Genomic DNA, 56,854 nt, shown 5'->3' on the forward strand with positions numbered 1-56,854 from the left:
GACAACTTTTACGAAGTCGGGGGTCTAACATATCTCAACTACTTTCCTAATGTCTTGCTAACAATGCTTTCGTAGCAGATTCGCCTGCTAATTTCACCTGCCTTGTCAACTGGAAGTTTAACAACGCTAGAACACTCAAATCAGCTAACAGTGCCATAAAAACTGTTGTCACCCCAGCAGATTCTACAGCTGCCCAAGGAAAAGTTGTAAACATCCATACAGTAGAATGTTTCCACGAGGAGATACCGATAAATTCTAGAATCATCGGTGGTAGGAACACGGCTGCACTTAAAGTCCCAATTGCCCAGAAAGAACGCTTAGGAGTTTTCAGCAAAAGTATCAATTGGGCGATGGTAGCGTAAATCATCATTAAGTTGATAGACAAAGCTATAGTTAAAAGCACTTTAAACCTGTCAATCTCGTTAACGATCCAAGTTCGGCCATCGTTTGCGTCAACAACAGATGTAAGTGAAAGCCAAACTAACCAGGGAATAGTAACAATTGTTAAATTAATTGCGATCGCCACGAGTGCAGGGCTTTTTTCGGCCCAGATTAGATCCTGCCAAACACTCTTGTGGCTAGAAACTCCCTGATGTCGATATCTTGCCCAATCTTGTACATCTTGCCGGTGAGGGGAAAGAACCGCAATTAAACTTAAAATCAACACCAAGTTGTACAGTGCTAGCAAAACGAAATTTTCCCCAATCTGTTCATCCCATGTGTAATTATTTTTACCATTTTGTAGGGTAAATCCCCATATCATCAATTGGTAAAAAGCTACTAAAAAATAACTTTGCTTCTTGCTGATTATTGATATTTTAGGATTACGGAAGCAACGTTTAAGAGCTTGCAAAATAGCGTAACTGCACAATCCCAAATTTAACAAATGGAAGCCAACAACACTAACAAAAGTTGTCCCTAATGGTAAATAGAAAAACTGCCAGTTTTTCAGGGGAGAACCATTTGATAGATTGAACAAGTTAGGAAATAAATAATTTGTTGTATCCCAAGCACTAAAAAGTCTAAACCAAACAGTTGAATTATTTAAAGTATTGCTAGAAGACGATGCTAGCACCATCGTTGTGAATAAAAAAATGAAAACTGCACCACTACCTAACCAAGGCTGAAAACCACTAAACCAACGACTAACTAAGCCAAACAGTAGTGCAGCACTGTAGAAGAAAATACAACTTGCAGCGAGAATAGCATAGTAACTCAAAATGTAACTAAAGGCAATTTTGGCAGAACGGCCAGCCCACAAATGTAAAGGAACTGCTACTAAGATGATGAGATAAATTAAACTCGGAACTCCTAGTAACTTGCCAGTCAATATACTTGTTTCTGATTGGGGACTGAGACGGATGAAATTCAGCGTACCGCGAGTTTCTTCTTTAGCTAAATCGTTAATTAGCAAATAAGTTCCTGCAACTAATAGTGTAAATACAAAAATTACACTAAATGTTAGAAATATATATTCCCAGTGGTTTTGCCACCACAACTCCCAATCAATTTCGTTTTGAGGACAATAATTATTTGAAAGGAAATCATTTAAATCAGCAATTTGAGATTGATTTGATTGCCGATAAACCCCATTTTGTTGCTGTTCGTATAGTTTACGCAAACGACAGTATGTACCAGTTAGTGAGTATTTATCATCAGGAAACTCCCGTAACTGATATAAAAAAACTACCAGTTGCAGCAGTAAGGATGTTGCAACTGCGATCGCTACATTAAAAAATTTCAGCCGTCCTTTGAGTTCTCGTAATAGTTGCGGATTCCAATCGCCAATATTGTCTATTAAATTGGGCATCATAGGAAAAAATTCTCCAAAAATGGGGAGTGATATTTATTGACGGATCAAGATGCTTGTTTGTGACCTAATTTTAGGAAAATACTTTCTAAGTCTTCTTGCGTACAGTGAAAATCAGTCAGAGTAATGCCTGCTTTGATCAGCGATCGCAACAACTCAGCACTATCTTCTTCTTTCCCCGAAAAATTTACCCGCACGCTATTTTTTCCTGGAATCACCTCCCACTCTTCCACTAAATGATGATGTTTCAATTCCCTTAAAAGCGCCTCTAGGTTTCCCAAAGTTGATATCACAATTTGCTGATGGGCAAGACGTTGATAAAGTTGTTGTAACGAGGTACTTTCTACCAAAAAGCCAAGTTCCATAATTCCCACAGAAGTACACAGTTCCGCTAAATCACTGAGAACGTGGGAGGAAATTATTACAGTCATCCCAGCTTCTTGCAAAGCCTTAATGATTTCGCGAAAGTGCATCCTAGCAATGGGGTCAAGTCCTGAAACAGGCTCGTCCAGTAGTAGTAAAATCGGTTCGTGGATAATAGTTCGCGCTAAACTTAAGCGCTGTTTCATCCCGCGTGACAGAGTAACTATTTGGCTATGGCGTTTATTACCAAGTTGGATTAGTTCTAAAACTTCATGCAACCGTTGAGTGCGGCGTGGTTCTCGCAAACGATACAGACGCGCAAAATAATCTAGGTAGTCCCAGACTGTCAGATCCTCATACAGCGGGTAGTCATCGGGTAAGTAGCCTAGACGACGCTTAAGTTTGGAATTACTCTTGTCACGGAGTAGGCGATCGCCATTAATATAAATCTCACCCGTAGTTGGTTCCTCAGCAGTTGCCAACATGCGGATGAGAGTTGTTTTACCCGCACCATTCGGCCCAATCAGTCCATATACTTCCCCCGCCTGGATTTCTAAATCAACATCATTGACAGCAATGTGCCGGTCAAATTGCTTAGTTAGTCCACGGGTGCAAATTGCTAATTCTTTTACCATCGCTGCTGGGGTGCGGCTTGTGATTAACACTTAACCTAACCTCTTACTACAACTTCTGTCAGGCTTGTTTCAGAAATTGAAACTGGCTTTAAGGGACTTCCAAAGAATAAATTATCCCAAGAAAATCAAGAAACAATATTTACTTGATAATGATAATCATTAAAAAAGGGTTCAATAAGCTGGAAATTAGTCTCATTAATAGCTGCTTTTTGACATAGGTTGAGGGTAGACGCTTTGCGGCTTGCCGTAGACATCGCTTTGAAGCTGGGAAAATAAATCAAACGCGAAATGCTGATTTTTTCGTTGGTTCTTAACGTTGGTTGTGATCAAGAGTAATTTAGATGCGTTTGCCCTGGATTGTTGGGTTTATCCGAAAAGTATTGGGTTAGCAGGAGCGATCGCTATGGTTTTTGGTCAAATTAAATCTATGAAAATCATAACTTCCACTTGCCCTAAAGGCTTGAGGGCTATGACCCACTATGCCCTGTTAAAGCAATTTATACAGCTATATATCAAAAATCTTAAAAATCAGATTCATTTACAGCAAAGTTTATAAGTATGAAGAATTTGGCTTAAAGAACTGCCTCTTCGTTGAAAAGCTGGAGACATGATACCAAGCGTTAGAAATTTGACATAAGTTGAATCAGGGGAATACGAATAATAAACTCAGCACCAACTCCTGGTTGGGAAATGCATTCTAAAGAACCGCGATGTTTTTGTGTGATAATTTGGTAACTAATAGCCAGTCCCATCCCTGTACCTTGTCCAACAGGCTTGGTCGTAAAAAAGGGATTAAATATTTGCTTTAAAGTATCTTCTGGTATTCCTAGCCCATTGTCGGCAATGCTAATAGTGACTTGATCTGGTTCTAGCAATTGGGTGCGAATATAAATTCGGGGATTATCCATTTTATTGTATTTTTTTGTTGTCCACCGACCTTTAACTGCTGAATCTTCTAAAGCATCGAGTGCATTCACTAAAATATTCAGAAATACTTGGTTTAACTGCCCAGGATAACATTCAACTAAGGGGAGGCTACCGTATTCTTTGATCACCTCAATTTGTCGGCGCTGGTTAGCAGGGTTGAGGCGGGTTTGAATGATCATTATCGTACTATCAATTCCCTCATTAATATCAACTGCTTTCATTTCAGCCTCGTCTAAGCGTGAGAAAGTCCGCAGGGAAAGAACAATATCTCGAATCCGCTCTGCTCCCATGATCATCGATTTGAATAATTTGGGAAAGTCTGACCTTAAAAAATCTAGTTCAATGAAATTTGTAAACTCCTCAATTGCCTTGATTGATTGGGGATAATGTGTTTGGTAGATATCTAATAGTGAAAATAAATTTTGGGTGTATTCATCAGCTGATTTCAGATTGCCGTAAATAAAGCTAACTGGGTTGTTAATTTCATGGGCAATTCCAGCCACTAATTGCCCCAAACTGACCATTTTCTCATTTTGAATTAACTGAGCTTGAGCCTGCTGTAAGTCTTTGAGAGCTGCGGCGAGTTCTTCTTTCTGACTTTGAGTTTGTTTGAGTAATTCCGCTTGCTGTAATGCTACACCTAGCTGAGAAGCAATTTGGCTAAGTATATATACTTCATCTGTTTGCCATTTTCGAGGTGCATCGTTTTGGTAAACTGCTAGCAGTCCCCAAAGTTGTTGACTTTGATAAATACCAGTAATCACGTAAGCTCTTGCCTGGCATTGATCTAAAATTTTTAGGTAGCACTTACTAAAGCCAGCAGTGTAAACATCGTGACAAACACGATAAGTTTCATTTTGAGAAAAGCGTCCTCCCTGTGTGTTTTGTAAATAAGTATCCACAATTGGAGGAATAGATAAATTTTTCAAGCTACATTCGCTGACATTTTCTACTATTTCTGGTTGATCCACTTGCTGCTGAATTAGAGGTAACCACCCTTGTGCCAAGGATTCAGAGACAAATGTTCCACTCCAATCTGGATTGAAACGATATAAAATTACGCGGTCAGAGTTGAACAATTGTCTAATTTCTTGAGTAGTTGTCTCAAAAATATATTCTAAGTCAAGAGATTGACGGATTTTTTCAACTGTGATAGCAACAATCCTCTGAGAATTTGCTGCTTTGAGTGCTTCTATTTGTAGTAGTTCTACAGGCTGAGAACTGGCTTTTTCTAAGTTTTTATTGGGCTGTAACATAATTTTAGATAATAGTTTAAGATAATTAACAATCAGTCTAGTATTAAAGTTTTAAAAAGGAAACTGGCGGCAAATCTAAGCCTTGATTGTGTGAAGCCATAATTAAACTAGACGCAACAAAAATCAACTCTTACCTATAGTTCCCTTGTTCTGCTTCAAAATTAAAATTCTACTGGGAAATTGCAGTGTAATTGACTCAGTAACACTACAAGTATAGTACATACTAGTATATATACTATTAGTACTCAAGGTATCGGGTTAACGGATACCCTTATTTAATCGCATTGCTCCCGAGTAGGGAGATTATGTAAAGCTGCTTTGAGTCATGGGCATTATTTACCACTATCTTCAACAAAGTTTTAAATAATACTAATAATTAGTTGGTTACTACTGGGAATACTAAAGCTAGAAATCTTCATTGCGTCCCGAAGCCGTACCGATGACGTATGCGCCTTTTGCTTTGGCAAGTTGAACAGCCAGCGAACCGACTCCGCCTGAGGCACCGGTGATCAAAATTCGTTGACCGCTGCTGATCTGGGCTAAATCAAAAAGCGCCTGCCATGCGGTCAACGCGCCAAGTGGAATCGCCGCCGTGTTCTCGAAATCGAGACTTCGGGGTTTAGCCGCAATATCCCCTATTTTGGCAATCGCGTATTCGGCGAAACCTCCAGAGCGGATGATGCCGTAGACCGCATCATCTTCTTTGAAACCGCTGACATCATCGCCGATTCTTTCGATTGTTCCAGCAATCTCGCCGCCGAGCACGATGGGTAGTTTCAGACCGAGCCTTTCGCCCGAACCGTTGCGGATTTTCCAGTCAACCGGATTAACCCCTGCGACGTGAACTTTCACCAAAACTTCGTCCGCCTTCGGCTCTGGGCGTTCGACATCAGCATAATTTAGAACGTCATCATTGCCGTAGGCTTTAATTACTATTGCTTTCATTTTCCTCGCTCCTGTTTAATTCAATAGGTATGGCAGAATTGGCTCATCATTCATAACAATCTGCGGCAAGTCGCCAAGCCGCGCGCCGCAGTCCAACCCTCCAGCCGTCAGCGGTGGGCTGGTAATTTCTCTCCTCTTGCCACACCTCTGGTCTACCGAGCCGCCCAACTATTATTTAGACTGACTGTTTGCGTCTAATTGTCCAGATCCGGGTATTAGACCGAAATTCGTCGTCCTAAGATCCCGATACAGCGATTTAGGCTGTACTTAAAGTTGATGATAATAACTCATTCTAATATCTATAGCAATTCTATTTGAGTTATGAAAATTATCGAACCGCCTTCTCTACAAGACGCGTACTGTATACCCTTCTTGCGCGACAATGGCTCAAGTAGCTCGTGTATGGAGAGAAAATAGTCTAATAAGATTGTTCAGCTTGATTATCTGCGTGCTGGTCAACGACTATAAGACTATCTATTCCTAAAGAGGTTACAGGTGTCAAGCAAAAAAATAGGTTTTTGGTCTGTGTGGGCATTGGGTGTAGGAGGCATTGTCGGTGGACTTTTTCCAGCGCTGGGAGTTGTAATCCAAATAGCTGATGCAGGCGCACCACTAGCATTTGCGATCGCAGGGACAATAGCTTTGATAACTACTTATGCTTATGCAAAACTTTCCGTTGCTCATCCATGTCGAGGCGGGACAGTAACCTTCTTAAACCAGGCTTTTGGTCTAGGGCTGTTTAGTGGGACACTGAATCTTCTACTATGGTTTAGCTATATAGTCATGCTTTCTTTTTACTTGCAGGCTTTTGGTAGTTATGGAATTAGCCTGTTCACAGAGTCTACTCAACCTATTTGGAAGCACTTACTCATTAGCTTGGCAATTTTAGGGACAACTGGACTAAATCTACTGACTGCCAATTATATTGGTAAATCTCAAATCTGGATTGTCAGCTTCAAACTGGGGATTTTGATCCTGTTCATTATTATGGGGAGCAGTCATATCGACTTTTCCCGTCTAGCACCAGTCTCAGTGTCGTCGCTACAGTCAATTTTCGCAGGAGCAATGGTAATTTTCTTGTCTTATGAAGGCTTTGAGCTAATCGCCAATACAGCAGAGGATCTTGTCAATCCCAAGTACACTTTGCCACGAGTTTATTACTCTGTAATCGGGTTCGTTATTTTGCTTTACGTTTTAATAGCACTCGTCACATTGGGAGCAGAACCAATAGAACAGATATTGGCAGCAAGAGACTATACTTTGGCTGAGGTTGCCAAACCAATTATGGGGCAATTCGGATCTGTTTTGATGACTATTGCTGCTCTTTTATCAACTCTCTCAGCTAGTAACGCAACACTCTACGGTTCAGCTCGTTTTAGCTCTGTTATTGCTAAATCTAGGGGGTTTGACTCTGGCAGCGAAATAAATGGCCGTGACCAATCTTCAATTGGCTTATTTATTACTAGTGGTATGACTCTAATAATCGCCAATTTCTTTGATATAAGTCGGATCTCAACGATGGGTAGTGCCGGGTTTCTCCTGATATTTGCTGCGGTTAATTTAGCTAATGCTCGGATGCATCGTTATACCAAAAGTAAGCGGTGGATTTCACTTCTAGGTGTTGGGATATGTTTGCTAGCACTAGGAATGTTAATTTGGTTTGCTTTGCAAACAGATCCACAAACCGTCTGGGTTTTAGTGTTCATGGTAGGAGTAGCCATAGGTATCGAAGTAATCTACTACTTGTCCAAGAACCGACAGTTACACCTTTGAAGAAGCTTTGCTCAAATCTAGGACGCATTTCAAAAGTGAATCTGGGAACAGATATGTTGATTAGTCTGACTTTGTTTTTCCTGGTTTTCCTTTCCTCGTTTTGGCCATTGGGGGCGAATACCTCGGAAAGCATAGGGCAGCACGTTTTTCTTTGGATCAAAAGAGCCGCACCCAAATAAATTAAAAACTCCATCGGTACATTTTGCTAGGTATGATATTTAATCTGCAAGCATTTACCGAGTAAAAACCAGCTATGACCCAGAACTACCGGATTACTCTACTCCCCGGCGATGGCATTGGCCCTGAAATTATGGCAGTGGCGGTAGATGTGCTGAAAGTCGTAGGGAAGCAATTTGATCTGAAGTTTGAATTCCAAGAAGCCCTCATTGGTGGTGCAGCAATTGACGCTACAGGCGAACCCCTACCATCTGCCACTCTAGAGACTTGCCGTAACAGTGATGCTGTGTTACTAGCCGCCATTGGTGGTTATAAGTGGGATTCCCTGCCATCTAATTTACGCCCAGAAGCAGGTTTGTTAGGATTACGTGCAGGTTTGGGATTATTTGCCAATTTGCGCCCAGCGAAAATTTTGCCCCAGCTAATCGACGCCTCGACTTTGAAACGTGAAGTTGTGGAAGGCGTGGATATTATGGTGGTGCGCGAACTCACTGGTGGAATTTACTTCGGTAAACCTAAAGGGATTTTTGCCACAGAAACTGGTGAGAAACGCGGTGTAAATACAATGGTTTACACAGAATCCGAAATTGAACGTATCGGGCGGGTGGCCTTTGAAGCAGCGCAAAAACGTGGCGGAAAACTTTGTTCAGTAGATAAGGCAAACGTATTAGAAGTATCTCAGTTGTGGCGCGATCGCATCACCCAACTTAGTACGGAATATCCGGATATCGAACTCTCTCATCTATATGTAGATAATGCTGCTATGCAGTTGCTACGCGCTCCCAAGCAGTTCGATACCATCGTCACAGGCAATTTGTTTGGTGATATTCTCTCTGATGCTGCTGCCATGCTCACGGGTAGTATTGGGATGTTACCCTCGGCTAGTTTGGGCGCTTCAGGGCCTGGTGTGTTTGAACCAGTTCATGGTTCCGCCCCAGATATTGCCGGACTTGATAAGGCAAATCCTCTAGCACAGGTTTTGAGTGCGGCGATGATGTTACGCTACGGTTTAGACCAGCCAAAAGCAGCAGATCACATCGAACAAGCCGTATTGCAAGTTTTAGAGCAAGGCGATCGCACCGGGGATATAATTTCTCCAGGAAAAAATCTCTTGGGTTGCCGTGCTATGGGCAACGCACTGATTCTAGCTCTTGAAACAAAATAATTTTATTGTAATTAAGCATAGCGTTTGGGACCCCTACCTCCACAGGTAGCTAAGTTTTCAAGTGGGGTCTAAATCCCCTTTCTGTTACAGAATTGCGAATTACGAGTTTTTAAAATGCAACCTGGGCAATTTGGCAACCTTTGCTATAAGTTTCGGGTAGACTAGAGGGAAATCTAGCAATCAAAGAACAGTCGATAGTGTACGCATTACGACAAGGTCAAGTAAATTTTACCGCCCCGAAGAACCAATCGCCTTTGATTGATCCCGCTGTAATCAGAGCTGCTGGGCAGATATACTATACTCACTGTGAAGTACATCCCGAAATAGCTGGGCAACCTTCCGGTGTAGCAATTAATCGTGTGAATCATCGAGGTAAGGTTATTTTTACTAACCAACCAGTTCTCTTACCTCAAGAATGTTTTGTGCCCTTGAGTCAAATTGAATCGCATATGTATTAGTCATTGGTCATTGGTCATTAGTCATTAGTCATTAGTCATTGGTTAAGAGTCAATATTGATTAACTCTCGACAAATGACAAAAGATAAACGACAAATGACACAGGACAAATGATAAAGGACTATATGGACATTTTGTTCGCCGTTTTGGCGGGTGTAATGGTCTTCGCTTTGGGTGCATCTATTGGCAGTTTTATCAACGTTATTGTTTATCGGCTACCTGCTGGATTATCAATTCTTTGGCCGCCTTCTCGTTGTCCTCATTGCTTAAACCAGCTAAAAGCTTACGATAATGTACCAGTATTTGGTTGGATTTCGTTAAGAGGGCGGTGTCGATATTGCAAAAGCAAAATTTCTGTCCGTTATCCTGTAGTAGAAGGGGTAACGGGCATAATTTTTTTACTGGTTTTTTTAGTATTTCAAGTTTCGACTTTAACAATAGGCTATTGGGCTTTTTGTAGTTGGTTATTGGCGCTATCGCTTATCGACCTAGATACAATGACTCTACCCAATCCACTTACTCAGTCGGGTTTGGTGGTAGGGATTTTGTTTCAAATGGTGGTTGGTTTTTTACCAGAGGCTAGTTCGGTAACATTGGTAAATCACCTGATGATGGCGATAGTTGGTGCAGTATTGGGTTTATGGATGTTTGATGCGATCGCCATATTGGGTTCAATTGCCTTTGGTAAAGCTGCAATGGGTGCAGGTGACGCCAAGTTAGCAGCCATGATGGGAGCCTGGTTAGGCTGGAAATATTTGCTCTTGGCTAGTTTTATTGCCTGTGCGCTGGGCGCATTAGTTGGCAGCGGTGTTATTATGCGTAGACGCAAAGCCCTGACTCAAGAGACATCGCGACAAAGGTTAGGACAAAAGATGCCTTTTGGCCCTTTTCTGGCTTTAGGATCTGTGATTACCCTGTTTAGCGGCGAAGCCATTTTGTCTAGCTACCTGCGGTTATTTTTTCCAGCCTCTTGAATTGGAGTGAGGATTGGGGAAAAGGCAGGGGAGCAGAGGGCAAGGGGGCAGGGGGAGAATAAAAAATTATCTCTTTCTCCTCTGCTCCCAGCAAGAACTGCCCCTCTGCCTCTTCCCAATGCCCAATGCCCTTACATAAGAAATATTTATAATTAGTGACTGTAACCAGCATTACCCCATCTGCCCTTCATATTTTGATAATATTCAGCTTGTGACTTGTATTACCCTCTTAACGACGATTAACCGTTGGCAAGCACAACTAGTGCAATAGATGCTGGTTGTTCATAACCTAGCAATACGAATAATTGATTTGGGTGGGAGGGGAGAGCATCTTATTTGGAGGTTGGTATTCTCATGGCTTTGTCAGTACGTCCATATAATTAAGTCTGCTGAAATAAAGCACTAAGAGACTTGTATTGGCATAAGTATTTTCGTTAAGCTGGCAACCAAAGATGAAAATTAAGGTCTGAATTGCTTAAAAGCGAAGTTTGACGATGTAGTCATGAGTCATTAGTAAAGATAAATGACAAAAGACTAAGGACAACCCGATACGGTTTGACATGTTTTCGACCTCATACCCACTTAAAATAAAATAAAAAATGGCTAACAACGAAGAATCACGCGGTTTAAAGTCTCTATTTGATTGGTTTGCAAATCGACGGAAATCAGGATCTACCAGCCTGGAACGCCAAGAGCGTGAAATTGCTGATGGTCTGTGGCATAAATGTTCTAAATGTGGCGTATTGGCATACACAAAAGACCTGAAAGCCAATCAGATGGTTTGTGTCGAATGTGGTCATCACAATCGGGTAGACAGTGATGAGCGCATCCGTCAATTGATAGATAACAATACCTGGAAACCGCTGGACGAGCATTTGCGTCCAACCGATCCGCTGGAATTTCGCGATCGCAAACTCTACAGCGATCGCTTGCGGGAATTACAGGAGAAAATTGGCTTAATAGACGCGGTTAAAACTGGTTTAGGTCAAATCAACGGTTTGCCTATTGCCCTTGGGGTTATGGACTTCCGTTTCATGGGTGGTAGTATGGGTTCGGTCGTGGGAGAAAGACTCACCCGGATGATTGAGCAAGCCACTCAACGGCGGTATCCTGTAGTTATCGTCTGCACCTCTGGTGGCGCGAGAATGCAAGAAGGAATGCTCTCCCTGATGCAGATGGCGAAAATCTCCGCAGCCCTACAGCGCCATAAAGACGCCCGACTATTATATATTCCCGTTTTGACAAATCCCACAACGGGCGGTGTTACCGCAAGTTTTGCGATGTTGGGCGATCTCATTTTGGCAGAACCCAAGGCAACTATTGGTTTTGCCGGTCGGCGAGTAATTGAGCAAACCCTACGCGAAAAATTACCCGATGATTTTCAGACTGCTGAAGATTTGCTCCTGCACGGTTTTGTTGATGATATCGTACCCCGTACCCAATTAAAGAAGACCCTAGCCCAGCTGATTGCCCTACATCAGCCTGTACTAACAACACCTCATATGGTGTTGTGGGAAACAATGTCCTTAACTTCTACCGCAGCAGAATAAACAAAAGTTATGAGTTAGGAGCAAAGCCGGAGACTCCGAAACTCCGGTGAAGAGTATGAAGTGAAAAATTCATAACTCCTCACTCCTAACTTCTAACTCCTCACTTTTGATTCCTTCATCTTCCCGGCTCTTTGACAAAAAACAGTGGAACAAGCGCTGCTAGTCGGAATAGACTAGAGAGGGCAAATAACCCCAGTAAGCCTCCAAACTGAGCAAATTGGATAATGAAGCTGCCTATCGTTGTGCCCAAAGCACCACTCGCCCCAGCAACGGCAGCTGCGATCGCAAAATAGATAGACTGATTTTTATTTGGTGCGATCGCCAATTGTATATTGTTGCTGCACAAGTCAATCGCCGCCCAAGTCCCTCCACTCAAGATGTGTAACAGGGGTAACCACAACCAGATGTCAAGGCGATTAACACCAATCCCCAGCCACAGCATTGGTGTGGCTGCAACCAAAATTCCAATACAGATGAGGATGGGACGATTGCCTATCTTGTCTGCTAATTTGCCCCACAGGATGAGCATCAGCAAAGTCGCCCCCGCCTGAAGGCTGTTGTAGATAGTCACGTAGCTCACATCCAAATCCAGCCTGTCCAGCATGTAGAGATTAAAAAAAGGACTGCTGAGGCTCACAGCAAGCGTCCAGAAGCTGAAATACAGCAGAAATCTCAAAAAGTTAGAGTTTTTCCAAAGACTGTCAGCTAATTGGTTTTGTGATGGATGAATTGATTGAACGATTTCAGATGATTCATCTTTAGCAACCTCTGGCTGAATCTCACTTGCTTGAGGTAACTTGCCATAATAAGTATTTTCCGAGCGCGGATTCATATCCACTTGGAAATACTGACACCCTAATCCCATAATTCCAAACACGATGCCTACCAGCAAAATCACCCCATAGCCTTGTAGAGTTCCACCATACCAATGTGATACAGCTAGACCGGCCATTGGTATGCAAACCAAATTCGTGAGGCTAGCAGCACTATTGCGTATGCCAAAATATCTGCCTCGCAATTGCCGGGGAACTATCATTGCTACCCAACTTAACCACGATGCCGTTCCTAGTCCTCCCAAAAGATTGCTAAATAGGACAATCAAGAGTGTCAATATCACTAACTGGTGAGTATTAACCACTCCCCAGCTTACGCCTGCAATACTGATTACTAGAACCAGCCATAGTAGCCGACCAATTCCGTGTGTCCGAAGAGAATATTGAAAGCGGCTGTTGCTGCGTTCAGACAAGTAAGCACCCAACGGCTGAACCAGATTGACCAACATGGGGATAGAGGACAGCATCCCAAAGACCACTGGACTAGCACCTAATTCCACCAAGAAATTGCTGAGTAAAATCCCGCCAGTTCCAAGGGAGTAAACCGCTGCTAAGACAGAATCTGTAGTGGAGGCTCTTAGACTTGTGCGAATAGTATCTTTAGGAATTCGAGAGGTTGGAGAGAGTACTGTTAGTGGTAAGGCAATCTGGGAAATTTCCAGAGTTAGTGGCGCAGTTGTTTCAACCTGAACAAAATCCATAATATATGTTTAATGAGTAAAACATCCTGATATAAATCCGGTTGCCCTGGAACTCAGTATGCTTTCATTAATATTCCTGATAAGTTTTCGTTATTTCAGCTTGCAATTTTTAACAAAAATTTCAGAGAAGTAAAATATCACTCATTAATAACACAAGATATAAGTGAGGTGAGAGAGACTGTTATTTGTCTGTGATCAAGAAAAGATTGTTTAATTTTTTGGGACTGGTAATGGCGATCGCGATCGCCATCATTGCTTGTCACAGTCTACAATTACCAAGCAAACCCTTAGCGTCTACCGCAGTCACCATTAAACTTAGTGGTTGGGGAGGCTCCCCTGTTGAGCAAAAACTTTTGAGACAGGTGTTGCAAGACTTTGAGGCACAGCATCCAACTATTAAGGTGAAATATGAGGTAATCTCCGACCAATACATGGATGTAATCAAAACTCGTTTAGTTGGGGAAGCTGCGCCTGATGTCTTTTATCTGGATGCGCTGGAAGCTCCTTTCTTGATGAGTCAGAATGTTTTGGAACCGTTAGATGCTTACATCACTCCCGAATTTGACCTAACGGACTTTGAGGATACACTACTCGATAGCTTCAAATACCAGAACCAGATTTACGGTTTTCCTAAAGACTATTCTACCCTTGCCCTCTTTTATAACAAAAAAGCATTCGCCGCTGCAAGCTTGAGTAATCCGCCAGCTACTTGGGAGGAATTACGTAACTACTCGAAACAATTGACAGGCAAAATTAACAAATACGGCTTTGGAGAAATTCCCGAATTGGCGCGTCAGGCTTATAAAATTAAAGCCTTTGGTGGACAACTTGTTGATCAAAATGGTTATGCTAACTTTGCCAGTGCGGCAGGTTTGCAGGGTTTAGAGTTGGTAGTAGACCAGTATCAAAAAGACCACTCCTCTGCCCAAAAATCTGATGTGGGGACAAACTCAGGTAGTGAAATGTTTGGTCAGAGTAAAGTAGCAATGGTGATTGAAGGTAACTGGGCAATTCCCTATCTAACTGAAACCTTTCCCCAACTAGAGTTTGCTACCGCACCAGTGCCTACTATTAATGACAAAAAAGGCACGATGGTATTTACCGTTGCCTATGTGATGAACAAGCAAGCACAGCACAAAGCCGAAGCTTGGGAGTTGATTTCCTATCTCACGGGTAAAGAAGGGATGCAGAAGTGGACAGGAAAAGGGTTTGCTTTACCAACACGTAAATCAGTTGCAAAGAATTTGGGCTACGACCAAGACCCATTGCGATCGCCATTAGTGGCAGGAGTGGATTATGCTACACCTTGGCAGGTAGGTAAGTATCCAGGGGCAATCGTTAATAACTTTGATAACCAGTTTGTCAGCGCCTTGTTGGGGCAACAACCATTAAAACAGGCGATGGTACAGGCGCAGAATGAAGCTAATCAGCAAATTAGGGCGATGGAGTAAGCAATCTTTCTTACCTTCACCAAATCACTTCTGAGTAGAAATTTGCTATCTCTTTATCCGCTGTAATTATTGCAGCTTGATTACTTCTGGCTAGTGCGACAACAACTCGATCTACTGGATCTCGATGACCCCATTCTAAATTGACACTTTCCATCCAAATATTTTCATCAATCGGTACAATCTGAACGACACTAGACTTTTTCAGCGTTACTACGTACTCGTTAAGATTGACTCCTAAATCTAGTTTTTTATTTTTGATTTTTATAGCAATTTCCCATATGGTTATGGACGGGACAAGACCATTTTTATCCCTTTCCATGTAGTTGCACGCTTCTTTGGCTTGTTCAGAAAGTCTAGCTGGATCTAAACTCCACCAGATTAGGGCACAAGTGTCAAGGACTATCTTCACAATTGCGCCCATTCCTCAGTGGTTGGTGTAGTTAAATCCTCAAAGTACTTCACTTTACCGCGCATCTCCCCAAATAACTCCTCTGTTGAAGGTGCTTGTGCGTATTTGGAAATTTTCACGACTGGCTTACCGCGATCAGTAACTACAATTTCTTCTCCCTCTGACTCTACAAGTCGCAAAAACTCAAGAAGTTGAGATTTGAGTTTACTTTTGGAAATTGATTTCATAATAACCGTAGTCATGACTATAGTCATATTCTAATAGGGCATAGCATCGTCTCTCACTTGCTTACAATACAAATGCTCAATATTTCCCGCCTATGACCAAGACCTACTGCGATCGCCATTAGTGGCGGGAGTTGATTATGCTACATCTTGGCAGGTAGGTAAGTATCCAGGGGCGATCGTGAATAACTTTGATAATCAGTTTGTCAGCGCCTTGCTGGGGCAACAACTATTAAATCAAGCGATGCTGAAGGCACAGAATGAAGCTAATCAGCAAATTAGGGCGATGGAGTAAGCAATCTTTCTTACCTTCACCAAATCACTTTCTAATAGGACATAGCATGAACTATTACTAAATATTTACTGGCTATGACCAAGATTCATTGCGATCGCTCTTGGAACCAGTGCCAGGTATTGGAAAATCGCTAAGTGCAAGAGATTGCAGAAAAGTTTACTCGTGCCAATTGCTTCAGACGTTGAAAATTTGTTATCTTTATTTTGGTTGCTTTCCTCCGTCCTTGGGGCACGTTTACGTTTAACGAGAACGCCCGCAGCAATGTTTCTATGGGTCTTTAGCTTCATCAATGTGAAAAACGGTGGGACGGAAAAAGGGAAAGGAACCGTGAATGCTGCTTAGGTGTTCGTTCATTCAACCAAACTTCAGGCCTAGCCTTGAAGAAGCGTAGGATAACTGTATTTTATATGCAGATGTCCACAGCTTGTCACGAATTGCTGTTGCAATCTGTGATTTGAGTTGTATGCACGAATACCCGGTCAAATAAAGCAGTATAAAATCAAGCTTTTAGCTACCGGAATTATTGCAAACGCTCTCTTCAAGGCAAGCCTCCTAGATTAAACCCAAGGAGGTCAAAAAAGTGCAACATTCTATCAAATCTGTAAGCAATAGCAATAACAGCGCATTCAATGCAGATGCCCCAGGCTGTCTATGTCTGGGGCTTTTGCTTTTGCAGTTTCTATTCACAGAAAAAAGCCCGGAATCTCTCCAGGCCGAATTTCAATTAAACATCACTCTCATCATAAAATCATGTTCGTTAAAAATAAAAACTCATCCCTACTTCCCAAGGGAAACTTGCCTCCTGGGAAGTATGCTTACTTGTTCCTTACCCTTGTAGTGATCGCTCCTATCTTTGCTGCCCTGCTATCCGGCTGTAACCCTGTGACCTTTTATTTAAGAGGGCTAGGAATTGAGTACCAGTTCCAAAAGGGGACTTGTCAACTTCCCTCAAATCAACCACAGAAGTAGGATGACATAATCGTCAAGATACCTAGCGGTGCGTAGCTTGTCGCCGTAGGCATCGCTGGGCGTCCCAATTTATAAACTCAATGAGGTTCAAGCGATCGCGTAATTGAGTATATTTGTTTGAGCAGTAAAACACTAACTCCATGACTGTAACTTCTGCCATTGAAGACTTTATTTCATTTCGTGGTCATCAGGTATGGTATCGCATCGTTAAACCAGACCAAGAAGATTCTGGCAAGCTACCGTTGCTGTGTCTTCATGGAGGCCCAGGAGTACCCCACGACTACTTAGAACCTTTGGAAGCGATCGCAGCAACCGGAAGGCGAGTTATTTTTTACGATCAATTAGGGTGTGGTAATAGCGATCGCCCCACAGACCCCGCCTTATACTCCATAGATTTGTTCAAAGAAGAACTCTTCGCTGTTCGCAGCGCATTGGATTTAGAACAGGTTCATCTTTTTGGGCAATCATGGGGTGGTTGTTTAGCCCTAGAACATGCTCTTTCCCAACCGACTGGATTAGTCAGTCTCGTTTTAGCTAGTACACCTTGCAGTATTCAACAATTTGTTACTGAAGCTTATAGCCTAATGAATGAGCTGCCAATTGAAGTACAACAAGTCATTCGTAAGCATGAAGCTGACGATACAACTCAAGACCCCGAATATAAACAGGCAATGGAAGCTTTCAATCATTCTTTTCTTTGCCGAGTAGATCCTTGGCCCAGCAGCTTAACTAGAGCCTACAGCAAAGTTGGTACAGAGTTTCGGGGTGCAGGCAAAATCATCGACTGGAATATTGAAGATCGTCTCGGTGAAATTATCGTGCCGACACTGCTACTTTCAGGTCGCTACGATGAGGTTACGCCTACTTGTGTTAAAACAGTTCACCAGGGTATTTCTGGCTCTGAGTGGGTGCTGTTTGAAAACAGTTCACATATGCCTCATTTGGAAGAGACGGAACGATTCTTGCAAGTCTTGAGCGAATTTTTGAATCGTGTCGAAACAGCCCTGTAAAGGTGAGATTGTAAGTTGAGTCTCATATTCCTTAAAGCTAACTCTTCACTTATTCTGGAATTCTGGAAATTCCAAGTTCTGAACACGGAGTTTCGAGTTCTGAGCACGAAGTTCTAAGAAAAAAGCTTGGCGTTTCGAGTTCTGAACACGGAGTTTCAAGTTCTGAGCACGAAGTTCCGAGTTCTGAACACGGAGTTTCGAGTTCTGAGCATAAAGTTTCGAGTTCTGAACACGGAGTTTCAAGTTCTGAGCATAAAGTTTCGAGTTCTGAACACAAAGTTTCGAGTTCTGAACACGGAGTACGATAAATAATCATGCATGACCCATCGCTACAGTCGGGTTAGTGCGAGATTAGGTGGAGGTTCAGTAGTGTTTGAAATCAGCAGGCGGCGGAGTAACCCCAGGTGGCAGATCACAGAAAACATGGCTGGGTATATGTTTATGATGCCTACCATTCTGGTCTTAGGAACTTTTGTAGTCTTACCCATTCTCTGCGCCGTTTTTCTTTCCTTGCAAAAAGTTCAACTCCTCGGCGGTATTGAGTACGAGTTCATCGGTTTTCGGAACTTTACACGATTAGCTGAAGATGAAAGGGTTTGGATTGCTTTGAGAAACACAGCAGAATATGTAGCCATTGTTGTGCCAACTCAAACTGTCCTGGCTTTAATTCTGGCGGTAACTCTGAATTCTGGGATTCGCGGTAAAAACTGGTGGCGCATCCTCTACTTTTTGCCCACAGTCACTTCTTCAGCAGTGCTGACGCTCATCTTTATGTGGATTTATAACACTAATGGGCTACTAAATGATTTTCTCGCTTTTATGGGGCTACCTACTTATAACTGGTTGGGTGACCCAGCAGTTGCGCTCAAAGGGATTATGATCATGAACATTTGGTCAACTGCGCCGTTTTTCATGGTGATTTATCTGGCGGCGTTGCAGGATATACCCCAAACACTTTATGAGGCGGCGGAACTTGATGGCGCAAATGGGTGGCAGCAATTTATCCACATTACGCTTCCCTTGCTGAAGCCTGTAACCTTCTTTGTGATAGCAGTGGGGGTAATTGGGACTTTTCAACTTTTTGACCAGTCTTACATCTTTTCTGGCGGTACTGGCGGGCCAAACAACGCTACCTTAACTGTGGTGCTGCTAATTTACCAAGCTGTGTTTCGGAATTTACAAATGGGATATGCAGCTGCGATCGCATTTTTGTTGACAGCAGTGATCATTGCCATCAGTTTGATTCAGCGACGACTTTTTGGAGGCGAACGGATTTGACTAACATCTCTGGCTTATCCTGGCTCAAAGTCTTGTTGTACGTCTTGCTGACACTCTATGCAATCGTCACCTTAATTCCCTTCCTCTGGGCACTTTCAGCATCATTTAAGCCGCTAACAGAGATTGTCAGTGGTGAACCCAACTTTCTCCCTAAGAATTTTACTTTTGACAACTACAGGCAAATCTTTCTGCAAGAACCGCTGTTTTGGCGCTGGTTGCTCAACAGTGTGGTGATTGCCGTCAGCGTCACGCTTTTAAACTTGTTGTTAAATTCAATGGCTGGTTATGCTTTGGCAAGACTGCGTTTTGTGGGCAAGCGCTTTTGGTTCTTCCTAATCCTGGCAGTACTGGCAGTACCAGCGCAAATCACCCTAATTCCGACATTTTTGATTTTGAAAGCGATCGGCTGGCTGAATTCTTACCAAGGCATGATTGTGCCTAGCATGGTCAATGCCACTTTTATCTTCATGATGCGGCAGTTTTTCGTTAATTTTCCTAAAGAACTAGAAGAAGCAGCCCAGCTGGATGGCTTAAATACTTTTGGAATTTTCCGACATATTGTTTTACCTTTAGCAAAACCAGCACTAGCAGCACAGGCAGTTTTTGTGTTCATGGGGAGTTGGAATAATTTTTTACTGCCTATAGTTATCCTATTTGACCCAGAAATGTTTACTCTCCCTTTGGGGCTGAACACCTTCAAAGGTCAATATATCAGCTACTGGAACTACATTATGGCGGCTTCTATGGTCTTCACCCTGCCAGCTTTAGGCATTTACGCCTTTTTTAATCGTTACTTTATTCAAAGCGTTACCTTTACCGGGGGAAAGGGTTAATAGGCATAGGACATTGGGCATGGAGCATTGGAAAACTCTTCCCTACTCCCCCTGCTCCCCTGGTTACTGAGTATTGTGCTGAGCGTAGCCGAAGGGCGCAGTCGTTGGCGCAGCCTCTCGTAGAGAAGTATGCCCCCCCTGCCCTCTTTCCCCCTCCCGATCCCCAAACCGTATTTCGGGCAACAAATTGCACTCCTAACGTGATATTGGTATTACAGCGACTCAATCTCTATCTATCAGTTAACAAGCATTATGGGTTTTGTAGACCTATCGATCGCAGAGATAGCAGCTGACTACAGCATTCCTGTAGAAAAAGTGTTTTCTCTGTGCAACCAACTGGGAATTGCCTACAGACACCAAAAGACCCGTTTGGCGTTAGAAGATGCAAAGGCAATTATTTCCCAAATATCGTCTGAAATACGCCCAAAAGGTACTAGCAACTTGGTGGGTGATAACGAGATCACCTGAAGGGTTATCTCGGACTTTGGCTAATCACTGATAGCTAATGACAAAAAACAATGAGTCTATTAGCAATTAGTAGCTTGGAGATTGAGAATCGCTTTCTTAGCTGTGTTGAGCGTCAAAATTTTTAAGGGGAAACATGTTTAGAAGACTAATTGGCGTTGTTGTGGCCACTGTTTTACTCTCGTTTCAGTTGTTTGTCGGTAGCGCGACAGCAGTGGAACTGGACAAAGCTACCCGAACGGTGCCATTAAATACTCAAGGTGAAACCACCGTACTTAGCCTTAAACAAGTCAAAGAAGGCAAACGCTTATTTAATTACGCTTGCGCCCAATGTCATGCTGGGGGAGTTACCAAGACAAACCAGAACGTGGGACTCACTCCAGACGATCTGGCATTGGCAACACCCAACCGTAACAACGTTGAAGGCTTGGTGGATTACCTGAAAAATCCCACTACTTACGACGGGGAAGAAGAGATTTCCGAAATACACCCCAGTATCAAAAGCGCAGATATTTTCACAACAATGCGAAATCTGACGGATGATGACTTGGGGGCAATCGCCGGTCATATTCTCTTACAACCCAAAATCGTTGGCACTAAGTGGGGAGGCGGAAAAATCTATTACTAAATCCCGGAATTAGTACTGAGTCATTGGGTATTGGGTACTGGGGATTGGGGATTGAAAAGAATTCAGTCCCTAGTCCCTAGTCCCCAATCCCTAGTTTTTACTAAAGTTTAGCTGCTCTCGTTCTCACCACAGCACAAAATGTTCCCGGTTAGTGCATAAAAAATTCTGAAAAGTAAAAATATTCCTAAAGAAAAAATAAAAATCTCTTGTTTGACTGTTTACCTTTCTTCACAGGTTTTTTGGGCGATCGCAGTCTAGCATTTATTACTGATCGCACAGCTTTTGGCAATAAATTGCTGCCCATTCTTAAAAAAAAAATTGTATCTATGACAGATTGTCATATTTGGTGTTGATTTTATTTAAAATGAGGAAAGGAAAAAAATTATTTGTTAGGAGAGAGCCATGAAATTGATTTCAGCAAGCTGGCGACGTCTTGGTTTAGCTGTGTTGACAATCCTTTTAGTTGTTAGCAGCTTTGCTGTTTTTACTCCCAGTGCTTCGGCTGAAACCTACCAGGTGAAATTGGGTAGCGATAAAGGAATGCTAGCATTTGAACCGAAAAAGTTGACCATTAAACCAGGCGACACAGTTGAATGGGTGAACAACAAAGTTCCCCCCCATAATGTTGTGTTTGATGCTGCCAAAAACCCCACTAAGAGCGCTGATTTAGCAAAATCTCTGTCTCATAAGAAGTTGCTCATGAGTCCTGGTCAAAAGGAAACAACCACCTTTGCAACAGACGCACCTGCTGGTGACTACACCTTCTACTGTGAACCTCACCGTGGTGCTGGCATGGTTGGTACAATCACTGTCCAAGGCTAGAAATAGCAACCTTTGACACAAAATGATTTCTCAGTGAAATTAGCTCATAGCAACACGCCACACTTCTAGAGTGACGCACAAAAAGCATAAATGGCGGTAACGAGTCCTATCCTCCCCTAAGACGCTAAACAACCTGTGGCGATGGAGGTGTGAACTCGTTACCGCCACTTTTGATCAAATTTGACTTAATCAGGGATTAATCACGTTTATACTCTTGCTGGAGGCTTGTTGCGAGGAAATACTGTTGAGAATACTTTTATTAATCCTACTGTTAGCGATCGCCCAATTCAAATTGACATTCATTAGTCCAGCACTAGCTGCCGAAACATCTAACGGTGCTAAAATTTTCGAGGCTAACTGCGCTTCTTGCCATATAGGTGGCGGTAACATCCTTATTAGCCAGAAAACCTTGAAAAAGGAAGCATTGTCAAAGTACCTAGAAAATTATGATCGTGACTCAATCGAGGCGATTATCCACCAAGTGCAAAATGGAAAAAATGCCATGCCTGCCTTTAAAAGCAAGTTAAGTCCTGAGGAGATTTTGGAGGTAGCTGCTTACGTTTTTCAGAATGCAGAACAAGGCTGGTAAAGTAGGAATACCGTTTAGTTCTTGTGGGGTGGGTGTCTTTGCCTACCTTTAATTATTGGTGGGCGAGACGCCCACCCCACAACATTAGAGAATTTATTTGTTGGAAATCCCTGAGTGCATTTCCTTCTTAGAACTTTTTAAGGAACTTCAAAGTTTGCTAGGCGTAAATAAATTAAAGTTTGTAGTAAGTTAGCGCGGTCTTCTCCCTACAGCCCTTCTCAAGACAGGAGACGCTCTTGCGTTCGGGCATCCTCCGGCAGGCGTTAACCTCTCACATTGCCAGAGGCTAACTCCAAGCTAGAAGCGTAAGGACTTTAGTCCTGAGCAACCTTGCTATAAGCGATGAATCACTCACTAGGAACTAGGATTTTATTATATGTTTAATTATGCCTACCTATCTAAGTGTGACGAACTGGCGATCGCCAGTTCGTCAACTGCTAAAAACGATATTTTAAAGATGAATGATAAATTCAGAATCTTTATCATTCATGGCTTTTAGGTTTTTCTTAATCCAAGATCACCCGCTGGCAATTATTTTTCTGGATTAGACTTTTCTCTGTTTTCCTTCACTTCGCGCAACCGTTCTACTAATTTTCCATCTGATTCAACAGAGGGTGTAGGCTGACTATTATTAACTCTCGGCAGCAATAACATTTCGGAAGTAGTAGCTGGCGATGAAAGCGTGGGCTGGTTTATGATTTGCTGTTCAGATAATGGTTCAGAAGTAACTGCTGGTGAGGGCGTAGGGTGATTGCTATTGACTCCCGGTGCAGATAATGGTTTAAGAGTACCTATCGGCAAGGACGCAGGCCGGTTATTTTTGATTCGCAGTTCTGGAAATGGTTTAGAAGTAGCTGCTGGTGAGGGGGTAAACTGATTGTTATTGATTATCGGTGCAGATAATTGAGTAGTCCCAGTGGTGTTGCTAATGTTGTTTTGGAAACTTAGGTTAAATGGATAGGAACTAATTTGTTTATCTCCCTTGGGGGATTGCTTGTTGAAATATTCCCTTGCTTTAACAATCAATTCAGGGGAAACTAACTTATTTTGAAACTTGATATCTAAGACCTTACCATCAGGATCTACCACTAATACACCCAAAACAGCACCTTCAAGATTCGGCTTATCTGTGGGTAATGTTTGGCGGATAACTGGTTTTTGTTCAGCAGTAGGGTATTCTTGCTGGACTTCTTTTCTCAGGTTTGCGTAGGAGTCTAACTGGGCGATCGCCAGTTCAGATCCTTTTCCAGATAAATCAGGTGTCTTGAGCGTGGTTCCCCTAGTTGGGGTTAAGCTATGCCCAGCCCTTGGAGCTTGTTTTAAAGAATTTATCAGCGGGTTTTGAGCAATTCTAGACATATCATTACCCGGTTGCATCATCTGTAAAGTCCTATTTCCCTGTGCTGTTGGAATAGGGGTAGCCTCAGATAGGTTCGGAGACTGGGCATTTTGCAGAATATCATCAGGTATTTTCTGCGACTCCAACTCTGGCAACCTATTAATAGCCAGTGGCTTAACTACCTGGTATTTAGTATCACTATTATTCAAACGAGGAACTGATGGCGAGAATTTCGGGCTGGTATTGAATTTAGAACTGTCAAATTTAGAGGCGTCAAATCGCAAATTTTCACTAGGAATCATCCGCAAAGACTGCCTTGTAGGCAAGGAGGAGACTCGATAGTTATTCGATGATGGGGGTAGCGGAGGCAGTATTAGCTGACTGGATGGGGCTGGTGCCAATGGGGGCAATCCAGTTTGGGCGCTAAAGTTAGGGGCAGAAAGTGGCGCTACTGGAGGAAATTGTTGTAAACCAACTTGGGATGTGCTTTGCGGTAAACGGTTTTGGTCGGCTTGGCTCAATTCCAAAAGTCCGACTGTTTTGGATGATGCTGTTTGTTTGGGCTTGTTAGAGTCCATAGGCATCAATGGCACAATCATCGCAATAGCACCGTGGATGCCAAGAGAAGCTATAGCTGCTATCCCAATTGGCTGGCTTAAGATTTCTGGTATATTTTTAAACAGGGAGACGTAAGACATAGCTGTTATCGTTCACTCGGCTCAGTTGCAGTTGATTAGCGATTTTATCTTTTCGACTTGCAGGATATTGTAAGAGATGCGTCCCTCTAAGGAAATAGTAACTTCCTATGCTGGCAATCAAAACGCCAAAATTGCCATTTATTCAGGTTTTTAATTGATCAGTGACGTTGGATCATATTTTCAAATTTGACTTTGCTAAAGAGATATTTGAAAAATTACTACTTTTGATTTTTTACTGTTATGACGCACACAATTAAAATTAATATCTAGGGTATTTATAAAGTTTAAGTGAACGTACAAGTCTGAGTACATCACAACATTTGCTGAAGTTGCCTGGTTTTGTCTACTGTTTTCCAGTCTAACTACGCTTCTGTAACAGATGGCACACTTGCTTGTCCGAATCTAGGACCTATGTAAAAATACTACCACATCAGCAGCCCCTAAAACTGTTGCACATTGTACAATTTTATTGACATTCTAGTACCGACTAAAGCTATTTGAGTTTTTATAAAAGGAGTCAGTCATCAAATCGCAATTCTAGCTTCTGAATCTGACTACTTCTTCGTAAAAAAGTTTCAAACCATCAATCATTGCAGCAAAAATTTAAAATGCCGTTACCGACAGTTATTGTGCCTGGATATCTAGAAAATGCGATCGCTTACCGCCAACTAGAACAATCCCTACAAGAGTTAGATTTTCCCACAGTTACAGTACCACTGCGACGGCGTGACTGGCTACCCACTATTGGAGGAAGATCAGTAACACCGATTCTGCAACAACTTCATCTTACAATCAAGCATATATTGCAGCAACATAATGCTACTCAAATTAACTTGATTGGTCACTCAGCCGGAGGTTGGATATCCCGCATCTACATGGGAGAAAAGCCCTACTTGGCACGCGGTGATGTCAAACCATTTCTCTGGGAAGCGCATCCCCTGGTTGCTACTCTCATCACCTTGGGGACACCCCATGTTAGTCAAGAACGCTGGACACGCTCCAATCTAGATTTTGTGACCAATAACTACCCAGGAGCTTTTTACAAAAACGTTCGTTACGTTTGTGTGGCTGGCAAAACTATCTTTGGGGAAAGGCGGCGCGGTAGCTGGTTAGCTTACAGTAGTTACCAATTAACCTGTGGCAAGGGTAACACTTGGGGAGATGGAATCACACCGATTGAAGCTGCTCACTTAGAAGGCGCAGAAAATTTTGTTATTCAAGGTGTGAGGCATTCTCCGAGAAGTCCTGGGATCTGGTATGGTTCAGCAGAACCCTTAAAAGCTTGGCTGCAATATTTAATTTAACTGATATCTTACACTAGTACACTGTGGCGCCAGTCTGCCTACCTTTAACCAGTTGCTCAATCAATGGTCTGGTTAATTGAGATGGTAGCTGGATTTACGCGCACGCTGAACTAGTATACCACGCCGTAAATAGAGCAATCATTTAAAATCCTTAAAGAGCTTATTCCATAATACTTTTGACTTTTGACTTCCGCCTTGCGGTACTAGTCCAATAATCGCCTAGTAATTCATTACTAGGCTAATAGCTAAAGTCGTCTAAAGAGCACTAGTAAACGGTTTTAGTCCATTTAAGTGGACTTGGGCTAGTTGGCTCATCGAGAATAGTGCAATATATCAGATTTAAAAAACTTTATCTTTTTCAGAGAATTGCAACATTTATTAATATTTATTAGCTAAAATTGTAACAAGAATAAATACTTAGTTAAGAACAGGAGGGGTGAGCCATGCAAAGCACCCAGTTCGATAAGATTTTGCGAAGAATAGCGACGATATTATCAGTCGTGATTCTGACTCTGTGCTTAATTTATGTATCTACGGGAGTTTTGCTGTCTTTTTACTATGAACCGACAGCAGGCGGAGCTTATAACTCATTGAAGATGATTAATACACAACTGCCATACGGCTGGTTGTTTCTGAGAGCGCATGATATTGCTGGTAACGCGGTAATTGCGATCGCTCTGATTCAAATTGTGGTGATGTTTTTAGGTCGGCGATTTCGCAAGAGTTGGCTGGCTGCTTGGATTAGCGGGATTTTGTTAACTTTAAGTGCGATCGGGCTGGACTGGACAGCGATGATTCTAGATTGGACTCAGGAAGGATACTGGCGTTTTAACATTGAGTTGGGAACCATCGAAGCAATTCCTTTCATTGGTGGACAACTGCGCGAGATCCTAACTGGGGGTGGAGCAATTAACACAGTTACTGTCGAACACCTTTACACAATACACAGTTATCTAATTTCGATGGCGACGCTAATTCTTGCCATAGTTCATTTATCTGCTTTACTGTGGCAAGAATGGCAAATGTATCAAGAAGCGCCAAAACCAGAAATTGGTAATTTGCAACAACCACCAGAAGGCGAGTTTGTTCCTTCCCAAAGCTAATAAAGAGTGCTGTTAGCGGATAGCTATGGTTGAGCCAGTGCTGAGTTAGGAGTTATATTCTTCCTCAGCCTGCTCATCCCCCAGGAACCTCACTAGCGGAAACTTCAGATAATTGGGCGAGGGATAGGTCTTCAACCTCTGGTAACTTTTCTAGAGAGAGGGGAGTGGATTGGGTAGCACCAGATAAGCGTTTTAAAAGGCTAGGTCTGGGATCATACAATAGGTAAATAATCCGATCGCCAACTTCCCACTCTTGGTTAGCTGGCATTACCTGTAAGCGTTCTTCTCGTTCTACCAATAGCGGTATCAACACCCCAGTCTGAATCTTTTCTTGGATGCGATCGCATTGAGTGGAAAATTCCAACTCATTTAGCGTAGTTGTCCCCAGCTTAACTCGCCCATCATTCAAATATTCATTCCAAGTCTTAATCGCTAAGTCTGGGATAAAAGCTTGATTAACTTTATTACTAACCGAGATACTTGCTTGCGGAGCACGGGGGAAAACAGCTAAGACACGCGGCGGCTTAAATTCCTCAGCCGCCCGTTGAGCCAAAACAAAATTCACCTCGCCATTACTTGTCATAGCCAAAAAAGTACCCATAGAGGCAAGTCCTGCCTCTTCCAAAACAGCAGCATTCAGCCCGCTGCTGGCAATTACCCGCAGATTTTGTGCCTCGGCTTGAACAAGACATTGGGGGTCAGTATCAATCATGACCACGTTTTCTCCGCGTTCTTGAAAAAACCGGGCAATCAAAAGACTCAACGGATTACAACCCACAATCACTGCCCCAGTTACGTCTTTAGAGGTAATTTGCAGCCATTTAGCAACCCAGCCAGCTGTTAGACCTTGACAGACAACAGTCATGATAATTGTCAGGAAGACTAGAGCTTTGATCGAATCACCACCGTTAATGCCACGCTGTGTCAGCGAAATCGCAAAAAAAGAAGCTACGGAAGCGGCAACAATTCCTCTAGGAGCAACCCAGCTTAAAAATAGTTTCTGTCGCCAGTTTAAGTCACTGTTCCAGGTACACAAGAGGATATTAATCGGGCGAACGACAAACATTAATACCAAAACAGTGAATAAACTACCCCAACCCAAAGCAAACACACTGGCAATGGATAAATCAGCGGCTAATAAGATAAATAGCACCGAAACACTGAGAATTGTCAGTTGACCCTTAAAGCTCCGTAACAGACGTTCTTCTGGGACTGAGGAGTTAGCAAATACTGCTCCTGCAACCACTGTTGTCATTACTCCCGATTCACTGCGGATGATTTGCGATAAGGTAAACAGGCTCCAAAGTATCGCCAACACCACTAAGTTTTTTAGCTCGAATGACAGAAAACTGGCGCGTTTGAAAATCAAGCTCATCAGATAACCGCCTGCACCACCAATTGCCGCACCAACGCCCAGGCGCATGAGTAAACCGATGATTGCATTGATCGGGCCAGCATCGCCGTTCAAAATGGTATCGAGAACCACGAAGGCAAGGATAGCTCCTACAGGGTCAATTAAAACCCCTTCCCCTTCCAAAAGTGTTGCTACTTGGCGATCTACATTGATTTGTTTGAGCAAGGGGCCAACGACAGTTGGGCCTGTCACCACGACTATGGAAGCATAAAGAATAGCTATGTTCCAGGGAAATTCACCCAGCCAGTGAGCAGCCATACTCCCACCAAGCAATGTGATCAGCGTTCCTAGAGTAACGAGCAATTGCAGGCTGACTGAAACTCTACCTAACTCTCGCAGATCCAAATTAAGTCCGCCTTCAAACAAAATTATTGCCGTTGCTAGGGCGACAATAACTTCCACTCCAGTGCCTAACAAATGGGGATGCAATAGCCCTATGCCATCAGAGCCAAACAGGATACCCAACAGCAATAACAAGACGATGCTAGGTATCCGAAAGTATGCAGCCAGCACTTGGGCACTAATGCCTGCAAAGACAGCGATCGCCATCTGTAGGGTAATTTCAAAAGATGCTTCCATGTTGTAGATTTTGAGCGATTTATTTCAAAATCTTTTGTAAAAAATCGGAGATATTAACTCTACAGGGTACAACATCATACCCTTTGCCCCTTGCTGAGTTTAGCGTTTTTTCTCTCTGGGCGTCCCCTTAAATTCCAAGTGCTGGACGCTGACACACCCTGCACCTTCCCGTACAAGCGTCTACGAAATTCTTTTTGTGTCTCCATGTTTTGTATTCTCTTCAAGCTTTTGCCTCCACCTAGTTTAGCTGCCACAAACTTTTTTTGGCAAAAGCTGTTGACAACGGCAAGGAAATTCGTTACCTTATAAAAGGTCTGAGTTCGATGCCCCCATCGTCTAGAGGCCTAGGACACCTCCCTTTCACGGAGGTAACGGGGATTCGAATTCCCCTGGGGGTACTTAAAAAGGATAAAAAAGCAAAAGTATTTTTTGCTCAAAATCTACGAAGCAAAACTATCATTCAAGATTTTTCCTGAATGATAGTTTAACTATACATAAGGTTCTTTGCTGGCTAACTCTTCTACACGTTGGTAAATAGCCAGAAGATTTAGCCGCAGGTCTTTGCTCAAGCGGTTTTCAATGATTCCCACTGGCATAGTGAGTTTAGGCCAAACTTGAATTGTGTAGCAAAGATTTGTTCCTCCATACTCACCGAGGGAATAAGGCTCTAAACACCAGCTACCAGAAAAGCCTTTAAAATCTCCCTCGACCATGCGGAAATTAATTTCTTTGGGGAAGCATTCTTCCAAATCCAGAACTACCCGCGCCCAAAAGTTGAAATTCAGTAAGCGCTGGGAGCCTACTTGCTCAAGTCGAATTCCACCATTGGGATGCTCGATTAGACGACTCTTGGCGAGGTTGGGGAGAAAGTCAGGTAAGGCTTCATAGTCTGTCAGAACCTTCCATATCTGTTCCACTGGTTGGGGAATTTGGACTTTAGCGCTGATTTGTCGCTGTCGCTCTGCTATTTTCTCAATTTGAATTTCTACCTTAGCTGCCAAAGCGACTGCATCAGCAGTCAAATCCCCTTCGAGGATGATGTCATTACTAAGAGACTGGAAATCAAGGTTCTGTGTTGTGTTCTGTTTTTTAGTCACTTTCAGAATTATGGTTTGCTTTCGTCACAAAATTGGGGCAAAGTCAGGGTGAAGCAAATTTCGCTCTGTTCAGAATCCGAGATTTGGAGACTCTCAACTGCGATCGTTCCATTCAAATGCTGCACTAAAGACTTGACTAGAGCAAGTCCCAAGCCAGCCCCTGGAGTCCAGCGTCCTTTTCCGCGACGGAACTTGTCAAAGATGTAGGTCGCTTCTTCTTCGGAGATGGCACGTCCTGTATTCGTCACCTTTATGATAACTTGATCAATTTGTTGAGCAACTTGATGAGAGGCTTGTAAGTGGACGGTAGTATCATGCTCTGAGTATTTACAGGCATTGGTTAACAACTCTTGGAAAATGCGGTCAAAACTCTCTAGTTCAGTTTGCAGTTTTAGCGATTCCTCTGGTAAATCTACAGAAATCTTTAATCCCTTTTCTGCGAGTTTTTTCCCAAAAGATGCTGCTATATCCTGGATTCTAGTATTTAAATCTATAGTTTTTAATTGTGGAGCTTCGTGAGGCGACTCTAGTTTCTGGAGTGTCAACAAGTCATTAATCAAGTTGATTTCCTTTGTGCATTCCTCCTCTAGGATATCCATGTATCTAACTTGACGCTCTGGCGCGATTCCTGGCAAACGTAAGTTACGAATTGACATCAGCATGTTTGTCAAAGGATAGCGCAAGCGATCGCTCATGTTACTCAAAAATTCATCTTTGAGTTCGTTAAGTTTCCGCAGTTGCTCAACATATTGTCGGCTTCTTTCATTCAATTTTGCCTGGAGTTCAAGACTACTCTGGAGTTGCGCCGTCCGATCTTTTACCAAACTTTGGACTCCGCCCAATGTCATTGACTGCATTATGGCGTTACTTACTTGAGCACAAACCATTTCTACAAGATTTAATTCTGCTGCTTGCCAACTGCGAGTGACAGCTTGCTGTAGCACCAAGAATCCTAAAATTGTACCTTGACTCTCTAATGGCACTAATAATACCGCAGGCAATTCCTTTATTGCAAATAATGGAGCCGCACAGGAGGTATCGTTTTGTTCTGTATAGTTATCAAAGATTACTGGTTTTACAGAATCTATGAAGGCACGCTGGCATAAACCACACTCTGATATCAAGAAAGACTGATTCAAGATATCTGGTTTAGTAGTGCTGTAATTTTGTGTTTCCCTAGCCCATTCACCACTCACGGTAGCTTTCGCTTTGGGGATTTGTTTTTTAGCTTGAGTCCTAAATAGTGGATCTGTATATTTTAGTAGTATAAGCAAACCCCGATCTGCCAGTAGAGATTCGGCAGTAGAGGCGATAACTAACTGGAGCATTTGATTCAGCTCCAAGTTGCTCCGACTCAGTAAAGTTAATTGCTTGATCAAGCTTTGATACTGATTGCTCTTTTGCAAATACTGTTGTTGATGAGTAATTAGTTTAGCTTGTGCCACTTGAGAAAAAGCGATCGCACAAGACGACTCCACCTCTTTGAGCAGTTGTTTTTCTGATTCACTCCAATCATAGGGTTGGAATTTAATCAGACTAATCACCCCATTATTATTGCCACCAAACCGGGTAGGAATTGCCAAAACGGCTTTTATCGGTAGCGGCAAATACTGACAGCCAATTACCAGACTATTTTGAATGATGGAAATATCTTGAATAGTCAATGGTTCAGCAGCACATTGCAGCACTGGCGAGTGCATAAGCAACTGTTCCATCGAAAACATCTCTTCTGGGTGTGGTAACCCTAGATACTCATCAGCACACCAATTAGTAGTAGTCGCTTCGTCGGATGTCTCACCCGTTACTGAAACTAAGCAGCAGCAATCTACTTGAAAAGCAACTCCTAGCAATTGGGCAATATCTTGTACCATCAATGCCATCGCTGAACTGTTGGCAATGATTTGGTTAATCTTTTGCACCAACTGGCGGGTAGGTTCTTCCTGATGCTGCATCAGCTTAACTTGGTAAGGTTGTAGTCGATCTACGTCATCTACGTAATGTGGCGGCGACGATAAAGGCTTTTTCATTCTTGGCACGCCCTCGGATAATAACCCCATTCTTCTTGCACCCAACCTTTTGGCATATTCTTCAGCGTTATGTGTTGATACACCCTGATAATTGACAAATCTTGTATGAATATCTTTCTCTCACCTGTTATAGCCCTTTTCTATCTCAGATGGCCAAGTTTCCGCTTGATCAAGCAAATTGCTACATTCTTAGATAAGTAATAAAATACTCCAGATATCCTATAAATGCTTCAGTTAGCTTATTTTGACTGCTCTATGTTGAAATAATTTACTAACTTTATCCTGTCTTTAAGTATACATAAACCGTAATTCCTCTGGAATTCCAGCAAAATTGCCCTTAAATATTACGTAAAATTATTTAGCTTACTTGATAAATTTTTATTACATTTTTTTATAAACTAGTAGGTTTAACAAGCTACTCTTTTATCTCCGTAACTCTCAGTAAAATATTAATAAGGCTAAATTCTAAATGCAGCCCAATTATTTTTGCTAATAACTGGGCTGCATTGCCTGAATATAAGACTATCCAGCCAAGCTCTCGACACTCAGAGGAACCATATCGCCATTTCTGGTCAGTCCTAACAACATTGGTTGTTGGGGTTGAATTAGTTGACCTGTGAGTACACAGCGTTCTTCTTGCTGAGCTGTGGCAGCTATGCTAGCTCGAATGTCAGTCCGCGAAAATCGAGGCTTCCACTCACCTGATTTTTGCTGGACATAATTCCAAAGGATATCTCGGATCAAAGCTTGATATCCCTGATTGCCAGCTATTTCTTTGAGCTTATCTTTGAGTTCCCGCTCTAGGCGGATGCTGGTAACTTCCATATCGGTAGTTGGGGTGCGAGCGATCGTATGCATCACTATTTCTCCTTAAAGGTATAGACAGGACAGTAATACAAGTGTAGTATGTTTAAAGGAATGTTCAATAGGTGAAATTTTCTGTGAAATCCATTTACCCCATCTCCACTTCTTTGTACGCTACCAATTTCCGAGCCGGTTGGGAATCAGCTGCTATGGAAGTGGAGTATTTATTTATGGGCGATGGTAGCCGGAATTTTGGGCAAATCACAGAGGGTAATTATGATTTTAGACATCTCAGCATTAGTAGGCTGATTGCAAAACCACAACTAGATGAAGAAAGCGGGGGGTACAGGCAAAAGAATACTGTACCAATATGAGACCAGAAAATTTTCCGGTCAATTCTAACCCCCGCTTCACTTAAAACTTGAAGCGGGGGTTTTTTTATAAGGAGTGAAGCTGTGACGATATCTTCAATGCGCGGCGCGAACGCAATGCAAGTGTTAGAGCAATCTGTGGTGGTGTTTTCTCAAAATTACTTGCCACTGTGTCGGATCAATATCAAGCGGGCGATTGTGCTGTTAGTAACCAACAAAGCTCAACCGCTGGGTTTTACCACAGAAGGCGGATGGCGAGTTCACTCACCCAGTTTGGTAATTGATGTGCCAAAACACATTCGCTTGACAATCACTTCTAATGAGCGGATGTGGAGAGTTCCGCCAGTCAATCGGCGGGAAGTGTTGCGGCGAGACTATCACAGTTGCCAATATTGCGGTAGCGGCAAACATCTAACGCTAGATCATGTGATGCCGCGATCAAGAGGCGGTTCTGACACTTGGGATAACGTAGTCACAGCTTGTGAAAGATGTAACTCCCGTAAAGGCGATCGCACTTTGTTTGAAGCTGGTATGCAACTGCGTACCAAACCAAAAGCACCAATCCACCCCGCGATTTCTTTTGCCGAACAGTTTTGGATAGATATGCAAGCAAGCCTGGAATAGCAGGAGAGCATAAGGAATGCTGAAATTAACTTACACTGAAAGCAGCTTTGATTTGGAATGTTTCACTCTGTCGCTAGAAGAATGGGTAGCGCAGCGAGTGATTTTGGCCCTGCGAGTTGGGCAAAGTTTGTGCATTGAACCCAGTAGCGCTTCCTTTTTGCTTCCTGTTGATTTGCCAGAAGTAGAAGTGCTTAAATCTGAGGTAAAAAGAGATGACACAGAAATCATAGCTCTGTGTGCCTGCGATACCCAATATATGGAAGTCACTCTGCAAGGTTCTTGGCTATCAAATAGTTCTAAGGATGCTGTAGGTGTGTTTGTTACCACTATGAGCGATCGCGCTGAGTTCTTTTTGCACAAACTTTGGCAGGAAGCTCAAGAGAGCAGTGCTTCTGTCATGAGCGAATAAACGAAATCATCGGGTGAGGAGAATTTCTCACCCTTTATTGCCCCATTTTTAGAAGTTCGGGAATTGTCACAAATCGGTAGCCTTGCTGTTTGAGTCCGCTGATGATTTGTGGCAAAGCTTCTACAGTTCTTCGGCGATCGCCACCACCATCATGCATCAAAACAATAGAACCTGGTTTGGCGCCTTTCAAGACATTATTTACAAATGCTTGTGGTTTGGCGTGAGGGTCAGTATCGGCTGAAGTTAGCGACCACATAATTACAGCATCTTTTTGGCTTTTAGCGTAAGTGGCTAGTCCGTTATTTAAAAAGCCTCCAGGAGGACGAAACAGAGCAGTTTTGACTCCTGTAGTTTTGTATATCAGGTCAGATGTGCGATCAATTTCACTCTTGGCTGTGGCTTCATCCATTCGCCGATACCAATGATGCCAAGTATGGTTACCAATGGCGTATCCTTCAGCTACTTCGCGCTTGGCTAGGTCGGGATTTGCTTGTAAGGCTTGTCCTACCCAAAAGAATGTTGCTTTAACATCATTTTGCTTCAGAATATCCAGCATTTGTAAGGTTGTCTTTGGCCAGGGCCCATCATCAATGCTTAGAGCAATAACCTTCTCGTTATTCCTGGGATGCACCTGATAAACTGTTTTTCCCTGAAATTTAGCTGGGACTGTAAAGGTAGGGTTTTCTACTTTGGCTGATGGCGATAGTTGGGCATTAATTTGATCCTTTACTTGATGATTTTGAACCTGTGCAGTATGGCTTTTGCTTAAAGGCTTGTTCAACCCCAATTGTGGGGAAGTGCCTGGAGTTATACTACAAGCTGTAATCGTAGAGGCGATCGCGACAAAATTAATTATCTTTTGTCGCTTGAAGTAGTTGTCTGTCACGTCAGGCTTTTAAAGACTCACCCAATCATAAGCTGTAGTTTGACTTTTAGGAGGTGTGAGCAAGTTCAAATCTAAGTGCAGAAGCTTTTTTAGACAATTTCAAAAAAATTTTCTGAAACCCCTTGACACTTCTTGTAGTATTTTGTAGTATAAATGTAGTGAGGGGAAGGACAAGCTTCCCAAGAGTCAAAGTCATGTTCAACATACAACTAAAGGACAGGCGTTGGAATAAACCAGAGTCCCCAGTCAACAAAGCTGCTCCTACTTGCAAACCATCGGAAGTAGAGGCAATAAACGAAAAAAGTTCTAAGTTTGCACTCATCAAAACTACTGAAGACATCCGGAATACACAACAGGCTTGCTACCTAGAGTTTCGGTTGTTTTCCTAACAGTTTCTAATAGTAAAAGCTAATTTTTCTGAACCTTGAAAACTAAATAAGAAATGGGCAAGTTCACCAAAAATCTGTGCCTAAAAACCTAAAAGTTTAGGCACAGATTCCAAAAAATCGGGGTGTAGCTCAACTGGCTAGAGCGTTCCGTTGTCTGCGGAAATGTTGCGGGTTCAAATCCCGTCACCCTGGTTGCAGTCCTGTAGGCGAATAGTTTAAGCCGTCAGTTTACGGCAGTCGCTACAACTCTGGGAACCAGAGCAACGCGCTGCCTCCTCAAACTGAAAATTGCGAGTGCGAATCTCGTCGGGACTTCCAAATGGCTGAGTAGCCAAGTGGTCGAAGGCGTCGGTCTGCAAAACCGATATCGTGAGTTCAAATCTCACCTCAGCCTCTGGTGTGATCGCAGTGTAGCTTAACCAGCAAAGCACTAGGTTCATACCCTGGTATATGCGGGTGCAAATCCCGCCGCTGCCACCAAATGCAGGGATGGTGTAACGGCAACACCTCGTGACTCCAAATCCGATGTTCTAGGTTCAAATCCTAGTCCCTGTGTCAGACAATTTTGGATTTTAAATTTTTTAATCCAAAATCTAAAATTTAAAATCTAAAATTCAGTCAATTATGCCCTCGTGGACGAATGGTTAAGTCAGTGTTCTTTCAAAGCACAGATACGAGTTCAATTCTCGTCGAGGGAATGATTATGGGTCGGTGGCCGAGTCTGGCTGAAGACGACAGTCTGTAAAACTGTTCTTTTTTGCACGCAGGTTCAAATCCTGCTCGACCCACTATGGAGAGGTGGCTGAGTGGCTGAAAGCGTCCTCCTGCTAAGAGGAAGCGGGTAATTACATACCTGTCGCAGGTTCAAATCCTGTTCTCTCCGTTTTGAGAGTGTGGTGTAACCGGATAACATCTCAGTCTACGAAACTGAAGATTTGAGGGTTCAAATCCCTCCGCTCTCGTTACAATGATCTCTTCTTTTATCCCCCGGTAGCTCAGTTGGTAGTTAGCGCCTGTCTGTTCGCGTAGCGTGTCTGAAAGACAAGAACAGGAGGTCGTCGGTTCGATTCCGACCTGGGGGGCTTCGTTGCTTCATAGCTCAATGGTAGAGCAAGCGGCTGTTAACCGCGCGGTTGTAGGTTCGAGTCCTACTGAGGCAGCCATTCATTGCCGGGTGGACGAATTGGTAAGTCGCATCGCTCTGAACGATGAGGTTGCAGGTTCAAACCCTGCCCTGGCAATAAAGCCCTGTAGTGTAATTGGCAACATAGCGCCCTTTGAAGGCGAAGATTCCAGGTTCGAGTCCTGGTGGGGCTGCCAAACTCTGCTCTTGTAGCCCAACTGGAAGAGGCTGCCGTCTCAAAAACGGTATGTTGTGGGTTCAATTCCCACCAAGAGTACCAAAACTTGCTCCTGTAGCCCAATTGGAAGAGGTGGCAGACTTAAAATCTGTTTGTTTGTGGGTTCGACTCCCACCAGGAGTACCAACGGGATGTAATTCAGTGGCGAGAAGCCATGCTTTGGGAGCATGGAGTCGCAGGTTCGAGTCCTGCCATCCCGATATGCCGCTGTCACAGAACGTGGCATAAGTGCTGGAATCAGAATCCAGATTTTGCAGGTTCAAATCTTGTCGAAAGTACCAAAATATCTGGGTGTAGCGCGGGAGTTTCGGGAACTCCAGGTCGCAGGTTCAATCCCTGCCACTCAGACTTTGCCCTTGTAGCCCAACGGAAGAGGCGCTTCGCTTAGAACGAAGAGGTTGCTGGTTCAAATCCAGTCAGGGGTATTGGTGATTTTGCGGGGATGAAGCAAGAGTGGCTTGGAGGTCTCATAAGCCTCACATCAGCAGGTGCAATTCCTGCCCCCGTCACCAAAAACAGTGCTGGTGTAGCTCAATTGGCAGAGCAACTGACTTGTAATCAGTAGGTTGCAGGTTCAATTCCTGTTACCAGCTTGACTAATGCGGGTGTGATGTAACGGCAGCATGAGACGCTTCCAACGTCTTCGTGCGAGTTAAAATCTCGCCGTCCGCTCTGAAACTTGCGGGTGTGATGTAGTCGGTAGCATCTGAGTACGCCATACTCAGTGCGTGGGTTCAAGTCCCTCCACTCGCTTGCATAATCCTAGTAGCTCAACGGTAGAGCAGTTGCCCTACAAGCAAAGCGTTGCAGGTTCGATTCCTGCCAGGATTACCAAATATTGGGAGTGTAGCTCAATGGAATAGAGCTTCGAGCTTCTACCTCGAAAGTTGTGGGTTCAAGTCCTACCACTCCCGCTTAAACAAGTCAAAAGTTAAAAGTTATAGCTATTTTCAGGTAAATAGACCACATCTGTCGTAGGGGCGCAAGGCCTTGCGCCCCTACGACAGATGTGGTTCAAATACTTGAATTCTGCTGTAAAAGTCAAAATTTAATTATTTCTCTTTCTTTTTACTTTTTACTTTGCTCTTTGTTACTTGTTTGATGGGGTCATAGCTCAAATGGCTAGAGCGCCTGCCTTGCAAGCAGGAGGTTATGGGTTCAATTCCCATTGATTCCACTGATGGTGTCTGAAGCCAAAGTGGTCGAGGCGCTGGTTTGTGAAACCAGTCATAGCGGGTTCAAGTCCCGTCAGGCACCCCTGAATGGAAGATGCTGCTGAATGGATGGCAAACTGGTCTTGAAAACCAGAGTACAGCAAACTGTAGGGGTTCGATTCCTCCATCTTCCTCTTTTCCACCTGAAGCCGAGAAGCGAGGCGCTGTGCTGATAACACAAAGAGAGGAGGGGCAGTACCTCCCAGGTGGATTTATATCTAACATTGGTGTTAGGTTGAGTCGATGGGGGATATTATTCCCCGCACCTCTCAGTTAAATCTGGGCGTGCGATTTTCACCGCACCCAGCTTCCGATGTTCTCAGCTTTTGCTTTTGCTCATGTGGATATAATCGTGGCAACTCTCATGAATTGGCTCTAGATTATTCTTTTTCCAGTTGGCATGATTTCCGTCGATGTGGTGCAAATGTACCTTTTCTTCATCTATGAATTTCAGACCACAGGAAGCACATCTATGGTTTTGCTTCTTAAGAGTAATAGAAGTTTCACCGTCGTAGAGCTTGCTTTTACGTTCGCTCCAGTAGGTTGTATTTCCGTCATAGGGGGATTTTGTCCCTTGAACCATGACGTGTTTGTTTTCGGAGTAGGAAATTGCTGGGAATGCTTTGTCTAATAATTTCTTACTAGAGTAGCGGTTTTGTTTAGTTTCCTTGTTGAATACCTTGAATGCTCTTGTTTTGATGTGGTATAACGAATTTCTCGACCCGTCCATCTTGCAAAAGCGATGGTAATTTCTCCAACCTCTAATTACCGGGGCTAATTTCTCAGCCTTTGTGGTAGCACCATAATTCGAGTTGTTGACGATGTGTTTTACTTTCTTACGAAATGCTTTGAAGTTATCCGTTGAAGGAGTGCTTCTAAACTTCCCGTTTTTCTGGACTTTAAAGTTCCATCCGAGGAAATCAAACCCATCTGCCGTGGCGGTAACTTTGGTTTTCTTTTGGCTTACATTCATTCCGCGTTTACGGAGGAACTCGCTGATTCTTTCAAGTATCTCTATCGCATTATCTTCGGGTCGGAGTATGATAACCATGTCATCCGCGTAACGGATTGATGGCTCGACAATTTTCACTGCCGGGGTTTTAGATGTAATCCTGTTCTCTTCTTTGTATCCAAGGTGATATCTGTGGATACTCTCAATCCCGTTAAGTGCGATATTTGCTAATAGTGGGCTAACTACTCCCCCTTGAGGCGTTCCTTGTTCGGGGAATTCTGGGTTTACTCCCGCCTTGAGACATCGGAATATTCCGAGTTTTAAGCCTTTGGGGGAAATGAGTTCGTCCATTATTGCTGAGTGGTTAATCCTATCGAAGCATTTTTCGATATCGAGTTCGATAACTCGTTTCTCTATTCCATTGGAGTTGGCTCTAAGGTTGTTAAAGATGTGCTTTTGTGCATCGTGAGCAGAGCGCCCAGTTCTAAACCCGTAACTCCTGGCGTGGAAAGTGGCTTCATGTGCTGGTTCAAGGGCATATTTTGCCAGGCATTGCCAAGCTCTATCCGCGATAGTTGGTATTTTAAGCATTCTGGTTGTGCCATCCTTTTTGGGGATGGGAATTTCTCGTAAGCCTTGATGTTTCCAATTTCCGCTATTTACTCTTAGCCATTCTTCCAGATGGAAGCGTTCGCTAACAGTGAGGGATTTTTTACCATCAATACCAGCCGTCTTTTTGCCAGCATTTAGCTGAGATACTTGTCTTATTGCAAGAAATCGAGCCGAGGTTGATTTTAGAATAAGCTTTTGGAGTGACCTAGCTTTCCGCTTGTCTCCAACAAGAACCGCTTTAAATACGCGCTTTTGAAGGCGGAAAAGATTTCGGCGGAATTTCTTCCACGGTAAAGCTCTCCAAGATTCACTAGTTTTGTAACTGTGTCTAATCATTTTCTCTTCTGGAGTTTGTATTTTCTGAACACCTCAGTCCAATTACGGACTGTCCTACCCGACTTGTGAGAGTTCCGCTTCTCGTCTAACCTACCTGGGGTTCGACTTCCCCAAGACTCACAAATCGTTTTTATTCGTTCCCTCGGAGAGATTGATTGTTCCGTTAGATGTAGCCATTTCGACCACTAGATTCCCTGGACTCTTGCCGTTATTACGTTGAGATGCGGCGGGAATTGGATTTTGTCTCTAGTAAAGTCAGGGTTGTTGTGTTACGCCCTGCTTTCGCATAGGTCGTTTTTCTAGGCTCTGTTTCATCATGGGAACTCCCTGTTAGCGCCAGTGTCAACCCGTAACGGCTGTCTGATTGCGCCCTGTTCCCAGCTTCACTCTACAAGAATCGAGCTTGTTCGGTGTGGGCAGGTAAGGAGTCAATTCTGAGTCTGAATGGCAAGACTTTCACTTGCATCTGACCGAGAGTTCAACCTTTTAAGGACAGTAATCTGCTGTCAGGTTGGCTTAGTTATGTACAGGCTGATTACCGTGATTCACTAAGCAACGAATCGCACCAACACTTGCGATGTAATACGATCGCAGCGGCTCATTTCTTTATTTACAGGACTTACGCACAGGTAACGGAAAATCGAACCGCAGAGGACGCTGAGGACACGGAGAAATAAGAGTTTCAGAGAGTTCTTGCGTAAGTCCTAATTTAAATTAACTAGGGTGGTTGGCATAACGGCTGTGCAGCGGGCTTTTAACCCGCAGAAATAGGTTCGACCCCTATACCACCCATTATGAATAGGAACTAGCGATCGCTAGTTGTGCATGTTGCAATAATATATCTTTATCCAAAGCATAGACGGGATATTGCGGTGTTACTGCCAGTAGTTTATCGATTCTTTCTCTGGCTGCTTCCACTACTGATTCGTCTAAGCTACCCTTGCTGAGGGAATCAAGGAAATCTTCAGCAATCTGATAGGTTCTTTGAATAGATGATGAATTGATATTGCGTGAGACAATAAATAGGTCGCAGCCTGCATGAAATGACCGCGCCACAGTACCAGCCTTAGTAAACATATCTGAGATAGCTTTCATATCCAAGTCGTCAGATACAACCACTCCCTTAAAGTTAAGTTCCTTTCTAAGTATGGTTTTGAGGATAGCCTCGGAAAGAGTTGCTGGTACATCAGCATCTATCTTGGGAAATAAGATATGGACAGTCATAATCAAAGGAATCTGTAATTCGATTAGCGCTTTGAAGGGTATAAGTTCTCGAAGTCGCAGGTCTTTTAAAGTCAGATTAACTATTGGTAGCTCGATATGAGAGTCCTTGCTGGTGTCTCCATGTCCAGGGAAGTGCTTGGCGCATCCCAAAATTCCTGACTCTTGAAGTCCAAGGTAGTAGTCACAGGCACCTTGAGTAGCAGTTTCGGAAGTGCTACCAAAGGCGCGAGGGCCAATCACAGGGTTATTGGGATGGGAAAAAATATCTGCTACAGGTGCCCACGATAAATTTATTCCCAGTGATTTGAGTTCTAGTGCTGTGGCTTTTGCTACCTCATAGGCTTGCGATCGCAGCAACAAGGCATGAGGAAATCGGGTAATCGGCAGTGGTGTACGAATTACACGACCTCCTTCATGATCTAGAGTCACAAACATTGAATCACGTTCAGTATATTCTCGTATCTGGCTGTTCAAATCCTTGAAGCTCTCCAGCCAAAACTCATAGGGGGTGCCATCCAGAAAGTTTTTAGCAAAAAAGATCACCCCAATCGGTCTCAATTCATTGAGTGCACGTTTATCATCATCACTTAATGTAGTGCTGGAAATACCTAGAATCAGGTGATGTCCAAAGCGCCTTAGCTCCTGCGATACTGGCATAATCCTTTACCTTATAGTTGTGTAGCAAACAACTTGGGATGTTTAACCTAGAAGACATAAACCCTGATTCTACAACCTTATGGAGAGTGGGGACTTTTAAGAGGCAGAGGGCAGAGGTGCTAAAGGGGAAGAATTTTCTGTTTGTCCCGCTTCTTGAACAATGCCCTATGCTCAATACCCTTCAACCTCTCACTAACTCTTTAAAAAATACTAACTTTATAAAAAAACCAGTAAATATACTATCAGGGAATATGATTATTGATTTTTAACAATTAGAATAATATATTACATGGCATTACTTACGTAAGGATAAATTAGTTTTTCTGCAAAAGCATTTTTGTGATCCTCCTTTGGAGTCACTCCGTGAACGCATCCTACCATCTAAATCTCAGGAGACTTATGTCTATAAGTTTATTCAATAACAATCTAAATAGAATTTATTCAAAATTTTATGATATTTGTTATGAAAATTACAAAGGATTGACTAAAAATCCTAGATGGCTTTTAATGCGTAAAATTGCTCGATTTAAAACTGGGCGAGCTATGATGATATTTTTCTTAAAACGTTCAGTTAAATTATATTCATCCGTTCTCAATGAGAGCAATTGTTATTTTCCAGATGTGAATGTAGATGACGTTGTTAACACTCTGAAAATCGAAGGGTTATATTTAGGAATTAATTTACCCCAAGATATTGTTAAAGAAATAGTCGAATTTGCTCATTCAACAGTTTGTTATGGCAATAGAAAAACAAATATGGGTTTCTTTTATGATCAAAAGGAACAAGCACAAACTAAGTCAGGAAAACATTTTCTCATCGGTAGTTATTTTAATACGTCTTTACTCTGCCCTGCTATAAAAAAACTTCAAAATGATCCAAACTTATTGGCAATAGCTACTAAATATTTAGATGCTCAAGCAGTACATCAAGGGAATCTGATGTGGTGGAGTTTTTCAGGTGACATAACATATCGTCAAAAAAGCCAAGCTGCTCAATTATTTGACTACGATATAGACGATTATCGTTTTCTGAAGTTTTTCTTTTATTTAACTGATATAGATGATCAAAGCGGTCCTCATGTCTGTGTTCGTGGTAGTCACAATAAGAAGAAGCTATCACATCTTTGGCTACGTAAACGAGAGACAGATCAAGATATCACCGATTATTATGGTTCTGAATCTTTAGTAAAGATTTGTGGCAAAGCTGGTTTTGGATTTGCGGAAGATCCGCTTTGTTTTCATAAAGGAATTACTCCTACTCATAAAGACCGTTTAATATTACAAATAGAATTTGCCCGAACTGACTATGGGATGCAGCAGGACTTCCGAGCAGCTTCTCTACTGAAATATATTTAGTAACTTGTGTGGTGTGATTTTCCCCTTCAGTTTCTACAATTAATTAAGTAAAAATACTTAATCAAAATACATTTGGTCTTTATATTTACATTAATTAAGTGTTTGCCGAATGAAAGTAACCTGGATATCAACTAGCAGGCTTTACCAATGCCCTAGATATTTTCTCAGAGCAGATACACGGATTACCAAAGAAATCAACTACTTTAAGACAAGAGTTTGTAACTACCTATTCTCAGTCAAAGGAATGACTTTTGTTTGTTGACATTTGGTGGTGTAAATCTAGATGAAATGCACGCCGCAAACCCATTGCTGACAATGATATTGGCAATTTAATCTGGTAGGTGTATGTCAGGTAAAATTCGCTTTTACAGAAGTTTTTTGGGGAAGCGATCGCACAATAACTGCCAAATGTAACGGATTGCAACGTATAATGAAAACGACAAAACCATTAAGAAATATTGAAGGGCATTAGGGTTAAATGCGAGTAGCGATCGCGGGTGCTGGTCTAGCAGGACTTTCCTGCGCGAAATATCTCACGGACGCAGGTCACACTCCCATTGTCTTGGAAAGCCGGGACGTATTGGGTGGTCTTGTTGCGGCGTGGAAAGATTCTGATGGCGACTGGTACGAAACCGGGTTACACGCCTTCTTTGGGGCATATCCTAATATGCTCCAATTGCTTAAGGAGTTGGGCATTGAGGACAGACTCCAGTGGAAAGAGCATACGTTGATTTTCAATCAACCAGACAAGCCTGGGACACTATCACGTTTTGATGTTCCAGATATTCCATCTCCTTTCAACGTGATTGCATCGATTCTTCGCAACAAAGACATGTTGACTTGGGAGCAGAAGATTCGGTTTGCAATTGGACTACTTCCAGCAGTGGTGCGGGGTCAGAAATATGTTGAAGACATGGACAAGTACAGCTTCTTAGAGTGGTTGAAAAGGCAAGGTGTTGACGAGCGAGTAACTAGTGACGTTTTTATCGCCGCATGTAAAGCACTCACCTTTGTCAATCCTGATGAAGTTTCTGCAACGATCCTGTTAACTGCACTGAATCGCTTTCTGCAAGAACGATATGGCTCCAAGATTGCATTTTTGGATGGTTCTCCAACAGAACGTCTATGCAGCCCGATCGTAGATTACATCAGAGAACGTGGTGGGGAAGTACGGTTGAATGCCCCCTTGAAAGAAATTTTGCTCAACGCCGATGGCACGGTGAAAGCATACTTGATTCGAGGGTTAAATGGGGCAGAAGATGAAGTTTTCACAGCAGATGTGTATGTATCTGCCATGTCGGTTGACCCAATGAAAGTGATGTTGCCTAAGCCTTGGAAGCAAATGGAGTTTTTCAAGAAGCTAGAAGGTTTGGAAGGAGTACCAGTGATTAACCTGCATCTGTGGTTTGACCGGAAACTTACAGAAATTGATCACTTGCTATTTTCGCGATCGCCCCTCCTAAGCGTTTATGCTGATATGAGCAATACCTGCCGTGAATACGCCAACCCCAATCGCTCGATGCTGGAATTAGTTCTAGCTCCGGCAAAAGATTGGATTGCCAAATCCGATGAGGAGATTGTGGCTGCAACGCTTGCCGAGTTAGAAAAACTCTTTCCCGACCACTTTGGGGGAGACAACCCAGCAACGTTGCTAAAATCTCATGTGGTGAAAACGCCGCGTTCAGTTTACAAAGCGACCCCTGGTCGTCAACAGTACCGTCCCGCACAAGTTACGCCCATTGCCAACTTCTATCTCGCCGGAAGTTATACCATGCAACGCTACTTAGGCAGTATGGAAGGTGCCGTACTTTCTGGTAAGCTGACAGCGCAGGCAATTTCTGAGGCTCTCCCGGTAGCAAATCCCTCAAACCTGCAAACGCTCACCCGACCGCCCGCAACGAATGCTGCAACTGCCTGATTCCCCCCCGCGCATGAAAACGCTGGTCTCTGTAGACGAGTCCTACAAACTTTGTCGGCATCTCACAGCAAAGTATGCCAAGACTTTTTACCTGGGTACTTTGCTTATGAGTCCGGTAAAACGTCAATCTATTTGGTCAATTTACGCTTGGTGTCGCCGTACAGATGAATTGGTGGATGGGCCCGCATCTGCTATTACCACGCCAGAAACCCTAGACCTATGGGAACAGCAGCTGGAATCGATTTTTGCGGGACGCCCATTAGAAAATTACGATGTCGCTTTAGTTGATACTCTCCAACGCTTTCCGATGGACATTCAGCCCTTTCGGGATATGATTGCCGGTCAGCGGATGGACTTATATCGCAGTCGTTATGAAACCTTTGAGGAGTTATACCTCTACTGTTACCGCGTTGCTGGTACTGTTGGCTTAATGTCAACAGCAGTTATGGGTGTGGATAGCACCATATATACAGCTCCGTGGCGTCAGAACAAACAACCATATATTCCCACAGAAGAAGCGATCGCTCTGGGAATTGCCAATCAACTCACCAACATCCTACGGGATGTGGGAGAAGATGCCAGACGGGGACGGATCTACATTCCCCTTGAAGATTTGGCAAAATTCAACTACACCGAGCAAGACTTCTTCAAAGGTGTGGTAGATGAGCGTTGGCGGGCATTGATGCGCTTTCAAATTGATCGGGCCCGCCAATTCTATACCACGTCAGACCAGGGAATTACTTGTCTTGCGCCAGATGCCCGTTGGCCCGTGTGGGCAGCATCAATGTTGTACGGTCAGATTTTGGAGGTGATTGAACGCAACAATTATGATGTATTCAGTCAGCGGGCTTACGTTCCCCAGTGGAAAAAATTACGCACTTTGCCCGTAGCTTGGATGCGATCGCAAGTCCTTTGAGCAATTAGTCATTTGTTGTTACTGATGACAAATGACTATTGACTCTTCCCAACAAGTCTGCTAACATTGATGTTCGTAAGTCAGGAGAGGTGGCTGAGTGGTCGAAAGCGGCAGATTGCTAATCTGTTGTACGGCAGGCAACTCCGTACCGAGGGTTCGAATCCCTCCCTCTCCGTTTTCCAGCCTTTGATACACGCAGTATATCCTGTGTACAAAAGTAAATATTAATCTAGGGGTAAATACTTCTACTCCCAAAGATGGATGATATGATTTATCCTTTGGAGTCTTGATTAAGATCCAGCTAAGTTACAAATCTAGTTTGAATCTTACTTTTAGGCTCCTAAATATCTGAGGAGTAAAAGTGATTTATGAAAAAAATTAGCGCCGCCTTAACCTTCAGTATAGCTACCCTAGCAATTGGGTTCCTAGTTGGGGCTTGTGGTGATACCAATACCCCCAATGGCACAGCTAACAATGGAAGTACTGCTACCCCAGCAGCAAACTCAACTACCACAAGCAGTGCTAAAGGGCTAAAAATTGGTTCCCTGCTACCGACAACAGGCGACTTGGCTTCTATCGGACAGCAGATGATAGGTTCTGTCCCTTTACTTGTCGATACGGTCAACGCTTGCGGTGGTGTCAATGGCGAACCAGTGACCTTGGTGCAAGTAGACGACCAAACCGACCCCAGAGCTGGTGCTGCGGGTATGACCAAACTAGCAACTTTGGATAAGGTGGCAGGTGTAGTTGGTTCCTTTGCCAGTAGTGTTTCTAGTGCAGCAGTCTCCATTGCCACGCCGAATAAAGTCATGCTGGTTTCTCCTGGTAGTACCAGTCCCGTCTTTACTGAAAAGGCCCAAAAGGGTGACTTTAAAGGCTTTTGGGCGCGTACTGCTCCCCCCGATACTTACCAAGCACTGGCATTAGCCCAACTTGCCAATCAAAAAGGTTTCAAGCGAATTTCTACTGTCGTGATTAATAACGACTATGGCGTTGGCTTTGAAAAAGCATTTGTGCAAACTTTTGAAAAATTGGGTGGAACCATCGTTAATAAAGATAAGCCTGTTCGCTACGACCCGAAAGCGCAGACATTTGATACAGAAGCAGCTGCTGCATTTGCTGGTAAGCCAGATGCTGTGCTGGCCGTACTATACGCTGAAACTGGCAGTCTGTTCCTGAAGGCCGCCTATCAACAAGGCCTGGCTAAGGGAGTACAGATTCTGCTTACAGATGGTGTGAAATCACCTACTTTCCCAGAACAAGTTGGCAAAGGCAGTGACGGCAAGTATATCTTAACCGGAGCGATCGGTACAGTACCTGGTTCTGATGGTAAAGCACTAGAGGCTTTCAACAAACTGTGGAAGGATAAAAAGGGTAGTGCACCAGGGGAATACGCTCCTCAAACTTGGGATGCGACTGCCTTATTGACGTTGGCAGCGCAAGCTGCTAAAGAAAATACAGGTGTTGGTATAGCCAGCAAAATCCGTGAAGTCGCTGATGGGCCTGGCACAGAAGTTACTGATGTCTGCGAGGGACTGAAGTTACTTAAAGATGGTAAGAAGATTAACTATCAAGGAGCCAGTGGCAACGTAGATGTTGATGCTAACGGCGATGTCGTCGGTGTATACGATGTTTGGACAGTAGGAGACGATGGCAAAATCAAAGTAATTGGCAAAGTTACTCCCAAGTAGAAAGTTAGCAGTTATGAGTTAAGAGTTATCAGTAAAACATTATTAACTCTTAACTCATAACTCATAACTCCTAACTCTTTGAGGATGTTTTAAAAGTATTATTGCTAACACTAAAATCTCGAAAACCTAACCCCCAGCCCCCATTCTCAACAAGGGAATCGCGGTTTCAAACCCTCTTGACCTTTCGGGGGAGAGCAATGGAACCAGAGTTTATAGTATACTTTACGACTTTCCAAACATCCTCTTAACTCTCCTTTATCCAAAATTAAGAACTCGGTTTTCTTTATCCGGCAAAAACCCTGGCTTTTCGGCAAATACTTTTTCCACGTCACAGATTATCGATGAAGTTAAAAAAGTAAAACTACCGGACTACAGAGGTTTTAGCGATAGCAATCAGGTTGCGAAAAAAATGGATAAAGTCGAGCTTAAAAGCCAGTGAAATTGTAACCAACTCCTAACAACAAGCCTACATCAGTTTTATCAAAAAATCCGGCATTCACAGCGGCCGTTGCCGTGAATTGAGGAGTTAGAGGTACATCAATGCCACCAGTTACTAAAAAGGCAAATTGCGAATCATCACCGGTTTTGTAAGCTCCACCAACTCCGATGTAAGGTGCAATAGCTAACGGTTCGCTAAAAGCATCTGCTGATTTGAAAGAAAAATCGTAGGTGATCGGAAGTAGAATTGTGGTGTTGTCCCCAAATACGGCTGAGGGTCGCACCGATATAGAATTTGTCAGTCCGATTTTGCTGACTACCGCGAAGTTACCGTCGGCCAAAGACGAGTCAGCACCACCACTCAAACCAATGTTAGCAGCAACGCCAATATAGCTGCTGCCACCACGATGGGTAGTTCTACCTAAATCAATATCCGATTGCGCCACTTTGGGAGCAGATGGTTGAGCAGTAGTTTGAGAAGTTGGTTGGACAAACTCAGAAGTGAGCGTCGCAGATGAGGTTGCCACTGTGCCTGGAATCGGTGTAGGCGTTACACTGGCGTTTTCCTGTATTGCAGCGTTGGGGGGCTGCTGTACCTTAGCTAAATTTGTGACTGTAAATGTTTCAGTTGTTTCTGTAGAGAGATTTTGGCTTGCAGTATCTAGTTTTGTACTAAAGTAGTTGGGAGACGCCACGGTTGCGGAAGGGTCGGTTAATGGCTGACTGCCCACCTTATCAACTGTCTGGGCAATTGCAGATAAGCCGCTACTCAGGACTGTAAGAGCAGCTATACTTGGCAACCAAAAAACACCTTTACGAAGAAAAATAGTATTCACATTCACTCCTAAAACAATATTGCCACGAAAAATAAAGGGTTTTGTTGATTTAAGTCAACAAATTCGGGCAATACTCAAAATTTAACATCAAAAAATCGGTTTTTACATCCTGACTTTGCTGGATTTATCTAGTTAATATTTCCCAGCAAAAAATTAAATACTATATCCTAAATATCCGGAATTTGACAAATGACAAAAATTATCTTGGCTTTAAGCAAACAGTCTATTTGTTAAGGAGGTCATCAGGATTGCAAAAACTTTTAACAAAAAACTTAGTTTATATCAACACCAAACTTTTTTAGTCCAGTTTTGCGTAGAAGCGTAGCTTTTTTAACGCAGGGGAACAGATTAACATTAACATTGCATCGGGATGCATTAGCATTGCAAGGGGACACATTCACAATGTGGCCGACGCATTAACATTGCATTGGAATGCATTGGCATTGCAGGGAGACGCATTCACAATGCGGCCGATGCATTGGCATTACATCGGGATACATTGGCATTGCAACATATTGCCAAATTTAGTTCGCTATGAATTAATGAAATGCTGTACTTAGTCTTTGTGCCAACTGTTCAGCACATTGGCTTGAATCTAGGATGGTGCGTTAGCCTACGGCATAAGACACTCTTGCATTACTAGGTTTTTAGGACTTGTGTATACACCATAGTACAAGCGAAGGGGGAGAATTCCAAGCTGCGACGACTACAGGAGAAGGGTTTCCCATAGGGTATGGTTGGTCTATTCATGCCATGCTGTACTAGGAGTTGTGTTTTGTAAAAGAAATTGATTGTGAAGTGATATTACGAAGCTTGCAAAAATATTTAGAAATTGTCTAGAAGGTAAACATGGTTCTAACGTAGAACCTATTAGGAGAGACTTGAGGCAAATGTGATGAGCGGAAATAATACTCAAAAGTATCGGTTTGTCTGTACCCTGACTTTCGGTGATATCTACGGTCAAATAATTGTTTGGTTGATTACAATTACCCTAAGTTTGGCATCAGCCTTGGCGCTGATGGGTGCCAAGCGACCCGTGTACGCTTTAGCAACAGCGGGTCTTGTCGTTCTGCTTTCGCTACCTTTCTTGTTGTTTGCGTTTGTCACTACCTTGTTAAATCATATTGAAGTCACTCCTGTAGGACCGGGAACCAAAATGGAACCCATACCAGGTAATGTGTCTCAGCAACAACCTGTACAAGCAACTAGCTAAAGAGAGACGCGATTAATCGCGTCTGTACAGGAGTTAGGAGTAGAGACGCGATTAATCGCGTCTCTACTTCATCTGTCCCATAACCCTTCATTTTTAACTTTTGACTCTTAATTTCAAAATTTGTAATAACATCCCTGTCTATAGGCAGGGAATTTTTTTGGAGAGACGCCACTGTTGCAACGCACGGGAGCCTCCCAAATATGCAAGTTTACTTTCTTTCATATGGTATTTTGACTTAGACAGGAGAATGAAATAATTAACTGCAAAGGAAAGGCAGCACAGTTTTCTCCCTTGGGGTTAGCCTCTGGCAATGTGAGAAGGTGAGCCACAGCGCCCTTGGTGGTTCCAAGAGTTGTAGCAAGTGGCATGAGACACTTTAACGCATAGCGCTGGCTCCCCATGAGCGAGTGCCGTCACAAAGAACACAAAGGAAAGAGGTTTATAAAGGGTTTTTGTGGCAATCCTGTGTATTTTGGCAAAATTGGGATACTCCCTAATGCACTGCCTGATTAATCACGTCTCTACAATAGAACAGCAGTGGTTTGCAGTCGGGGGCTAATTATGCTGGAACATGATGTGATTATTGTCGGGGGTGGATTGGCGGGATGTCGCGCTGCTGTGGAAATTGCCCGCACTGACCCTAGTTTAAATATTGCTGTGGTTGCTAAAACCCACCCAATTCGTTCCCACTCGGTCGCGGCTCAAGGTGGTATGGCTGCATCGCTGAAAAATGTTGATTCAGAAGATAGTTGGCAAGCACATGCCTTTGATACTGTCAAGGGTTCTGATTACTTGGCAGACCAAGACGCTGTAGCAATTCTCGCCCAGGAAGCGCCAGATGTGGTGATTGACTTGGAACACATGGGCGTTTTGTTCTCTCGCTTATCTGATGGGCGCATTGCCCAACGGGCTTTTGGCGGACATTCCCACAACCGCACTTGCTACGCTGCGGACAAGACCGGTCATGCGATTTTGCACGAATTGGTTAATAACCTGCGGCGTTATGGCGTACAAGTTTATGAAGAATGGTACGTGATGCGTCTCATTTTGTTAGAAAATGAGGCCAAGGGTGTGGTAATGTTCAATCTTTTGGATGGACATATCGAGGTGGTACGGGCTAAAGCGGTGATGTTTGCCACCGGAGGCTATGGCCGCGTTTATAACACGACCTCTAATGATTACGCTTCTTCGGGTGATGGTTTGGCAATGACTGCGATCGCAGGTTTGCCGCTCGAAGATATGGAATTTGTCCAATTTCATCCTACTGGTTTGTATCCGGTAGGGGTACTGATTTCGGAAGCGGTAAGGGGAGAAGGGGCGTATCTGATTAATAGTGAAGGCGATCGCTTTATGGCGAACTACGCACCCAGTCGCATGGAATTGGCTCCTCGTGATATTACCTCACGAGCGATCGCTTATGAAATTCGCGCTGGTCGTGGTATTCATCTCGATGGTAGCGCTGGCGGCCCTTTTGTCTATCTGGATCTACGGCACATGGGCAAAAAAAAAATTATGAGTCGTGTCCCCTTCTGTTGGGAAGAAGCACACCGTTTGGTAGGTGTTGACGCGGTAACTCAACCTATGCCAGTCCGCCCGACAATTCACTATTGTATGGGTGGTATCCCAGTTAATACTGATGGGCAAGTCCGCAGCAGTGGTGATGGTCTAGTTGATGCTTTCTTTGCTGCTGGCGAAACATCTTGTGTTTCCGTACATGGTGCTAATCGGTTGGGGAGTAATTCCCTGCTGGAATGTGTCGTTTATGGCAAGAGAACTGGGGCTGCGATCGCCCAATTTGTGCAAAAACGGAAGTTGCCCTCTGTGGATGAGCAACGCTATGTAACGGAAGCCCAGCAACAAATTCAAGCTTTGCTAGAACAACCAGGGCAGTACCGCATTAACCATGTCCGTCAAGCCTTCCAGGATTGTATGACTCAGTACTGCGGTGTTTTCCGCACTGAGGCATTAATGAGTCAAGGGTTACACAAATTAGAAGAAATACAACAGCAATTTCCGCAAATTTATTTAGATGATAAAGGCAGTTGCTGGAATACCGAACTCGTGGAAGCCTTGGAATTGCGAAGTTTGATGGTAGTGGGACAGACGATTTTGGCATCAGCCCTGAATCGCCAAGAAAGTCGTGGCGCTCATTTCCGCGAAGATTATTCCCAGCGAGATGATGCTAATTTCCTCAAACACACAATGGCTTACTATTCACCAGCGGGAATTGATATACAGTATCGGCCCGTGGCGATTACTATGTTTGAGCCAAAAGAGCGGAAGTATTAGTCAAAGATAAATTCATTTGGAAAATCGAGGTGACTATAAAAATTTAGTCTACCTCGATTAAGAATATGAATATAAATGATTAAGCTATCAATCAGAACTTAATTGTTTCTGAATCACAGCTATTATCTTTTCTTCCCAAGCTGGATCGTTTAATTTTATTGCAGCATCATGAGGACGAGATTTTCGTCTATCCATGTAAGCATAAAAGGCATCCTTGTCATCTCTGTGGGTGAGAAGGATGCCTTTTAGCTCTTGGTCACTCATTACTGCATAGTTTACCTGATTCATGGTTCTATACTACCATCTGGTGTAATTTATAGCTCTATTTCTTCATTTTGTCCAGCTAATATAAATATATTGAGCGTTCGTTCATCTAATCGCACGATGTGAATTGGCTGAAACATCACATTTGTAAGTTCATGGCAAAGTCTATATAAGCATTGTAGCTGTCCTGCTGTTGGTTGTAGTTCGTCAGCCGTTGGTTCTTTTATCATAAATTTTTTTCTTTAAAAATCTATATGTTACAAACATACTATTAATATAAAACTATCCAATGATGCTATCATAGTTGTGACCCTCACATCCTATTTAGCTATTTAGCATTCCAAATGAGCTTACCTTTCTCGCCGGGATATACTGCTCCCTCTTTGTTGCGCCACTCGAAGTATATTTCAATTGGCATTTTCAAATTCTTCATTAAATGCAAAGTGTTGCGCCAAGCAAGATTTGAATCTACGCCTTGCACCGAAATGTTTACCTCTGGCAAATAGTGAAAACCAAAATTAATTTTTTCACCCTTAACAACATGAGCAAGGGTTAGCTTGATGAGATCCTCTATAGAAAGTCCTTGTCGAATAGCAAGTTCGTGTGCTTGATCAACGATTTTGTTCCAGTTTGGTTGATGAATTTCCTCACCACCCATCACGGCTCGAAGCACTCTGGTATGGTGCAAATTGTTTACAGTATCAGGTTCAAGAACTCTATAATTTTCGATTTCAGAAACTAGCTGAGGCTGGTGACGTGCCTCATATTCATTCAATAACTTCTCAATAACAGTGATAGGTGTATCCTCGAAAGGGACAGCGATGGCTTGGAGCCTCTTGTAAATGGGATCAGGTATTCTGATAACTGTCATCATCTATGCTTGTATATTCACTCTATTTATATAAATGTAACATATTTATATATAAAAAGTAGTAGCCACATAACCTCATGCCAACACAGAAACAATCAGATACAGCGATATTTCTTTGCCAGTTACTTTCTAATCTGTATCAGTCCATCCAGGTTTTCCGCTACGACCAAAAGTTAAAAACGCTTTATATTCAAGCTGGTTTGAACGATGAGATTGCAGTCATAATTGATCAAAATGGGAATTGGAAATTTGTTCTATGATGCAGAACCTCAACCAGATGACCAATACTGAATTAAAACGGTATATTTCAGAACATAGGAATGAGGAAGAAGCGTTTCGGGCTGCATTACAAGTTTTGATGAGTCGTAGTGACTCTGCTACACAACAACCTTATCCTTTCGATCTTGACAATCCTGAAACTGAGGTAGAAGCTCTTTTAAGAGAGAAACTCAATCGAAGTGAATGATTGCCTCTCGCCTATAGTTCAAATTGGGGCTTAGATAAATAGGCTAGGTGAAACCTTGAAAACCGTAGTTTTTTGGAATTAAGGTAAAGCTCAGAACTCAAGCCACAACAGAATAATATGCTCTCACTAAAAACTTCTCCTTTTCAAAATGGATGGGGTTTAAGCAGTTGCGTAGGATTGGCAATAACTATTTCCAGAAGAAATTATGCAAGAGTCTGTGATTTATCAAGATATCCTTCAAAGAGGAAGACAGGAAGCGCTAGCACTGATAAAATGCGAACAATTGCCGAAATTAATGAGAAAATCAGCCGCCAACGTGCGGTAGTGTTGACAACTGAAGAATTAAAAGCACGAGTTGTAGAAATCGGTGTTACTAAAGCTGCTAAAGAAGTTGATGTAATTACCACTGGCACGTTTGAGCCGATGGAATCAAGTGGTGCAATTATCAATCTCGGACACACTGACCCCCCGATAAAAATTCGCCGTTGCTGGTTAGATGGCGTGCCAGCATACTCTGGTTTTGGGGCAGTAGATTTATATTTGGGTGCGAGTTGTGCTGTGGAAACGATGGACGGGGAAGAAGTCCGAGAACGCGGCGGCGGTCATGTAATCGAAGATTTAATCGCTGGTAAACCCATACACGTCAAAGCGCAGGGACAAGTAACAGATTGTTACCCTAGAGCAACTTTTGAAACTACAGTTACTAGAGACACGATTAATCAGTTTTATTTATTCAATCCGCGCAATCTTTATCAAAATTTTATTGTTGGGGTAAATGGTGGCGATCGCCCTCTCTTCACCTATCTCGGCCCTTTACAACCGCGTCTGGGGAATGCCGTTTACTCCAACCCCGGTGCTATTTCCCCGTTATTCAACGACCCCGATTTGCAACTCGTTGGTATAGGTACAAGAATTTTTTTAGGCGGCGGTGTTGGCTATGTCGCTTGGGAAGGCACTCAGCACTTCCCCTTACAAAAACGTTTAGCTAATCGGACACCGATTGGACCTTCCGCCACTTTAGCTTTAATTGGTGATGCCAAGCAAATGGATGCTCATTGGGTGCGGGGTTGTTATTTCAAAAGTTATGGCCCTTCTTTGATGTTAGGCGTTGGTGTACCACTGCCTGTATTAAATGAACAAGTAGTTGAACACTGTGCCGTGCAAAATAAAGACTTAGTAGCCCCAATAGTGGACTTTTCGATTCCCCGGCGCGTCCGTCCCACCTTTGGTTTGGTGAGTTACGCTCAACTCAAGTCTGGGAGTATCACCATTGAGGGCAAAGCAGTACGCGTTGCCCCTTTAGCGAGTTTGTTTTTTTCTAGGCAAGTCGCCCTAGAGCTGAAAAAGTGGATCGAAGCAGGTACGTTTACCCTCACAGAACCAGTTTCCCCAATTCCGATGGAGCGATCTTTTCTACCCCAAGACCGTCGAACGGATTTTTGATATTGGGGACTGGGGAGTAAGAATTTTAGATTTTAGATTTTAGATTTTTGATTAAAGAATTGAAATTTAATCTAAAATCATCAATCCAAAATCTAAAATTGAATTGCCCCATGCTCCTAAGCCCTACTCTTGATTTGGTTTTGGTCGCTTGATGGGCTTAGGAGCGGGCGTTTTTGGTATAGGTTTTGACACTACAGAGGAGTCGCCGCCTGCGCCTGTTTTCTTGATGGGACGAGGGGTTTCGCCACTGCGTTTGGGGGGGAATGGTTTTCTACCACCAGCAGCACCACCACCAGCACGAGGACCACCTTTGAATGGTGGTTTGCGTTTTTTGGGCAAGTCAGCGATCGCCTCAGCTTTTTCTACTATCAAAACGTCAGCTTCCCGCTTGGCTTGGAAGTCCCAGAACTTTCCTACTGCTTTGGTGGTCAGCACACCCCTCAATTTCAACTTAAAATATTTGGGTTTGTCATTTGGTTTGCGTGCAGCCTGCCTAATTTTGACTACTAAGCTCTTAGCGTCAAAAGACTGGTATACTACCTCACCACGAACAGAAAAACCACCATCTGCAACTTCTGATGAGGGTATTAGGGCAGTTGTACTTAATTCAGAGTTTTCGGATAAGCCATGATCAGGGGTCTGTACCTCTTGCAACTCTAAGTCTGACTCGTCCTCATCTGTTGAGTTTTTAGCCAGATTTTCTGGCTCCCAAACTCCGACGATTTGGATGTGCAAGGTATCATTTTCTTGTCTTGTACGTGGATATACCACCCACAAATGTTCTTTTTCTAAGTCTAGGTGATTCTTAACTAAGCTCATAATCCGGCCTAGGAGGACGGCATTGAGTTCTACACCATCTTTGGTCAGCAGCGTACCTTGAGTAAATTGTTCGCTGCTAGCATGATAGCGACCCCGGACTAACCCGATCGCTCGATACTGCATCGGTTCGCTGGGAGGCGGAATCGGTTGCTGTCGATTGGCAAACCCATCATTTGAGTCAGTCTCGCTGGGTTTGACAGGCGAATTTTCAGATTTAGAGGAGTGGGCTGCTATGTGAATATTAGCGGCTGCCTCTACGTTAGTTGGGCCCTGGTTAGAGGCAGAAGAATTGGAGGATTCAGGCAACGGCATCAGGTCGGAATTCATAAAAACTCCTTGCGGCACAGACACATCCCATTGTGGGATTTTACAAACGCAGCTGGAAAGAGCATTTGT

49 protein-coding genes, 28 tRNA genes and 1 pseudogene are annotated in these 56,854 nt (G+C 43.2%); 58 read left to right on the forward strand and 20 right to left on the reverse strand.

Translation table 11 applies throughout. The features are described 5' to 3' along the window. Positions 1–46: 46 nt before the first annotated feature. From V7K49_RS16335 to V7K49_RS16350, 4 genes are all read right to left on the reverse strand, one after another. On the reverse strand, positions 47–1,813 hold the full coding sequence (locus tag V7K49_RS16335) for an ABC transporter permease subunit (protein ID WP_335206450.1): 1,767 nt from the start codon (positions 1,811–1,813) through the stop codon (positions 47–49). 44 nt (positions 1,814–1,857) lie between these two features. Continuing rightward, complete coding sequence (locus tag V7K49_RS16340) at positions 1,858–2,808, reverse strand: ABC transporter ATP-binding protein (RefSeq protein WP_334870430.1); 951 nt, start codon at positions 2,806–2,808, stop codon at positions 1,858–1,860. A gap of 620 nt (positions 2,809–3,428) precedes the next feature. Then, entirely contained in the window at positions 3,429–4,991 is a 1,563-nt protein-coding gene (locus V7K49_RS16345; protein WP_335206451.1) for a GAF domain-containing sensor histidine kinase, read from the reverse strand. Between the two features lie 405 nt (positions 4,992–5,396). Further along, positions 5,397–5,936, reverse strand: coding sequence for an NADP-dependent oxidoreductase (locus tag V7K49_RS16350; protein ID WP_335206453.1), 540 nt, complete (start codon positions 5,934–5,936; stop codon positions 5,397–5,399). Positions 5,937–6,431: 495 nt separating this feature from the next. On the opposite strand from V7K49_RS16350, the gene V7K49_RS16355 reads away from it, so the two are divergent. The 5 genes from V7K49_RS16355 to accD all read left to right on the forward strand — a co-directional run bounded on the left by V7K49_RS16355 (position 6,432) and on the right by accD (position 12,031). Beyond that, positions 6,432–7,709 carry an APC family permease gene (locus tag V7K49_RS16355; protein WP_335206455.1) on the forward strand — a complete coding sequence of 426 codons (1,278 nt, stop codon included), beginning with the start codon at positions 6,432–6,434 and terminating at the stop codon, positions 7,707–7,709. A 253-nt stretch (positions 7,710–7,962) separates the two neighbouring features. Continuing rightward, complete coding sequence (leuB, locus tag V7K49_RS16360; RefSeq protein ID WP_273765988.1) at positions 7,963–9,051, forward strand: 3-isopropylmalate dehydrogenase; 1,089 nt, start codon at positions 7,963–7,965, stop codon at positions 9,049–9,051. A gap of 197 nt (positions 9,052–9,248) precedes the next feature. Continuing rightward, complete coding sequence (locus V7K49_RS16365; RefSeq protein ID WP_094329947.1) at positions 9,249–9,509, forward strand: hypothetical protein; 261 nt, start codon at positions 9,249–9,251, stop codon at positions 9,507–9,509. A 123-nt stretch (positions 9,510–9,632) separates the two neighbouring features. After that, on the forward strand, positions 9,633–10,481 hold the full coding sequence (locus V7K49_RS16370) for a prepilin peptidase (RefSeq protein WP_335206564.1): 849 nt from the start codon (positions 9,633–9,635) through the stop codon (positions 10,479–10,481). Positions 10,482–11,080: 599 nt separating this feature from the next. Continuing rightward, positions 11,081–12,031: an acetyl-CoA carboxylase, carboxyltransferase subunit beta gene (gene accD / locus V7K49_RS16375; RefSeq protein WP_335073985.1), complete on the forward strand. Its 951-nt coding sequence runs from the start codon at positions 11,081–11,083 to the stop codon at positions 12,029–12,031. Positions 12,032–12,146: 115 nt separating this feature from the next. Here accD and V7K49_RS16380 read toward each other — a convergent pair whose 3' ends face one another. After that, on the reverse strand, positions 12,147–13,565 hold the full coding sequence (locus tag V7K49_RS16380) for an MFS transporter (RefSeq protein WP_335206456.1): 1,419 nt from the start codon (positions 13,563–13,565) through the stop codon (positions 12,147–12,149). 230 nt (positions 13,566–13,795) lie between these two features. On the opposite strand from V7K49_RS16380, the gene V7K49_RS16385 reads away from it, so the two are divergent. Next, positions 13,796–15,016, forward strand: a complete 1,221-nt coding sequence (locus V7K49_RS16385) for an ABC transporter substrate-binding protein (protein ID WP_335206565.1) — start codon at positions 13,796–13,798, stop codon at positions 15,014–15,016. 16 nt (positions 15,017–15,032) lie between these two features. Here V7K49_RS16385 and V7K49_RS16390 read toward each other — a convergent pair whose 3' ends face one another. Together V7K49_RS16390 and V7K49_RS16395 are read right to left on the reverse strand one after the other, a co-directional pair. After that, positions 15,033–15,425, reverse strand: a complete 393-nt coding sequence (locus V7K49_RS16390; protein WP_335206458.1) for a type II toxin-antitoxin system VapC family toxin — start codon at positions 15,423–15,425, stop codon at positions 15,033–15,035. Then, on the reverse strand, positions 15,422–15,652 hold the full coding sequence (locus tag V7K49_RS16395; RefSeq protein WP_322686356.1) for a type II toxin-antitoxin system Phd/YefM family antitoxin: 231 nt from the start codon (positions 15,650–15,652) through the stop codon (positions 15,422–15,424). Before V7K49_RS16395 ends, V7K49_RS16390 begins: the two co-directional genes overlap by 4 nt. A 91-nt stretch (positions 15,653–15,743) precedes the next feature. On the opposite strand from V7K49_RS16395, the pseudogene V7K49_RS16400 reads away from it, so the two are divergent. The 8 genes and pseudogenes from V7K49_RS16400 to petJ form a co-directional block, all read left to right on the forward strand. After that, positions 15,744–15,944, forward strand: a pseudogene (locus V7K49_RS16400) (ABC transporter substrate-binding protein); the annotation flags it as partial. Positions 15,945–17,053: 1,109 nt separating this feature from the next. Then, entirely contained in the window at positions 17,054–17,923 is an 870-nt protein-coding gene (locus tag V7K49_RS16405) for a proline iminopeptidase-family hydrolase (protein ID WP_335206461.1), read from the forward strand. 423 nt (positions 17,924–18,346) lie between these two features. Beyond that, the gene (locus V7K49_RS16410; RefSeq protein ID WP_442948673.1) at positions 18,347–19,201 is read left to right on the forward strand and encodes a carbohydrate ABC transporter permease; all 855 of its coding nucleotides are present in this window, start codon (positions 18,347–18,349) and stop codon (positions 19,199–19,201) included. Continuing rightward, entirely contained in the window at positions 19,198–20,034 is an 837-nt protein-coding gene (locus V7K49_RS16415) for a carbohydrate ABC transporter permease (protein ID WP_334870035.1), read from the forward strand. Before V7K49_RS16410 ends, V7K49_RS16415 begins: the two co-directional genes overlap by 4 nt. A 252-nt stretch (positions 20,035–20,286) precedes the next feature. Continuing rightward, complete coding sequence (locus V7K49_RS16420) at positions 20,287–20,502, forward strand: hypothetical protein (RefSeq protein ID WP_273765979.1); 216 nt, start codon at positions 20,287–20,289, stop codon at positions 20,500–20,502. A 133-nt stretch (positions 20,503–20,635) separates the two neighbouring features. Beyond that, positions 20,636–21,127, forward strand: a complete 492-nt coding sequence (gene psbV, locus V7K49_RS16425) for a photosystem II cytochrome c-550 (RefSeq protein ID WP_334794642.1) — start codon at positions 20,636–20,638, stop codon at positions 21,125–21,127. 402 nt (positions 21,128–21,529) lie between these two features. Beyond that, positions 21,530–21,949: a plastocyanin gene (gene petE / locus V7K49_RS16430; protein WP_335206463.1), complete on the forward strand. Its 420-nt coding sequence runs from the start codon at positions 21,530–21,532 to the stop codon at positions 21,947–21,949. Between the two features lie 244 nt (positions 21,950–22,193). Then, positions 22,194–22,538, forward strand: a complete 345-nt coding sequence (petJ, locus tag V7K49_RS16435; RefSeq protein WP_273765975.1) for a cytochrome c6 PetJ — start codon at positions 22,194–22,196, stop codon at positions 22,536–22,538. Between the two features lie 531 nt (positions 22,539–23,069). On the opposite strand, the gene V7K49_RS16440 is transcribed toward petJ, so the two are convergent. Continuing rightward, positions 23,070–24,575 (reverse strand): hypothetical protein, encoded by a 1,506-nt coding sequence (locus tag V7K49_RS16440; protein WP_335206464.1) that lies wholly within the window; start codon positions 24,573–24,575, stop codon positions 23,070–23,072. A gap of 608 nt (positions 24,576–25,183) precedes the next feature. Here V7K49_RS16440 and V7K49_RS16445 point away from each other — a divergent pair. After that, positions 25,184–25,879, forward strand: a complete 696-nt coding sequence (locus V7K49_RS16445; protein WP_335206466.1) for an esterase/lipase family protein — start codon at positions 25,184–25,186, stop codon at positions 25,877–25,879. Between the two features lie 443 nt (positions 25,880–26,322). Further along, positions 26,323–26,982: a cytochrome b N-terminal domain-containing protein gene (locus V7K49_RS16450; RefSeq protein ID WP_334870023.1), complete on the forward strand. Its 660-nt coding sequence runs from the start codon at positions 26,323–26,325 to the stop codon at positions 26,980–26,982. A 73-nt stretch (positions 26,983–27,055) separates the two neighbouring features. On the opposite strand, the gene V7K49_RS16455 is transcribed toward V7K49_RS16450, so the two are convergent. Further along, the gene (locus tag V7K49_RS16455; RefSeq protein ID WP_335206468.1) at positions 27,056–28,975 is read right to left on the reverse strand and encodes a cation:proton antiporter; all 1,920 of its coding nucleotides are present in this window, start codon (positions 28,973–28,975) and stop codon (positions 27,056–27,058) included. A 325-nt stretch (positions 28,976–29,300) separates the two neighbouring features. On the opposite strand from V7K49_RS16455, the gene V7K49_RS16460 reads away from it, so the two are divergent. Next, positions 29,301–29,373, forward strand: a tRNA-Glu gene (locus tag V7K49_RS16460). A gap of 90 nt (positions 29,374–29,463) precedes the next feature. Here the strand turns inward: V7K49_RS16460 and V7K49_RS16465 are convergent. The 3 genes from V7K49_RS16465 to V7K49_RS16475 all read right to left on the reverse strand — a co-directional run bounded on the left by V7K49_RS16465 (position 29,464) and on the right by V7K49_RS16475 (position 32,957). Next, on the reverse strand, positions 29,464–30,072 hold the full coding sequence (locus V7K49_RS16465; RefSeq protein ID WP_334870019.1) for an SRPBCC family protein: 609 nt from the start codon (positions 30,070–30,072) through the stop codon (positions 29,464–29,466). 8 nt (positions 30,073–30,080) lie between these two features. Continuing rightward, the gene (locus V7K49_RS16470; RefSeq protein WP_335206470.1) at positions 30,081–32,099 is read right to left on the reverse strand and encodes a sensor histidine kinase; all 2,019 of its coding nucleotides are present in this window, start codon (positions 32,097–32,099) and stop codon (positions 30,081–30,083) included. A 522-nt stretch (positions 32,100–32,621) separates the two neighbouring features. Next, positions 32,622–32,957 carry a hypothetical protein gene (locus V7K49_RS16475; RefSeq protein WP_273765967.1) on the reverse strand — a complete coding sequence of 112 codons (336 nt, stop codon included), beginning with the start codon at positions 32,955–32,957 and terminating at the stop codon, positions 32,622–32,624. A 71-nt stretch (positions 32,958–33,028) separates the two neighbouring features. Between V7K49_RS16475 and V7K49_RS16480 the strand changes: the two genes are divergently transcribed. The 3 genes from V7K49_RS16480 to V7K49_RS16490 all read left to right on the forward strand — a co-directional run bounded on the left by V7K49_RS16480 (position 33,029) and on the right by V7K49_RS16490 (position 34,307). Further along, the gene (locus V7K49_RS16480) at positions 33,029–33,277 is read left to right on the forward strand and encodes a hypothetical protein (protein ID WP_273765966.1); all 249 of its coding nucleotides are present in this window, start codon (positions 33,029–33,031) and stop codon (positions 33,275–33,277) included. Positions 33,278–33,391: 114 nt separating this feature from the next. Beyond that, positions 33,392–33,898 (forward strand): HNH endonuclease, encoded by a 507-nt coding sequence (locus V7K49_RS16485; protein WP_335206568.1) that lies wholly within the window; start codon positions 33,392–33,394, stop codon positions 33,896–33,898. Between the two features lie 16 nt (positions 33,899–33,914). Further along, a complete protein-coding gene (locus V7K49_RS16490) occupies positions 33,915–34,307 on the forward strand; it encodes an alr0857 family protein (protein ID WP_334870015.1) in 393 nt (130 codons plus the stop codon). Between the two features lie 34 nt (positions 34,308–34,341). Here the strand turns inward: V7K49_RS16490 and V7K49_RS16495 are convergent, their stop codons facing one another. Then, positions 34,342–35,193: a polysaccharide deacetylase family protein gene (locus tag V7K49_RS16495; RefSeq protein WP_335206472.1), complete on the reverse strand. Its 852-nt coding sequence runs from the start codon at positions 35,191–35,193 to the stop codon at positions 34,342–34,344. A 194-nt stretch (positions 35,194–35,387) separates the two neighbouring features. Here V7K49_RS16495 and V7K49_RS16500 point away from each other — a divergent pair, with 194 nt between their 5' ends. The 27 genes from V7K49_RS16500 (at position 35,388) to V7K49_RS16630 (ending at position 38,291) form a co-directional block, all read left to right on the forward strand. Next, entirely contained in the window at positions 35,388–35,582 is a 195-nt protein-coding gene (locus V7K49_RS16500) for a hypothetical protein (RefSeq protein ID WP_334870011.1), read from the forward strand. A gap of 118 nt (positions 35,583–35,700) precedes the next feature. Beyond that, positions 35,701–35,774, forward strand: a tRNA-Asp gene (locus V7K49_RS16505). Between the two features lie 4 nt (positions 35,775–35,778). After that, positions 35,779–35,900 (forward strand) — tRNA-OTHER (locus tag V7K49_RS16510). A gap of 3 nt (positions 35,901–35,903) precedes the next feature. Further along, positions 35,904–35,976: transfer RNA gene (locus V7K49_RS16515), tRNA-Cys, on the forward strand. 10 nt (positions 35,977–35,986) lie between these two features. Beyond that, positions 35,987–36,062: transfer RNA gene (locus tag V7K49_RS16520), tRNA-Met, on the forward strand. A gap of 3 nt (positions 36,063–36,065) precedes the next feature. Next, positions 36,066–36,137: transfer RNA gene (locus tag V7K49_RS16525), tRNA-Trp, on the forward strand. A 72-nt stretch (positions 36,138–36,209) separates the two neighbouring features. After that, a tRNA-Glu gene (locus tag V7K49_RS16530) sits at positions 36,210–36,280 on the forward strand. A gap of 7 nt (positions 36,281–36,287) precedes the next feature. Further along, positions 36,288–36,370: transfer RNA gene (locus V7K49_RS16535), tRNA-Tyr, on the forward strand. A gap of 4 nt (positions 36,371–36,374) precedes the next feature. Beyond that, positions 36,375–36,465 (forward strand) — tRNA-Ser (locus V7K49_RS16540). Positions 36,466–36,469: 4 nt separating this feature from the next. Next, positions 36,470–36,544: transfer RNA gene (locus tag V7K49_RS16545), tRNA-Arg, on the forward strand. A gap of 22 nt (positions 36,545–36,566) precedes the next feature. Then, positions 36,567–36,664: transfer RNA gene (locus V7K49_RS16550), tRNA-OTHER, on the forward strand. A gap of 6 nt (positions 36,665–36,670) precedes the next feature. Beyond that, positions 36,671–36,745 (forward strand) — tRNA-Asn (locus V7K49_RS16555). Between the two features lie 5 nt (positions 36,746–36,750). Next, positions 36,751–36,823 (forward strand) — tRNA-Gln (locus tag V7K49_RS16560). 3 nt (positions 36,824–36,826) lie between these two features. Next, positions 36,827–36,902 (forward strand) — tRNA-Gln (locus V7K49_RS16565). 6 nt (positions 36,903–36,908) lie between these two features. After that, positions 36,909–36,985, forward strand: a tRNA-Leu gene (locus tag V7K49_RS16570). 6 nt (positions 36,986–36,991) lie between these two features. Then, positions 36,992–37,069, forward strand: a tRNA-Leu gene (locus V7K49_RS16575). A gap of 1 nt (position 37,070) precedes the next feature. Continuing rightward, a tRNA-Pro gene (locus V7K49_RS16580) sits at positions 37,071–37,143 on the forward strand. Beyond that, positions 37,111–37,305 (forward strand): hypothetical protein, encoded by a 195-nt coding sequence (locus tag V7K49_RS16585; protein WP_335206473.1) that lies wholly within the window; start codon positions 37,111–37,113, stop codon positions 37,303–37,305. Before V7K49_RS16580 ends, V7K49_RS16585 begins: the two co-directional genes overlap by 33 nt. After that, positions 37,296–37,368: transfer RNA gene (locus V7K49_RS16590), tRNA-Leu, on the forward strand. Before V7K49_RS16585 ends, V7K49_RS16590 begins: the two co-directional genes overlap by 10 nt. A 95-nt stretch (positions 37,369–37,463) precedes the next feature. Next, positions 37,464–37,536 (forward strand) — tRNA-Thr (locus V7K49_RS16595). Between the two features lie 8 nt (positions 37,537–37,544). Next, a tRNA-Gly gene (locus V7K49_RS16600) sits at positions 37,545–37,615 on the forward strand. Between the two features lie 9 nt (positions 37,616–37,624). Then, positions 37,625–37,696: transfer RNA gene (locus V7K49_RS16605), tRNA-Gly, on the forward strand. Between the two features lie 5 nt (positions 37,697–37,701). Continuing rightward, positions 37,702–37,777: transfer RNA gene (locus V7K49_RS16610), tRNA-Val, on the forward strand. Between the two features lie 6 nt (positions 37,778–37,783). Beyond that, positions 37,784–37,857: transfer RNA gene (locus V7K49_RS16615), tRNA-Arg, on the forward strand. A gap of 189 nt (positions 37,858–38,046) precedes the next feature. Then, positions 38,047–38,120 (forward strand) — tRNA-Ala (locus V7K49_RS16620). A 6-nt stretch (positions 38,121–38,126) separates the two neighbouring features. Next, a tRNA-His gene (locus V7K49_RS16625) sits at positions 38,127–38,200 on the forward strand. A gap of 7 nt (positions 38,201–38,207) precedes the next feature. Next, positions 38,208–38,291: transfer RNA gene (locus V7K49_RS16630), tRNA-Ser, on the forward strand. Between the two features lie 185 nt (positions 38,292–38,476). Here the strand turns inward: V7K49_RS16630 and V7K49_RS16635 are convergent. Further along, positions 38,477–40,057, reverse strand: coding sequence for a group II intron reverse transcriptase/maturase (locus V7K49_RS16635; RefSeq protein ID WP_335206475.1), 1,581 nt, complete (start codon positions 40,055–40,057; stop codon positions 38,477–38,479). A gap of 721 nt (positions 40,058–40,778) precedes the next feature. Between V7K49_RS16635 and V7K49_RS16640 the strand changes: the two genes are divergently transcribed. Further along, positions 40,779–40,849 (forward strand) — tRNA-Lys (locus V7K49_RS16640). Here V7K49_RS16640 and V7K49_RS16645 read toward each other — a convergent pair. Continuing rightward, positions 40,850–41,938: a glycoside hydrolase family 3 protein gene (locus V7K49_RS16645; protein ID WP_335206477.1), complete on the reverse strand. Its 1,089-nt coding sequence runs from the start codon at positions 41,936–41,938 to the stop codon at positions 40,850–40,852. Between the two features lie 399 nt (positions 41,939–42,337). Here V7K49_RS16645 and V7K49_RS16650 point away from each other — a divergent pair, with 399 nt between their 5' ends. The 5 genes from V7K49_RS16650 (at position 42,338) to V7K49_RS16670 (ending at position 47,819) form a co-directional block, all read left to right on the forward strand. After that, positions 42,338–43,294: a phytanoyl-CoA dioxygenase family protein gene (locus tag V7K49_RS16650; RefSeq protein WP_335206479.1), complete on the forward strand. Its 957-nt coding sequence runs from the start codon at positions 42,338–42,340 to the stop codon at positions 43,292–43,294. A 478-nt stretch (positions 43,295–43,772) separates the two neighbouring features. Further along, entirely contained in the window at positions 43,773–45,212 is a 1,440-nt protein-coding gene (pds, locus tag V7K49_RS16655) for a 15-cis-phytoene desaturase (RefSeq protein ID WP_335074024.1), read from the forward strand. Beyond that, entirely contained in the window at positions 45,196–46,128 is a 933-nt protein-coding gene (crtB, locus tag V7K49_RS16660) for a 15-cis-phytoene synthase CrtB (protein ID WP_334868973.1), read from the forward strand. Before pds ends, crtB begins: the two co-directional genes overlap by 17 nt. An 83-nt stretch (positions 46,129–46,211) precedes the next feature. Next, positions 46,212–46,303 (forward strand) — tRNA-Ser (locus tag V7K49_RS16665). A gap of 193 nt (positions 46,304–46,496) precedes the next feature. Further along, the gene (locus V7K49_RS16670) at positions 46,497–47,819 is read left to right on the forward strand and encodes an ABC transporter substrate-binding protein (protein WP_335206481.1); all 1,323 of its coding nucleotides are present in this window, start codon (positions 46,497–46,499) and stop codon (positions 47,817–47,819) included. Between the two features lie 425 nt (positions 47,820–48,244). Here the strand turns inward: V7K49_RS16670 and V7K49_RS16675 are convergent, their stop codons facing one another. Continuing rightward, positions 48,245–49,093: a hypothetical protein gene (locus V7K49_RS16675; RefSeq protein ID WP_335206483.1), complete on the reverse strand. Its 849-nt coding sequence runs from the start codon at positions 49,091–49,093 to the stop codon at positions 48,245–48,247. 895 nt (positions 49,094–49,988) lie between these two features. On the opposite strand from V7K49_RS16675, the gene V7K49_RS16680 reads away from it, so the two are divergent. Together V7K49_RS16680 and V7K49_RS16685 are read left to right on the forward strand one after the other, a co-directional pair. Next, positions 49,989–50,306, forward strand: coding sequence for a hypothetical protein (locus V7K49_RS16680; protein ID WP_273765957.1), 318 nt, complete (start codon positions 49,989–49,991; stop codon positions 50,304–50,306). 561 nt (positions 50,307–50,867) lie between these two features. Further along, a complete protein-coding gene (locus V7K49_RS16685) occupies positions 50,868–52,595 on the forward strand; it encodes a succinate dehydrogenase/fumarate reductase flavoprotein subunit (protein ID WP_335206485.1) in 1,728 nt (575 codons plus the stop codon). 87 nt (positions 52,596–52,682) lie between these two features. Here the strand turns inward: V7K49_RS16685 and V7K49_RS16690 are convergent, their stop codons facing one another. The 3 genes from V7K49_RS16690 to V7K49_RS16700 form a co-directional block, all read right to left on the reverse strand. After that, positions 52,683–52,883 carry a DUF6887 family protein gene (locus V7K49_RS16690; RefSeq protein WP_335206486.1) on the reverse strand — a complete coding sequence of 67 codons (201 nt, stop codon included), beginning with the start codon at positions 52,881–52,883 and terminating at the stop codon, positions 52,683–52,685. A gap of 26 nt (positions 52,884–52,909) precedes the next feature. Continuing rightward, positions 52,910–53,089 carry a DUF6888 family protein gene (locus tag V7K49_RS16695; RefSeq protein WP_335206487.1) on the reverse strand — a complete coding sequence of 60 codons (180 nt, stop codon included), beginning with the start codon at positions 53,087–53,089 and terminating at the stop codon, positions 52,910–52,912. Between the two features lie 98 nt (positions 53,090–53,187). Beyond that, complete coding sequence (locus V7K49_RS16700; protein ID WP_335206489.1) at positions 53,188–53,733, reverse strand: T4SS efffector SepA family protein; 546 nt, start codon at positions 53,731–53,733, stop codon at positions 53,188–53,190. A 74-nt stretch (positions 53,734–53,807) separates the two neighbouring features. Here V7K49_RS16700 and V7K49_RS16705 point away from each other — a divergent pair, with 74 nt between their 5' ends. The 3 genes from V7K49_RS16705 (at position 53,808) to V7K49_RS16715 (ending at position 55,639) form a co-directional block, all read left to right on the forward strand. Next, positions 53,808–53,990 (forward strand): DUF6888 family protein, encoded by a 183-nt coding sequence (locus tag V7K49_RS16705; RefSeq protein ID WP_335206490.1) that lies wholly within the window; start codon positions 53,808–53,810, stop codon positions 53,988–53,990. Continuing rightward, the gene (locus V7K49_RS16710; protein WP_335206491.1) at positions 53,987–54,196 is read left to right on the forward strand and encodes a DUF6887 family protein; all 210 of its coding nucleotides are present in this window, start codon (positions 53,987–53,989) and stop codon (positions 54,194–54,196) included. The genes V7K49_RS16705 and V7K49_RS16710 overlap by 4 nt, the downstream gene beginning before the upstream one ends. Before the next feature lie 273 nt (positions 54,197–54,469). Continuing rightward, the gene (locus tag V7K49_RS16715; protein WP_273765949.1) at positions 54,470–55,639 is read left to right on the forward strand and encodes a homocysteine biosynthesis protein; all 1,170 of its coding nucleotides are present in this window, start codon (positions 54,470–54,472) and stop codon (positions 55,637–55,639) included. A 123-nt stretch (positions 55,640–55,762) separates the two neighbouring features. Here the strand turns inward: V7K49_RS16715 and V7K49_RS16720 are convergent, their stop codons facing one another. Then, a complete protein-coding gene (locus V7K49_RS16720) occupies positions 55,763–56,785 on the reverse strand; it encodes a hypothetical protein (protein ID WP_335206492.1) in 1,023 nt (340 codons plus the stop codon). Positions 56,786–56,854: the final 69 nt, after the last annotated feature.

Origin of the sequence: Nostoc sp. (assembly GCF_036919675.1) — a bacterium.
Lineage (GTDB): Bacteria > Cyanobacteriota > Cyanobacteriia > Cyanobacteriales > Nostocaceae > Nostoc.

Bases quoted from the DNA above. Each gene is read 5' to 3' on its own strand.
- V7K49_RS16335 (WP_335206450.1), bottom strand. From the start codon at position 1,813: ATGATGCCCAATTTAATAGACAATATTGGCGATTGGAATCCGCAACTA.
- V7K49_RS16340 (WP_334870430.1), bottom strand. From the start codon at position 2,808: ATGGTAAAAGAATTAGCAATTTGCACCCGTGGACTAACTAAGCAATTT.
- V7K49_RS16345 (WP_335206451.1), bottom strand. From the start codon at position 4,991: ATGTTACAGCCCAATAAAAACTTAGAAAAAGCCAGTTCTCAGCCTGTA.
- V7K49_RS16350 (WP_335206453.1), bottom strand. From the start codon at position 5,936: ATGAAAGCAATAGTAATTAAAGCCTACGGCAATGATGACGTTCTAAAT.
- leuB (WP_273765988.1), top strand. From the start codon at position 7,963: ATGACCCAGAACTACCGGATTACTCTACTCCCCGGCGATGGCATTGGC.
- V7K49_RS16370 (WP_335206564.1), top strand. From the start codon at position 9,633: ATGGACATTTTGTTCGCCGTTTTGGCGGGTGTAATGGTCTTCGCTTTG.
- accD (WP_335073985.1), top strand. From the start codon at position 11,081: ATGGCTAACAACGAAGAATCACGCGGTTTAAAGTCTCTATTTGATTGG.
- V7K49_RS16380 (WP_335206456.1), bottom strand. From the start codon at position 13,565: ATGGATTTTGTTCAGGTTGAAACAACTGCGCCACTAACTCTGGAAATT.
- V7K49_RS16385 (WP_335206565.1), top strand. From the start codon at position 13,796: ATGGCGATCGCGATCGCCATCATTGCTTGTCACAGTCTACAATTACCA.
- V7K49_RS16395 (WP_322686356.1), bottom strand. From the start codon at position 15,652: ATGAAATCAATTTCCAAAAGTAAACTCAAATCTCAACTTCTTGAGTTT.
- V7K49_RS16405 (WP_335206461.1), top strand. From the start codon at position 17,054: ATGACTGTAACTTCTGCCATTGAAGACTTTATTTCATTTCGTGGTCAT.
- V7K49_RS16410 (WP_442948673.1), top strand. From the start codon at position 18,347: ATGGCTGGGTATATGTTTATGATGCCTACCATTCTGGTCTTAGGAACT.
- V7K49_RS16420 (WP_273765979.1), top strand. From the start codon at position 20,287: ATGGGTTTTGTAGACCTATCGATCGCAGAGATAGCAGCTGACTACAGC.
- psbV (WP_334794642.1), top strand. From the start codon at position 20,636: ATGTTTAGAAGACTAATTGGCGTTGTTGTGGCCACTGTTTTACTCTCG.
- petE (WP_335206463.1), top strand. From the start codon at position 21,530: ATGAAATTGATTTCAGCAAGCTGGCGACGTCTTGGTTTAGCTGTGTTG.
- V7K49_RS16440 (WP_335206464.1), bottom strand. From the start codon at position 24,575: ATGTCTTACGTCTCCCTGTTTAAAAATATACCAGAAATCTTAAGCCAG.
- V7K49_RS16445 (WP_335206466.1), top strand. From the start codon at position 25,184: ATGCCGTTACCGACAGTTATTGTGCCTGGATATCTAGAAAATGCGATC.
- V7K49_RS16450 (WP_334870023.1), top strand. From the start codon at position 26,323: ATGCAAAGCACCCAGTTCGATAAGATTTTGCGAAGAATAGCGACGATA.
- V7K49_RS16455 (WP_335206468.1), bottom strand. From the start codon at position 28,975: ATGGAAGCATCTTTTGAAATTACCCTACAGATGGCGATCGCTGTCTTT.
- V7K49_RS16470 (WP_335206470.1), bottom strand. From the start codon at position 32,099: ATGAAAAAGCCTTTATCGTCGCCGCCACATTACGTAGATGACGTAGAT.
- V7K49_RS16475 (WP_273765967.1), bottom strand. From the start codon at position 32,957: ATGCATACGATCGCTCGCACCCCAACTACCGATATGGAAGTTACCAGC.
- V7K49_RS16485 (WP_335206568.1), top strand. From the start codon at position 33,392: ATGCAAGTGTTAGAGCAATCTGTGGTGGTGTTTTCTCAAAATTACTTG.
- V7K49_RS16490 (WP_334870015.1), top strand. From the start codon at position 33,915: ATGCTGAAATTAACTTACACTGAAAGCAGCTTTGATTTGGAATGTTTC.
- V7K49_RS16500 (WP_334870011.1), top strand. From the start codon at position 35,388: ATGTTCAACATACAACTAAAGGACAGGCGTTGGAATAAACCAGAGTCC.
- V7K49_RS16585 (WP_335206473.1), top strand. From the start codon at position 37,111: ATGGAGTCGCAGGTTCGAGTCCTGCCATCCCGATATGCCGCTGTCACA.
- V7K49_RS16635 (WP_335206475.1), bottom strand. From the start codon at position 40,057: ATGATTAGACACAGTTACAAAACTAGTGAATCTTGGAGAGCTTTACCG.
- V7K49_RS16645 (WP_335206477.1), bottom strand. From the start codon at position 41,938: ATGCCAGTATCGCAGGAGCTAAGGCGCTTTGGACATCACCTGATTCTA.
- V7K49_RS16650 (WP_335206479.1), top strand. From the start codon at position 42,338: ATGTCTATAAGTTTATTCAATAACAATCTAAATAGAATTTATTCAAAA.
- pds (WP_335074024.1), top strand. From the start codon at position 43,773: ATGCGAGTAGCGATCGCGGGTGCTGGTCTAGCAGGACTTTCCTGCGCG.
- crtB (WP_334868973.1), top strand. From the start codon at position 45,196: ATGCTGCAACTGCCTGATTCCCCCCCGCGCATGAAAACGCTGGTCTCT.
- V7K49_RS16670 (WP_335206481.1), top strand. From the start codon at position 46,497: ATGAAAAAAATTAGCGCCGCCTTAACCTTCAGTATAGCTACCCTAGCA.
- V7K49_RS16680 (WP_273765957.1), top strand. From the start codon at position 49,989: ATGAGCGGAAATAATACTCAAAAGTATCGGTTTGTCTGTACCCTGACT.
- V7K49_RS16685 (WP_335206485.1), top strand. From the start codon at position 50,868: ATGCTGGAACATGATGTGATTATTGTCGGGGGTGGATTGGCGGGATGT.
- V7K49_RS16690 (WP_335206486.1), bottom strand. From the start codon at position 52,883: ATGAATCAGGTAAACTATGCAGTAATGAGTGACCAAGAGCTAAAAGGC.
- V7K49_RS16695 (WP_335206487.1), bottom strand. From the start codon at position 53,089: ATGATAAAAGAACCAACGGCTGACGAACTACAACCAACAGCAGGACAG.
- V7K49_RS16700 (WP_335206489.1), bottom strand. From the start codon at position 53,733: ATGATGACAGTTATCAGAATACCTGATCCCATTTACAAGAGGCTCCAA.
- V7K49_RS16705 (WP_335206490.1), top strand. From the start codon at position 53,808: ATGCCAACACAGAAACAATCAGATACAGCGATATTTCTTTGCCAGTTA.
- V7K49_RS16710 (WP_335206491.1), top strand. From the start codon at position 53,987: ATGATGCAGAACCTCAACCAGATGACCAATACTGAATTAAAACGGTAT.
- V7K49_RS16715 (WP_273765949.1), top strand. From the start codon at position 54,470: ATGCGAACAATTGCCGAAATTAATGAGAAAATCAGCCGCCAACGTGCG.
- V7K49_RS16720 (WP_335206492.1), bottom strand. From the start codon at position 56,785: ATGAATTCCGACCTGATGCCGTTGCCTGAATCCTCCAATTCTTCTGCC.